Below are 55,448 nucleotides of genomic sequence, written 5' to 3'. Positions count from 1 at the left end.
CTCGACCGTACGCGCCCAGTCGCGCAGCACGCCGGGATCGGTGCCGGGCCCGAAGTTGGGGACGTTCACGCCGAGTCTCATCGCTTCACCGTATCCAGGCGATCGTCGGGCGGCCTTGATGACCCGCCTGGGAAGGACAGTCGTGAGCCGGCCGGCTTCGGCAACACCCATCTGTCGCCGGACCCCGCCCGGGCCGTACCGCCGCGCGCCCGGCCGGCGGTACGGTGACGCGGACGGCGGGGAGGAGACGGTCGGGTGCGAGCGGTGGTGTTCGAGGAGTTCGGGCGGATGCCGGAGCTGCGCGAGGTGCCCGATCCGGTGCCGTCGCCGGCCGGGGTGGTGATCAGGGTCGCGGCGACCGGGCTGTGCCGCAGCGACTGGCACGGGTGGATGGGCCACGACTCCGGCATCCCGCTCCCCCACGTTCCCGGGCACGAGCTGGCCGGGGTGGTCGAGGCGGCCGGTCCGCGGGTCGCCGGGTGGCGGGCGGGGGACCGGGTGACGGTCCCGTTCGTGTGCGCGTGCGGGCGCTGTCCGGCGTGCGCGGCCGGGGAGCAGCAGGTGTGCGAACGCCAGACCCAGCCCGGGTTCACCCACTGGGGCTCCTTCGCCGGGTACGTCGCCGTGGAGAACGCCGACGTGAACCTGGTCGCGCTGCCCGAGGGGCTCGGTTTCGCGGCGGCGGCCGGCCTCGGCTGCCGTTTCGCGACCGCCTACCGTGCGCTGACCGCGCACGGGCGGGCCGCGCCGGGGCAGTGGGTGGCGGTGCACGGCTGCGGCGGTGTCGGCCTGTCCGCGGTGATGATCGCGGCCGCGGCCGGCGCGCGGGTGGTGGCCGTCGACGTCTCCCCCGCCGCGCTGGAGCTGGCCCGTGCGTTCGGCGCCGAGGCGTGCGTCCGGGGCCCGGACGGCGTGCCGGAGGCGATCGAGGAGGTCACCGGCGGTGGCGCGCACGTGTCCCTGGACGCGCTCGGCGACCCGCGGACCTTCGCGAACTCGATCGCGTGCCTGCGCCGCCGCGGACGGCACGTCCAGGTGGGCCTGCTGCCGCCGGAGGCGGGCCCGGCGGCGCCTCCGATGGACCGGGTGATCGCCTACGAGCTGAGCGTGCTGGGCAGCCACGGCATGCCCGCCCACGCGTACGGGCCGATGCTGGACCTGGTCGCCGCGGGCACGCTGCGCCCGGACCGCCTGATCACCGCCACGATCGGGCTGGCCGAGGCGCCGGCGGCGCTGGCGGCCATGGGGACCATGGGGGCCGCCCCGGCCGCCGGCGTCACGATGATCGAACCGTGGTCCGGTAGTCCTTGAGCGCGATCGCGTTGGCGGCCCGGTGGATGGGCGCGACCGCCTTCGCCATGATCCGTTCCTTGCCCGGCAGCCTGTCCAGGAGGCCGAGCATCGCCATCGAGACGCGGACCTGCCCGCGCGTGCGCATCACCATCCGCTTGATGTTGGCCGGGCCGAGCTTCTGGTTCGCCTCGGCGAACGGCCGCATCTCCCGCTCATAGGCCGCGAACCCGGCGTGGTGGTCCCCGCCGGCCGCGGCCAGTTCGCCCGCCAGGACGTACGCGCCGACCAGGGCCAGGCTGGTGCCCTGGCCGGACGCCGGTGAGGCGCAGTGCGCGGCGTCGCCGAGCAGGACGATCCGGCCCGCCGACCACCGGTCCATGCGGACCTGGCTGATCGAGTCGTAGTACAGATCCGGCGCGGCGGCCGCCGAGGCGACGAAGCGCGGCACCTCCCAGCCCTCCCCGCCGTAGACGGAGGCCAGGGCGCGCCGCCGGCCCGCGCGGTCGCTCGGTTCACCGCTCAGCTCGGCGGAGCCGAACAGGAACATCGCCTTGGCGCCCTCCTGCCCCGCGGTGCTGTAGGCGAGCATCGTCTTGCCGGGGCCGACGTAGGTGACCTCCTCGCGATCCAGCCCGAGATGGTTGGGCACGTCGCAGATCGAGATGCGGTAACCCAGGTCGTGGACGAACCGCTCCTGCGGTCCGAACGCCAGCGCGCGGGTCACCGAGTGCAGGCCGTCCGCGCCGACCACCAGGTCGAAGGTGCGGCTCCGCCCGCTCTCCAGGTCGACCTCGACCCCGCCCGGCGTCTCGCGCAGGGCGGTGATGGAGTCGCCGAAAAGGTAGGTGACCGACTCCGCGGTCCGCTGGTACAGCAGGCGGTGCAGGTCGCCGCGCAGGATCTCGGCGTCGCCGTGGGTGCGGCCGCCGAAGGTGTCGCCGTCCATGCTCGCCACGCTCTTGCCGGCCGCGTCGACCACGGTGCCGCGCCGCACGTCGGTGCGCAGCGCGCGGATCTCCTCCAGCAGGCCCATGCGCTCGGCGACCGTGAGCGCCGCGCCCCTGATGTCGACCTTGTAGCCTCCCGCCCGGATGGCGGGGGCGCGTTCCACGACGGTCGGCGTGAAGCCGTGCTGCCGCAGCCAGTGGGCGAGGGTGACGCCCGCGATGCCGGCACCCGAGATCAACACGTTGACGTTCTTCATCCTCACGGCTCCTTGCCACTGCCTCGTCCGAGGCCGAGCGCCTCGCATGACTCCGACGATACGACGCGTTTAGACATTTGTGCAAGACGACTGTCTTAGACAGCCGTTCGATCGGCGCGGTAGAGTCGGCGGCATGGGCAATCGCGAGGATCTGCTGGACGGCGCCCGGCGCTGCCTGCTGGAGAAGGGCTACACGCGGACGACCGCACGCGACATCGCGCAGGCGTCCGGGGTCAGTCTCGCCGCCATCGGCTACCACTTCGGGTCCAAGGACGTGCTGCTGAACGAGGCACTGCGCGGCGCGATCGAGGAGTGGGGCGACCAGATCGCCGCGGCGATGGCCGCCGCGACCCCCGCCGACGCGGACCCGGCCGAACGATTCGCGGCGACCTGGGGGAACATCCTCGACACGTTCGCCACGACCCGGCCGCTGTGGGCGGTCCAGTTCGAGGTACTCGCCCACATCGAGCGCACCCCGGAACTGCGCGGCGTCTTCGCCGCCGCCAACCGGCAGGCCCGCCTGGGCCTGGCCGAACTGTTCGGCGTCGACGCGGCCTCGCTCGGCCCGCACCGGACCGAGATGATCGGCGCGTACCTGCAGGCCCTGCTGTCGGGCACGGCCGCCCAGTGGCTCATGGACCCCGGCGGCGTGCCGTCGGCGGCCGACCTGCTCGACGCCGTACGTGTCTTCTCCGCCGAGCTGGGACCGTACACCACCGGGGCCCGGCCGGCCGCGGAGTAGGACCGGCCGGGGGCTCTAGTCGGTCCGGCGGAACTGGGCGATCGCGCCGGCGAGCAGGCCGGCGCCCAGCACGATGACCAGGCCGACCTCCAGCAGCGGAGGCACGTGCCAGCCGAACCAGGTGACGCCGGGGTTGAACCGGGCCTTCAGCGCGGGGCTCGCGGTGATGTGCGCGAACACCGCGTGCCGCAGCGGGTCGACCGCGTAGGTCAGCGGGTTGATCCGGGTCAGGACGCTCAGCCAGGCCGGCAGGCCCGACAGCGGGAACAGCGCGCCGGACAGGAACATCATCGGCATCATCGCCATCTGCATGATGCCGAAGAAGGACTGCATCCGCCGGATCCGCGCGGCCAGCACCACACCGAACGCGGTGATGGTGAACGCCCCGGTGAACATCACCGCGATCAGCGTCAGGATCATCACCGGGTCGTAGGGCACTCCGGCCAGGCCGGCCAGCGCGAGGATCACCACGCCCTGCAACGTGGCGACGACCGCGCCACCGAGGACCTTGCCGACCACGATCGCGGTCCGGCCGACCGGCGCGACGAGCATCTCGCGCAAGAACCCGAACTCCCGGTCCCACACGATCGAGGCGGCCGAGAACATCCCGGTGAACATCACCGACATCGCGATGACGCCCGGAAAGATGAAGGTCTTCAGGTTCACCGTGCCGCCGCCGGAGACCAGGGACCCCAGGCCGGTGCCCAGCACGAGCAGGTACAGCACCGGCTGGATCACCTGGGAGATCATGCGGCTGCGGTCGTAGAGGAAACGCAGCAGCTCACGGTGCAGGACGATCTTCACGGCGCGCAGGTCGTGAGCCAGGCCGCGGCGTGCCACGTGCACCCGCGCGACGTTCGCCGGGGCCCGTACGTCGGTGGTCATCGGCTCACCTCCTCATCAGCCGGCGGGCCAGGTCCGCCGAGCCGGCCTCGGCGTCGCGGATGGTCGTGCCGGTGTAGTTCATGAACACGTCATCGAGGGAGGGCCGGGCGACGTGCACCGAGCGGATCGGCACGCCCAGCTCGGCGAACAGCCGCGGCACGAACGCCTCCCCGGAGGCCACCGCGAAGGTGACCGCGCCCTCGTGCACGCCGGCCTCGACGCCGAAGCGGTCCCGCAGCGCCGCGATCGCCGCCTCGTCGTCGCCGGTCGCGATCTGCACGCGGTCCTTGCCGACACTGGCCTTGAGCGCGCCGGGGGTGTCGAGCACGACGATCTGACCGTGGTCGATGATCGCGATGCGGTCGCAGTACTCGGCCTCCTCCATGTAGTGGGTGGTGAGGAAGATCGTGATGTCCTCGGTGTCCCGCAGCCGGCCGAGGTAACTCCAGATCGCGGCGCGGGTCTGGGGGTCCAGGCCGACCGTCGGCTCGTCCAGGAACAGCACCCGCGGCGAGTGCAGCAGGCCACGGGCGATCTCCAGGCGCCGCCTCATGCCGCCGGAGAACGTCTCGACCTTGTCGTCCTTGCGGTCGGCCAGATCGACCATCCGCAGGACCTGGCCGATCCGCTCGTTCATCGCCTCGCGTGGCAGCCCGTACAGCTCGCCGTGGAAGCGCAGGTTCTGCTCGGCGGTCAGGTACGCGTCCAGGGTGGGGTCCTGGAAGACCAGCCCGATGTCGCGGCGCACCTCGTCGCGCTCGGCGACGATGTCGTGGCCGGCCACGTACGCGGTGCCGCCGCTGGGGCGGACCAGCGTGCACAGCATCCCGATCGTGGTGGTCTTGCCCGCGCCGTTGGGGCCCAGGAACCCGAACACCTCCCCCCGGCGTACCTCGAACCCGACGCCCTTGACCGCCGCCAGGTCGCCGTACCGCTTCGCCAGGCCCTCCACCGCGATGGCCGGGCCCGCGCCGGTCGCGTTCACTCCCCCTCCCCGGGGTCTTCGGCGAGCAGCCGGTACAGCGACCGGCGCGCGTCGGCCAGGATCCGCCCGGCCCGCTGGTGCTGGTCGGGCGTGCCGGCCTGCGCGACCTGCCGCAGGGCCATGGCCAGCCGTACGAACAGCTCCCGCAGGTCGACCACGTCCTCGCTGACCGACTCGGCCACCGCCGCCCAGGGCTCGGCGAGCGCCTCCTCGTGCGCGGCCACGTGGGCGCGGCCCTCGTCGGTGAGCTGGTACGTGCGCCGCCCCGCCTCCTCCTTGGCCCGGACCAGCCCCTCGTCCTCCAGCTGCTGCAACGCCGGGTAGACCGAGCCGGGGCTGGGCCGCCACAGGCCGTGGCTGCGCTCGGCGATCTCCTGGATGATCTGGTAGCCGTTGCGCGGGCCCTCGGCGAGCAGTGCCAGGGCGGCGGCGCGCACGTCGCCCTTCCTGACCTTCGGCGCGACACCGGGCGGCAGCACGCCCGGACCGAACAGATCCGGCATCGGCGGCACGCCGGGAGGGGGAGGAGGCGGCGGGACCGGCGGCGGGAAGGGCACGCCGTGCGGCCCATGCGGGCCGCCGACCGGTCCGACCGGTCCATGCGGCCCGTGTGGCCCGTGTGGCCCGGGGGGACCCGGTGGGCCACCGCCCGGGGCGTTCGCGGACAGGAATACGGCCGGGTCCATCCGACCCGGCGGCCAGTCGTTCATGCCCTCACCTCCACGTGATCATCTAGACATATTAACGATATATCTAGAGGGTTCGCCGAACAAGGTGAGACGTCACCGGCGACCGGCGATGACCGCACCCGGCCGCAGACGGGCCCGGCGACGGCGCGCCGGCCCAGGCCGGGAGGGCCTCGGCGGCCCCACGAAATGCAAAGGTCACGACTGTTTGAACAGGTTCAAAAATCCCGTACAGTGGTTCAGGTGAACGTCGCTGTGGGAATCCCCGACCGGCTCACCGTCCGGACCACCGTCGTGTCCGGCGGCGTTTCAGCACACGAAGACCTGGTGGCGCGCCTCCCCCACTCCGAGGCGCTCGCCTGGGTCCGGCACGGCGAAGGCCTCGTCGGCTGGGGCGAGGCGGCGCGGCTCGTCCTGCCGGGCGGCGAGGACCGCTTCACCCGCGCCCGCGAGTGGCTCGCCTCCGTGTTCGCCGCCGCGTCGGTCGACGACCCGCTCGGCATCCCCGGATCGGGCCCGGTCGCCTTCGGCAGCTTCTCCTTCGACCCCAAGTCCGGCGACTCGGTGCTCATCGTCCCGCGCGTCGTCCTCGGCCGCCGCGACGGCCACGCCTGGTACACCACGATCGGCGACACCCCCGAGCCACTGGCGCTGGTGCGTCCGCCCCTGCCCCCCGCCGGCGTCCGCTGGGCCGACGGCGCGGTCGACGCCTCCCGCCACATGCGCGCCGTGGCCGCCGCCGTCGAACGCATCCGCGCCGGGCACCTGTCGAAGGTGGTGCTGGCCCGCGACCTGCTCGCGACCGCCGACTCCCCCATCGACACCCGCGTCCTGCTGCGCCGCCTCGCCGACCGCTTCCCCTCCTGCTACACCTTCGCCTGCGCCGGCCTCGTCGGCGCCACCCCCGAACTCCTCGTCCGTCGCATGGGCGGGCAGGTCGAGTCCCTCGTGCTGGCCGGCACGATCGCCCGCGACACCGCCGACGAGGTCTCCGCCGCGACCCTGTTCGCCTCCGCCAAGGACCGCGAAGAGCACGCCTACGCCGCCGACATGGTCCGTGCCGCCCTCGCCCCGCTGTGCCGCGAGCTCACCGTGCCCGACGAGCCGGAACTGCTCCGCCTGTCCAACCTCATCCACCTGGCCACGCCCGTACGGGGACGGCTGAGCGAAGAACGCTCCGTCCTCGACGTCGTCGCGGCCCTGCACCCCACGCCCGCCGTCGGCGGCACGCCCACCACCGACGCGCTGGAGACCATCCGCGAGCTGGAGCTGATGGAACGCGGCCGCTACGCCGGGCCCGTCGGCTGGATCGACGCCCGCGGCGACGGCGAATGGGGCATCGCGCTGCGCTGCGCCCACGTCGAGGGCACCCGCGCCCGCCTGTACGCCGGCGGCGGCATCGTCGCCGGCTCCGACCCGGCCGCCGAACTCGCCGAGACGCAGACCAAGCTGCGCGCCATGCGCCACGCCATCGACGGCTGAGACCCCGCGAAGGCCCGCGGCGGGGCTCGGCGCGCCGGTGGTCAGCGCCGGTGGCCCTTCGCGTGTTCTTGCAGCCGGTCACCGGACAGCAGGGTGCCGGCCTGCTTGATCTGGCGGTGGATGGGGCTCACCTCGGCCGCCTCGACGCCGGGGAGGGCGCCGACGCGGTCGGAGGTGAACGCGAAGAGCTCCTCCAGGTCCCGGCAGCGGACGAGCGCGTGCAGATTGTCCTTGCCGGACATGGCGGCGGCGAAGCCCACTTCGGGCATCTCCGCCAGCGCGCGCCCCACGGACTTGGTCTTCGACGGGTGAACCCGCAACCAGAGGTTCGCCCGGGCGTGGTATCCCAACGCCGCCGGCGAAAGCTCCACGTGGATGTGAACGACGCGGTCCGCGACGAGCGTCTGCAGCCGCCGGGACGCCCGGCCGGGGGTGAGGCCGGCCGCGGACGCGAGGTCGACGAGGCTGGCACGCCCGTCGGCGGCGAGGGCCGCCAGCAGCTTCTCGTCGTGATCTCGCAGATGCGGCGATCGGCTCACGACCACGGCGGACTCGGTGAAGGGGCTGCCGGCCGACCCGAGTCGCGCTTCCTGCTCAGGCGTCAGCACTCCGGTGAGCGCGGCCCAGTAGTGGCCTCTGCCGCCGAGGAACTTACGGAGCATGACGGAGGATTCGAGGTCGAGCACGGCGGTCGCGCGCGGGAGCTTGTGCCCGAGCAGGTCCTCGCGTTCCTCCTGCGACCGTGACCGCACCCAGCAGGTGACCTCGGCGCCGGCCGCGCTCAGCGCGACCCAGCCGACGTCGTCCCGGTCCGCGAGAGCCTCGGCGATGGCCGCGCCGCTGCCGGGCCGGCACCGAAGCCGCACCATCCACTGGCTCTGGCCGAGAGCGCCCGGGTCGACGACTCCGGTCACCCGCAGCACGCCCGTGCGTCGCATCCGCCCGTACCGGCGGGACACGGTCGGCTCGGACAGCCCGAGCACCGCCGCCATCGTCGCGAACGGGACCCGGGGATCGATCTGCAGGGCCCGGATGATCTGAAGGTCGGTCGCCTCCAGCGTGAAAGGATCCGCCATTTGAACCGCTGGCATATCAATGATCGTACAAGCACGGACGGATCCGAGGCACTCCCCCACAGCCGTGCGCCGACACTGAAGCGCACAAGAGTGAAGGAGTGTTCGATGCGTAAGTGGTCACCGCTCATCGCGGTGTGTCTGGGCACGTTCATGCTGCTGGTGGACGTGACGATCGTGAACGTGGCCCTGCCCGACATGGCCGTCGATCTGCGGACGTCGTTCAGCGCGCTGCAGTGGGTCGTCGACGGCTACGCCCTGGCGCTGGCCGCGCTGCTGATGGGCGCCGGCGGGCTGGCGGACCGGATCGGCCACCGCCTGGTCTATCTGGCCGGGCTGGTGGTGTTCGCGCTGGCCTCGCTGGCCTGCGGCCTCGCACCGGATCCCACGGTGCTCATCGTCTCCCGGGTGGTGCAGGGCGTGGGCGGCGCGGCGATGATCGCCACGACGTTCGCGCTGCTGAACGGCTCCTACACCGGGCGCGAACGCGGCATGGCGTACGGAATGTGGGCAGCCGTGTCGGGTGCCTCCTCGGCGGTCGGGCCGTTGATCGGCGGTCCGCTGACCGAGGGGCTGTCGTGGCGCTGGATCTTCTTCGTCAACCTTCCGGTGAGTGCGGTGGCCATCGCCCTGGGCCTGCGCGTGCTACGCGACGGACAGGCCCGGCACGCCCGCCGCATCGACGTCGTGGGTGTCGTGGTCTTCTCGGCGGCGATCGGCTCCGTGACGTTCGGGATGGTCTCGGCCGGTGAGCACGGCTGGGGCGCCCCGAGCTGCTGGCCGGCGCTCTGTGCCGGTGCGGCGCTGCTGCTCACGTTCCTGGTCGTCGAGACGCGGACCGCCGAGCCGCTGCTCGAACCGTCACTGCTGCGCAACCGGGTCTTCAGCGGCGTCCTCCTCGCGGCTCTCCTGTTGAACTTCGCCGCGTACGTGTCGTTGACCTACTCCTCGATCTGGATGCAGTCGGTCCTGCGCCTGACGCCGGTGACGGCCGGTCTGGTCGCTCTGCCGATGTCGGGAGCCGCGTTCGCCGCCTCGGCCTTGCTCGGACGCGTCATGCACCGGCTGCGGCCGGGCAACATGATCGCCGGCGGGATCCTGCTCGTCGGCGTCGGTGACCTTCTCGGCTTCGCGCTCGTGCACGCGTGGTCGTCGTGGCCGGCACTGCTGCCCGGCTTCTTCGTCGTCGGGCTCGGCGTCGGCCTGGCCACCCCGCCGCTGAGCTCGACCGGCACGGCCGCGGTACCGGCCCAGCGCGCCGGGATGGCGGGCGGCGCGATATACACCGCCCGGCAGGCGGGCGTCGCGTTCGGCATCGCGCTGCTCGGCAGCGTCTTCACCGCCGGCGCGCACCACACCCTCGCCGGCCGGCACATCGAGTCCTCGGGCTCGGCCGCTCACGACGTCGCCGGCGCGCGGAGCGCCGACCTGCTGCGCTCGGCGCCCGCGGGCTCACGCCACCTCCTCGACGAGGCGATCCACGCCGCGGCGGCCAACGGCATCGCGGCCCTCCTCGCCGTCGCCGGACTCGTGGGCGTCGCCGGCGCCCTGATCTCCTTCCTCATGCTGCGAGAACGGCCCACGCCCGAGACCGCGGCCGAAGCGCGGCCGGAACGGGTCCTGGCCGAGTAGCGTCCGCGCACGCGACACGTGGCCACGGTGGCCGACGCCGAGTTCACGGCCGAGGACACGCCCGTCGGCGGCACCGTGACAATAGACCGGCGGTCTGTAATCTGGCGGCATGGCGACCTTCCAGCGGGCCCGCAGCGCGGAGCAGCGCGCCGAGCGGCGGCGCGCGATCCTGGACACCGCGGTCGCCATGCTCGCCGAGATGCCCGCCGGCCGCCTCACCCTCAACGAGCTGAGCCGCCGCGCCGGCCTGGCCAAGTCCAACGTCCTGCGCTACTTCGAATCCCGCGAGGAGATCCTCCTCGAACTCCTCGACGCCGCCGTCGCCGCCTGGCTCAACGAGGTCGCCACCGGCCTGGACGGCGACGGCGCCGGGACCGCCGAGCGTGCGACCCGGCTGAGCTCGGCCCTGGCCGCCTCACTCGCGGCACGCCCGATGCTGTGCGACCTGATCAGCGCCCAGGCCGCCGTGCTGGAGCACAACGTCTCCCTCCCGGTCGTCCTGCGCCACAGGCACCGCCTCACCCACCACGTCGCGGCGCTCGCCCGGCTCATCCGCCGGCACCTGCCCGAACTCGCCGCACCGGACGCCGACTGGCTCGCCGGCACCATCGTCATGGTCACCGGCTCCCTGTGGGCCCACGCGAACCCCTCCGGCGCCGTCCGCGCCGCCTATGAGGCCGACGCGTCCATCGCCGCCCTGCGCATCGACTTCGCCGACCGCCTGCAGGCCACCCTCAGCGTCCTCATCGCCGGCCTGCTGACGCGCCGTGGGTGACCGCTTCAGGCGAACACCGTTCCCGTCTCGGTGAACAGGCCGTCCAGCACGCGCAGGGCGCGCCAGGCCTTCGTCATCCCGAACAGGGCGGAGAACCGCACCACCGCGCGGACCTGGTCGGCGGTGGCACCGGAGGCGAACGCACGGGTCACATGGGCGCGGAAGCTCTCCTCCAGCGTCTGGTAGAGCACGTCGACGGTCATCGTGGCGTACGCGCGCTCGCGCGGACTCAGGCGCCGCATGCCACCGCGCATCCGGGACTGCAGGTCCATGTAGTCGCCGAACGCATCGTCGAGGCCGTGCACCGCCCGCCGCATCGGCGCCGGAATCGGACTGCCCGAGCCGTCGGCGTTCGTCTCGTGCCCCTCACCCGTGGGCTCCACGCCCAGCTTCCGCTCGATCTCCACCAGGCGGTCCAGGGCCGCGGCGGCCGCGGGATAGCCGCTGTCGTAGGCGATGAAACGCAGCAGCTCCCGCAGATCGTCGCCTGACACGCCGTACCGCGACGCCATCGTCACGTGCTCTTCGAACGGCAGGCCGAGCGTCTGCTGGCAAACGTCGGCGACCAGGCAGAGCAGGACCTTCTCGCGCGGGGACAGCTCACCGGTCCCGTCCCAGAGCGCGCGGTCGGTGGCGGCGCTCATCTCGGCGAACACCGGGTCCGGCGCCTGGGTCTCGGAGGGGAGGTTCATGGTCGTCCCTTCAGTAACTGAACGGCTGTAGTGCTACGACTGTAGCGCGACATGTGCGGCTCTACAATGGCGGATCATGGAAAAGACCTCCCCGGCCCGAGGACGGAACCCGCGGGGACAGGGCGCGCGGCTGAGAGAGGAGATCGTCTCGGTCACGCTCCGGCTCCTGGACGAGCTGGGCGATGACCAGGCGCTGTCACTGCGCGCGGTGGCCCGCGAACTCGGCATCGCGGCGACCTCGGTCTACATCCACTTCGCCGACCGCGACCAACTCGTCCTGGCGACGCTGGAGCGCTTCCACCGCGATCTCATGCGGGCCATCGACCAGGCCGAGGCCGGCGCCGCCGGCCCCGTGGGGAAACTGCGCGCCCGCGTGCTGCTCCTCGGCGAAGTGGTCAACCGGCATCCGGGACTCTACAAAGTGCTGCACGAGAGCACGCTCAACCAGCGCACCGCCATGGCCTTCAAACAGGACCTCGCCGAACGCACCACGACCGCCGTCCAGCGCTGTATGGACGCCGGGCTGGCTCCCGCCGACGACGCGGCGACGGTGTCACTGGACCTGCGGGCCGCCGTCCACGGCGCCGTGTCGCTGCGCATCAACCAGCCCGACCTGCCCTGGACACCCCTGGAAGAACAGGTCGACCGATTTCTGGTCAAGCTCGTCGGCATCCCGCCCGAGGCTCTGTAACCCCGGCGCCGCGAACTCCCCCAGAAGGTGACATCTCCCCCGGATAAGGTCGTCAGCATGACTCGATGGATCGAACTCGACGGCGCGGTCAACGTCCGTGACATGGGCGGGCTCGTCACCTCCGACGGCGGCACCCTCCGCCCCGGCCGGCTGCTCCGCTCGGACAACCTCCAGGGGCTCACCCCCGCCGACGTCGACCGTCTCGTGACCGACATCGGCGTCCGCCACGTCATCGACCTGCGCAGCGACACCGAAGTCACCATCGAAGGCCCCGGCCCGCTCACCCGCGACCCCCGCGTGACGATCCACCACCTGTCCCTGTTCGCCGAAGGCGGCGGCCTCACCGACGTCGACGCCGACACGCCTCCCGCCGGCGGCGGTGTCGACACCGACAAGATCCTCCCCTGGCAGAACCGCCCCGAAGAGGACGGCCAGGAGAGCGAACGCAGCGTCGGCCACTACCTGGCCTACCTCGCCGACCGCCCCGGCTCCGTCGTCGACGCGCTCCGCGTCATCGCCCAGGGACCCTCGATCGTCCACTGCGCCGCCGGCAAGGACCGCACCGGCGTCGTCACCGCGTTCGCCCTGGACATCCTCGGTGTCCCCCGCGACCGCATCGTCGCCGACTACGCCGCCACCGGCGACCGCCTCGAGGCCATCCTCGCCCGCCTGCGCAGCAGCCCCACCTACGCCCAGGACCTCGACTCCCGGCCCGCCGACACCCACATGCCGCACGCCTCCACGATGGAGAAGTTCCTCGCCGTCCTCGACGAACGGCACGGCGGGCCGGTCGGCTGGCTCCGCCACCACGGCTGGACCGACGCCGACACCGCCGCCCTCCGCACCGCCCTACGGACCTGACCGGAAGCAGCGGAACGCCAACGCGCGCCGAGCCGTCACCCGGCGGCCTCCTCAGGCGGAAAGCCGTTCACCATCGCGGCGAGACCGAGTTCGAAGTGGTCGTCGGCCTCGGTGGCGTCGGCGGCCTCGGCCAGCACGTTGTAGCCGGGATCGCCGGCGCGGGGCTTCCGGCTACGGTCGGCGGCCCCGAGCCGCAACACGGCGACGCTCAGGGCATGCCCGAGCGTGTACTCCCGCAGGCAACGGACGATCTGAAGGCCCCGGCCGGGCGGAAAACCCGCCTCCCGCAGCTTGTCGATCATCTTGACGCCCGCGTCGATCGACGTACGCGAGCGGATCGGCCGCGTCGCGAAGACGGTCACGGCGTTCGGATGGCGCAGAAGCGCGTCGCGGAGCCGGCGGCAGTACTCCTGCGACACCTCCCGCCAGGTGCCCTCCCAGGGCAGCGTGGCGACCTGGAGCTCGTCGAAGATCGCCTCGGCGACGGCGTCGAACAGTGCCTCCTGATCCTCGACGTGGCGGTACACGGCCATCGGATCGACCCCCAGCGCGGCGCCGAGCCGGCGCATGGAGAACTTCGCCAGGCCGTCGGCGTCGATCAGGGCCAAGGCCGCGGCGACGATGGAGTCCCTGGTCAGCGGCGCCCGATCCCGTCGCGACGGCGCCGTGCCGCCCGTACGGCCCTTGCGGGTCATGAACCCTCCTTCATGAGGACCACCGGTCCAGGATCGTGAGGAGCCGGGTCGTGAACTCCCGCGGCCCCTCCTGGTAGGCCGTGTGCCCTCCGGGAAACCGCTCACACGACACACCCAGCCGATCGGCGAGGACGAGAGCGGGCCGATGATAGGGGCGGCCGACACTGTCATCGCCGACGGCCGTGCACCAGCGGACCGCGGTCCCGCCGAGTGCGGGAAGGTCGGGCCGGTACGCGAAGCAGAACTCCGGCAGTTCACGCCGGATGAGCAGATCGGTGTTGCCCAGGATGCGCGTCATGGATGACGGCTCGCGCCGGGTGACGCTCCGCGCGACCGCGCCGAGCAGAAGCCCGACGCGGGAGGCCACGGCGATCGCCGCCCGCCCCCACGCGGAACGGAAGATCCACGGCGGGTCGGGCAACGTCATCGCACCGAACGCGGCGAACGCCCGCATGACGCCCTTCTCCCGGCCCAGCCGGGCGATGTCCTGCAGTTCCCGTCGTTCGGGACTGTCATCGGGCAGGACCTGGACGAGCGGAGGCTCATGGGCCACCGCTCCCAGCAGCCGGTGGGCGTGCCGGGCCACCAGCTCCACGACGATGATCGCGCCGCCGCTGTTGCCGAACACGAAGGCGCGGTCGATCCCGCAGTGGTCCAGGACCGACACGACGTCCTCGGCCTGTTCGGCAACGCCGATCGGACCGCCGGGCTCCTCCAGCGGGCTGCGCGAGTTCCCTCGCCGGTCGAACGTGATCACCGTGAACCGCCCGGCCAGCAGCGGAACGATCTCCTCGTACATCGCCGCGTCGCCCCCACCGCCCGAGATGAGCACGAGCGCCGGCCCCCGCCCGGCCCGTTCGACGTGGAGCCGCGCCCCCTTCACCTGAATCAGCTCCGCCGTGATGTCCACCGTCTCCGCGCTTCCTCGCTCACCGTCGACGTCTACACCGTAGACAACCGTTGTCTACACTGTAGACCACAGGCGGCCGCACACGGAACCCAGGAGATATCAGCGACGAACGAGCAGGAAACGGAAAGGGAAACCGCCGGTCAGGCGCCGAGGAACGCCCGGACCGCCTCGTGCGCGGCGTCGCGCATCCGCGCGTGCAGCGCGGCGTTCGCCGCCCGGTCCGTACGCGCCTCCACGATCCGCAACCCCTCACCCGCCATGACCTTCGTCAGGCCGTCCATCGCCTCCAGCCGCGTGTACGGCAGCCCGTGCGCCGCCGCCACCGAGGCCAGATCGACCTGATGCGGGGTACCGAAGACCCGCTCGAACGACTCGGAGAACGCCGCCTGCGGCAACAGCGAGAAGATCCCGCCACCGGCGTTGTTCACCACCACCAGCGCCAGATCCGGACGATGGTCCTGTGGACCGATCACCAGACCGTTCTGATCGTGCAGGAACGCCAGATCCCCCAGGAGCGCGAACGCCCGGTTGCCGTGCGCCAGCGCCGCACCGACCGCCGTCGACACCAGCCCGTCGATGCCGCTCGCGCCACGGTTCGCCAGAATCCGGATACCCCGCCGCGGATGCATCGTCTGATCCAGATCCCGGATCGGCATGCTCGCCGCCGCCAGCAGCAGCGACCCGCCCGGCATCGCCGACGCCAGGTCGCGCGCCAGCCGCGGCTCCGACAGCTCAGCGGTCTCATCCAGCACCGCGTCCACCGCGTTCCGCGCCACCAGGTCGGCCGACCGCCACGCCTTCAGCCACGCGTCGTCACCCGACACGACCGGGATCTCCGCCTCCTGCGCCACCTGCGTCGCCGACCGCACCGGATCCGGCCACCGCGCCAGCGACGGCGTCACCACCACGTGCTCCTCCGCACGCCGCAGGTACGACAGCAGCGGACGCGACAGCCCCGGCTTGCCGAGCGTCACCACCACCTCCGGATGATGCCGCTCGACGAACTCCGGCACCCCCAGCAGGAAATGGTGCGAGGACAGCGCGTGATCGCCGTACCGCGCGTTGCCGTTCGGCTCCGCCAGCACCGGCCAGCCCGCCATCGACGCCGCCGCGACGTACCGCTTGACGTTCACCGCGCCGTCGCCGACCACCAGCACACCACGGCGCGTCGGCGGCACGTGCAGCACCGAACCCGGCGTCGCCGCCCGCACCTTCGTCCACGGCCCCGGCGCGTCACCGTCCAGCGGCTCACACCACGACTCGTCGCCGTCGGGGACCAACGGCTCACGGAACGCCAGGTTGAGATGCACCGGACCCGGATCCGGATCCAGCGCCACATGCCAGGCGCGGCTCGCCAGCGAACGCCAGTAGGCGACCATGCCCGGCCGCTCCTCCGGCACGCCGACCTCACAGCTCCACCGCGTCGCCGAGCCGTACAGCTTCATCTGGTCGATCGTCTGGTTCGCGCCCGTCTCCCGCAGTTCCGGCGGCCGGTCCGCGGTCAGCACCAGCAGCGGCACCCCCGACTCGTGCGCCTCCACCACCGCCGGATGGAAGTTGGCCGCGGCCGTACCCGACGTGCACACCACCGCCACCGGCCGGCCGCTCCGCTTGGCCAGCCCCAGCGCCAGGAACGACGCCGAACGCTCGTCGATCCGCACATGCAGCCGCACCTTCGACTGCTCGAACAGCGCCATGGCCAGCGCGGCCGACCGCGACCCCGGCGCCATCACCACATCGGTCAGCCCGCAACGCGTCAGCTCGTCCACCAGGACCGTCGCCAGAGCGGTCGCCGGGTTCACAGCGCCGCTCCACGCCGCTCGTCCAGCACCGCACGCGCCTCATCCGCGCGCCGGCGCCAGCCTTCACCGTCGATCTCGTACCGCGCCAGAGCCTCCTCATCGACCCTCGGCCGCCGCACCTCGATCACGCCGTCCACCGCCCTCAGCGGATCGGCGACGACGTCGCCCTCCAGCAGCGACAGCGTGCCCAGCCCGCAGGCGTACGGCAGCTCCGGCAGCGCCGCCGCCAGCGCCAGACCCGCCGCGAGCCCCACCGACGTCTCCACCGCGCTGGAGACCACCACCGGCAGCCCGCACGCCTCGGCCACCGCGAGCGCGGCGCGCACCCCGCCCAGCGGCTGCACCTTCAGCACCACGATGTCGGCGGCGTCCGCCGCACGCACCCGCAACGGGTCCTCGGCCCGGCGGATCGACTCGTCGGCCGCCACCGGCGTGTCCACCCGCGCCCGTACGGCCGCCAGCTCCTCCAGGGTCGGACACGGCTGCTCGGCGTACTCCAGCTCCCCCAGCGCCCGCAGCATGCGGACCGCGGTGTCGGGGTCCCACCCGCCGTTGGCGTCCACCCGCACCCGGCCGCCCGGCCCGAGCGCGTCACGCACCGCCTCGACCCGCGCGATGTCCTCGCGCTCGTCCTGACCGGGCTCGGCCACCTTCACCTTCGCCGTACGGCACCCGGAGGAGCGGACGATCGCGTGCGCGGCCTCCGGCCCGACCGCCGGCACCGTCACGTTGACCGGAATCCGCGTACGGCGCGGCTCGGGCCAGCCCTCATCGGCCGCCTCGTACGCCGCCGCCAGCCAGCGGGCGCACTCCGCCGGACCGTACTCCGGAAACGGGGAGAACTCCCCCCACCCCGCCCGGCCACGCACGAGCGCCCCTTCTCTTCGCGTCACGCCGCGGAACCGCGTGCGCATCGGGATGGCGAACACCCGCAATGGCCCGACCCCTCATCCTGTCGATCTCGCGTTCGCCCAACCCTACGACCGCTCGTCCCCGGCCCGTACACCGGAGGTCAGTAGTACCAGGGGAAACGGGACCACTCCGGAGCGCGCTTCTCCAGGAAGGCGTCGCGGCCCTCGGCGGCCTCGTCCGTCATGTACGCCAGCCGGGTCGCCTCACCGGCGAAGACCTGCTGCCCCACCAGCCCGTCGTCGACCATGTTGAAGGCGAACTTCAGCATCCGCTGCGCCGTCGGGCTCTTGCCGTTGACCTTGCGGGCCCACTCCAGCGCGGTCGACTCCAGCTCCGCGTGCGGCACCACGGCGTTGACCATGCCCATGCGGTGGGCCGCCTCGGCGTCGTAGGTGTCGCCGAGGAAGAAGATCTCCCGGGCGAACTTCTGGCCGACCTGCCGCGCCAGGTACGCCGACCCGAAGCCGCCGTCGAAGCTCGCGACGTCCGCGTCGGTCTGCTTGAACCGCGCGTGCTCCCGGCTCGCCAGGGTCAGGTCGGCCACCACGTGCAGGCTGTGCCCGCCGCCCGCGGCCCAGCCCGGCACCACGCAGATGACGACCTTGGGCATGAACCGGATCAGCCGCTGCACCTCCAGGATGTGCAGCCGCCCCGAACGCGCCGGATCGATCGTCTCGGCCGTCTCCCCCTCGGCGTACCGGTAGCCGTCCCGGCCACGGATCCGTTGGTCACCGCCCGAGCAGAACGCCCACCCGCCGTCCTTCGGCGACGGGCCGTTCCCCGTGAGCAGCACACACCCGACGTCGCTGGACATCCGCGCGTGATCCAGCACGCGGTACAGCTCGTCCACGGTGTGGGGGCGGAACGCGTTGCGCACCTCGGGCCGGTTGAACGCGATCCGTACGGTGCCGTGATCGACGGCCCGGTGGTAGGTGATGTCGGTGAGGTCGAAGCCCTCCACCGCCTTCCACGCGTCCGGGTCGAACAGCTCGGAGACCATGCCGTGTCCTTTCGTGGCGATCGGCGCCCTGCCATTCAAGCGGTCCGCCGCCCGCGTTGTGGATCGGGGGTTGTGGTGTTCGCTCGAAGAGGAAGATCGTCAGGCGCCCGCCTTTACATAGTAAGTTTCCCGGCTCCCCGCCGCGCCCCGGGCGGCGACGCTCGATAGCCTGACGGCGCCATGAGCCGACCCCTCCATGCCGTGATCCTCCCGCCGGGACCTTCGATCGCCCGGCGGCTCGAAGCCGCTCTCGACGGCAGCGGCCCCGCGATCTGCCCCCTCTCCCCCGCGCTGCCCGAGCCCGCGCTGCGCGCGATCCTCGACGCCCTCGCCCCCGCCGCGGTCGAGACCCCCGACGGCCTCGCGCGACGCGACGGCGGGCGGCCCACCGACGCGGCCGTCCTCATCGCGACCTCCGGATCCACCGGACAGCCCAAGATCGTCGAGCTGTCCGCCGAAGCGATGACGCGCTCGGCCACCGCGACGCTCGACCGGATCGGCGCCGCCCCCGGCGACCGCTGGCTGTGCTGCCTGCCCACCGACCACATCGCCGGCGTCCAGGTGCTGACCCGCTCCATCGTCACGGGCACCACGCCGATCGTGCACGAGCGGTTCTCCCCCGCCGACGCGGTGGCCGCCGGCGCGCAGCACATCTCGGTGGTGCCGACCCAGCTGCGCCGCATGCTCGACCACGACCTGTCGGTGTTCTCCTCGATCCTGCTCGGCGGGGCCGCCACTCCCCCGGACCTGCTGGCGGCCGCACGCGCGGCCGGCGGCCGGGTGCTGACCACCTACGGCATGAGCGAGACCTGCGGCGGCTGCGTCTATGACGGCGTGCCGCTCGACGGCGTCTCGGCGGCCGTCGGCGACGACGGGCGGATCCGCCTCGCAGGCCCGGTGCTGTTCGACGGCTACCGGCTGCGCCCCGACCTGACCTCCGCCGCACTGGACGGGGACTGGTTCGTCACCAGCGACCTCGGGGTCATCGAGAACGGGCGGCTGCGCGTGCGCGGCCGCGCCGACGACGTGATCATCACCGGCGGCGAGAAGGTCGTCGCCGGGGAGGTCGAGCAGCTGCTGCGCACCCACCCCGGCGTCGAGGACGTCGTCGTGGTCGGCCGGCCCGACCCCGAGTGGGGCGAGCGGGTCACCGCCGTGATCGTCGGCTCGGCCACGCTCGAGGAGCTGCGCGACCACGTCCGTACGACCCTGCCCGCGCACGCCGCGCCCCGCGCCGTCGAACCGGTCCCGGAGATCCCCCTGCTGGCGTCGGGAAAGCCGGATCGGGTACGGCTGCGCCGCCTGCTCTGAGAGAATCCCTGTCCGTGGTCGTACCTCGCGTGCTCGCCCTGGTGACGCTGGTCGCGCTCGCCGGGTGCTCGGCCGGCGGACACTCCGCGAAGCGACAGCAGCCCTCCGGCCCTCCCCTGGTGATTCCCAAACCGTCGCACACGCCGACCGGCCCGCCGCGCCCGGCCCGCGCCGGCACCGTCTGCGGAAGGGTCGCCGCGCTCGGCGGGTACCCGGCCCGGGTCGTCGTCGTGAAGGGGCGCACGACCTGCGTGACGGCGCTGCGGGTGTTCACCGAGTACTACGACCCCACCACCCCGGCGGAGGGCAGCGCCGGCCTGGCCGTCATCGACCACTGGACCTGCTCGACCCGCCTGAAGGTCGCCACCTGCACGCTGCGGACCACGACGATCCAGGCGCGCGGCTGAGGGGGCGGCAGGAGGCGATCGAGACCAAAGTGACCTGCGGGGCCGCCGGGCCGGGCGGCCGAAAGTGTTACTTGTCACACGGAGCGACCGTCGGAGCGGCGTGACCAGTGCGGCTGGAGTCCGCCGCCGCGGCGGCGTACGGTGGTCCCACCGGCCCGAACGGCCGCGGAGACGACGCCTGCGAGCGTCAGGCTTTACGGTGGAGCCCACCCCGGCCAGGTGAAAGTTTCCGCCGTGCGGGAACAACCCAGACACAACTGCGCGTTTCGGATAGTGCGCGCATATGCCAGAGACGCACGTCCCATGCCGCCAAGATACGTACGAAGGGAGGGAGGTGTCCTCATGCCGCGAAACGCTGCTACCGCCGCGCCCGCAGCGCCGACCACGACGCCTCTCGAGGAACTTCTCGACCGTGGCCGTTCCCAGGGGCACCTCTCGCTTGACGAGGTGCGGAACGCCTTTCAGGAAGCCGGTATCACCCCCGCGCAGGGTCGTTCCATCATCCGTGAACTGACCGACGCCGGTGTACGGCTGGCCAGCCAGGACAAGCCCGCCGGTGAGCCGAAGCCTTCGTCCACCAAGAAAAAGGGTACGGGCACTGTCAAGAAGGCCCCGCCGGCCAAGCCCGCCCGCTCCACGGCGAAGCCGAAGGCGAAGTCCACCCGGACCAAGACGACCCGGACCACCCGCCCGGCCAAGACCAAGAACGCCGAGGTCACCGAGCCCGTCGAGGAGCACGGCCCGGCCGAGGAGATCGTCGTCGCCGACGCTCCCGTCGAGACGACGGCCGCCACCGAGGCGCCCGTCGCCACCGCCGAGTCGGACGACTTCGAGGTGGACGCTCCCACGGACCTGGACGACCAGTCCTCGGTCATGGGTGACTCGGTGCACACCTACCTCAAGGCGATCGGCCGCCGTCAGCTGCTGACCGCCGCCCAGGAGGTCGACCTCGCCAAGCGCATCGAGGCCGGGCTCTACGCCGAGCACAAGCTGGAGAACGCCGCCAAGCTGTCCGCGCGGTCCCGCGAGGAGCTGCGGCTCATCGCCGAGGACGGCCAGCGGGCCAAGGCCCACATGCTGGAGGCCAACCTCCGGCTCGTGGTGTCGGTCGCCAAGAAGTACGCCGACCGCGGGCTGTCGCTGCTCGACGTCGTCCAGGAGGGCAACCTCGGCCTGATCCGCGCCGTCGAGAAGTTCGACTACACCAAGGGCTACAAGTTCTCCACGTACGCCATGTGGTGGATCCGGCAGGCCATCCAGCGTGGCTTCGCCGACTCGGCCCGGACGATCCGGCTGCCCGTGCACGTCCTGGAGATGCTGAGCAAGCTGAGCCGGGTGGAGCGCGAGATGCACCAGCGCCTCGGCCGCGAGCCCACTCCGGAGGAGCTGGCGGTGGAGCTCGACAAGAGCCCCGCCCAGGTCCAGGAGCTGCTCCGCACCAGCCGCCAGCCGATCAGCCTGGACTCCACGATCGGCGAGGACGGCGAGACCCGGATCGGCGACCTCATCGAGGACACCGACACCCCGGAGGCCTCCGAACTGGTCGACCGGCAGCTCATGGCCGACCAGCTGCGGCGCGCCCTGGGCGTGCTCTCGGCCCGCGAAGAGAAGATCATGGCGATGCGCTTCGGCCTGTACGACGGGACGCCGCGCACGCTGGACGAGATCGGCAAGCACCTGGGCCTGACCCGCGAGCGGATCCGTCAGCTCGAGAAGGAGTCGCTGTCGAAGCTGCGGCACCCGAGCAACGCCCGGCCGCTGCTCGACTTCGCCAGCTGACCACCGCGCCGTCAAGGACCCCGCCCGACCGGCGGGGTCCTCTTCTTTGTCGTGGCGCCGCGACAAAGAATCGACGAACGCCCTGTTCTGCCGCCTCCCGGTGGCGGGCGGCTCGATGAGCCTGGTCGAGGCCGCTTTCGACCACTCGTTTCCCCGGGCCGATTGATCATCTTTGCGCTACCGTACGGGGGAATTTGGAACATCGGACGGCGCTACCGGGCCCTCTCCCCCGCGCCACGTCATGTGGTGGTACGTGACGATGACGGTTGGTTTCGAAGTTCATCCGCACACGTGGACCCGTTCCGGGCGTGGCGTGATCGAGGCGTCCGACGCGCTGGCGTCCGCGGTGGACCGTACGTTATGTCCCGCCTTGGTGGCGGCCGGTGCGTGCTGGGGTTCCGACGACATCGGGCGCGCCTTCTTCAACGGGGACGGCAGGTCGCCGGGCTTCGGCAAGGTGCGCGACGCGTTACTGGCCGACCTCGCGGACATGGTGAACCTCCTGCGAGCCACCGGGGGCATGCTGATCGTCTCCGGGCGCCGGTACTACGAGGGGGAGACGGCGAGCAACGTACCGCCGACGCTCCCCGGATCCTCGAGCGCCCGGGGACCGACGTAGGGGACCGCGAACTCGCTGAGATCCGGGAGCGCGACCCGCGGATCAAGGAGTTCCTCGACGGACTCGACCGGGCGGAGCCCGATCCGGCCACGGTGCGCCGGCTCCTTCGCATGCTGCCCCCGGAGGTGGCCGGGAACGCAAGGAACGCGCGGATCGTCGACGAGGCCGTACGTGCCGCCGCGCTGCTGCTGGACCACGTGCGGAACAGGTACGGCACTCCTGAGGCTCCCCGGCTGCATCACGCTCCGGTATGGCCGGAGACCCCGCACACGCAGCACAACACGCAGCACAGCGAGAGAGCCGCCGACGGCGCCATCCGCTACGCGGAGCGGGCCCGGTGGGCCGCGCCGTTGGCGCCCGTCACACGGGCCGGGCTACGCGTGGACGCGGCCGCCTCCATGCGCGCCACGATCGAGGGGCGAGGCGACGGTGTCGCGTTCGCCGACCTCCCGCGGCAGCGGCCCTTCTCCGACCTGGAGATGATCCTCAACATCCCCGCGGGCGCGGGGCACGACCTTCTGCAGGGATATGGCCGGGGGCGCGATGAGAGCTTCTCCGCGGCGGTGACCCGCGAGGTCATGAGGCGCATCATGACGGAGACGTACACGCCCGGCGCCGGGAAGTACGTGTACGACTCCATCCAGGCCACGACGTTCCACGACACGTTGAAGACGCAGGACTACTACGGCAGGCCGGTCCCGGTGGCGGTGGGCGATCTCATTCTCCTGAACGAGAAGGCCCGGAGGACGGTGTCGACCTCTCGGTCGAGGTTCTCGCGAAACCCGACCCGATCGGGCTGTGGCCGGAGTTCCAGAAGATCTGCCGGCGGGCCGGCCTCGATCTGCACACCACCACGATGCCGGTGTATCTCGAGACCATCGAGAACAATCCCGTGCTGCGGCAGGCCTTCGTGAAACACGCCGAAGGCCAGGTGTGGTTCTTCACCAACCACCAGGACATCGATGTCCGGAACAGGGACTGGTTTCCGGGCCGGCAGAACAACATCCGGGTCCTCCAAGCCCTCGTCCCCCGGCTCGAGACCCGCGACCTCACCGTTCCCGAATACCGCCGGATCCTTCAGGACTACGCGGCGGGCCGGATCTCGGTCCGGCAGGTGGAGCGCATGTTCCCGGTGCCGGCGCCGTCGTAGAACTCGGGAGGATGACGCGACGGCGCCTGTCACCGATCTCCCGAAACCCCGGCCTGGAGGGAGTCCTCCGCCTGATCGGCGCCGCTCAGCCTCCGAGAGCCTTCCCGGCGCCGTCGGCGTCGGTGAAGACCGGGTCGCACGCGAGCCGGTAGCCGCGCTTGACCACCGTCTCCACCAGTCCTCCTCCGCCGAGGCCCCGCCGCAGCCGCGCCACCGCCATCTCCACCGCGTGCTCGTCGGCCTGCGGCCGGCCGTACGCCCCGCCGGGCACGGCGCGGCTGGGCAGCACCCCGCACAGTTCCGCACGCGAGACCACGTGCCCGGGGCGGCGGGCCAGCGCGCGCAGGATCGCCATCGGCGCCGGGGCGATCGGCCTGAGCTGACCGTCGAGCACGACCGCGTGCCCGCGAAGCTCCAGCGCGTGCCCGTGGACGGCCAGACGGCTCGCGCGCCGGGCCGGCAGTTCCGCGGACAGCAGCTGGACGAGCGCGCTCAGCCGGGCGCGCTCGGGGCTGATCGGGACCACTCCCCTCTCCTCCAGCGGCGCGGCCGTGACCGGGCCCGCGCAGGCGGCCAGGACGTGGGTGCGCAGCGCGCCCAGGAACAACCCCTCGAGGTTGTCGTCGGCCGCGACGGCCAGAGTGGCGGCGACCGCGGGCGCGCTGGTGAAAGTGATCGCGTCGACCGTACCGGCCACCGCCTGCCCGACCAGGCGGCGCAGGGGCGTCGGGTCGTCGCTGCGCGCCCACCGGTACACCGGGATCTCCACGACCCGCGCGCCCGCGCGGCGGAGCGTGCCGGTCAGCTGCGGTGTGGGCTCGCCGTACACCTGCACCGCGATCCGGCGTCCGGTGAGGTCCTCCTCCAGCAGGTGACGCAGGACCTCCTCCCAGTGGTCCGGCTCCCCGTGCTCCGGGGACCACGTCTCGGTCACGCCGGCGGCGCGGACGGCACTCCTCGCCCGCGGTCCGCGGGCGAATACGCGTGCGTCGCTCAGCAGCTTGACCAGGTCGTCGCGCAGACCCCAGCCCTCCGCCGCCTCCAGCCACGCGCGAAAGCCCACGCCCGTCGTGACGACGATGTCGTCGACCGGCCCGGCCAGCAGCGCGCGGGTGGCGTCGAGCAGCTCGGTGTCGTCCGCGAGCGGCACCAGGTGGATCGCCGGGGCGTACACCACCCGCGCGCCCTTGCGCTCCAGCAGGGCGGACAGCTCCTCACGGCGACGGGAGGCCGTGACGCCGACGGTGAAACCGGCCAGCGGCTCGGCGCTCACGACCCGGCCACCTCCATGCGACCGGCCGGACGGGTTCTCGTTCGGTGCCGAGGTGGCCGGATGAGTGCGAGGGAACCAGGTGGGGTGTCACAGGCCGGGGCCTTTACATAGTAAGTTTCGTGCGAGCCCACGCGAAGGGGCCACGCTCCGGCGGGACGGTGAGCCGCCCTCCCGCACCCGACCGTGACGCAGTGGCCGGCCATCCGCTCACCCTCTCCCCGGAGACGACTTGACCACGATCTTTACGATCGGGCGTTTCCGGGCTGGGTCCCGGTTGTTACCGCTGTGCTACAAGCCGCTCACCACCCCCCTGACCTGGTCATGCGGAGCGTGTGGCGACACGGCCCGGGGTCCCGATGCCCCGGCCCGCACGAAACCTACTTGCGCAATGGTCAAGAGTCGTTGACCATTGACCGCATGCCTACGGACGATCTTCCCGAGACGTTCCACGTCACCACTGACGAGCAGCTACGCGCCGTCTCGAATCTCACGCGTCACCGGATCATGGCCGTGCTCCGCTTCGAACCGGCGACGATCACGCAGATCGCCGAGCGGGTGGGCCTGGCGAAGGGGAGTTCCAGCTATCACGTGCGGCTGCTGGAGCGGGCCGGCCTGGTGAAGGTGGTACGGACGCGGAAGGTGCGCGGGGTCACCGAGCGGTACTACGCGATGGCCGCGCGGGCGATCGTGCTGCCGGATCCGGGGGCGGGGCAGCCGGACGTGCTGATGCGGCACGTGGTGGCGGATCTGGAGGCGGCACCGGTGGATGGTGAGCGGTATGTGCGGTTGGCGCATCTGCGGCTCACCGAGGAGCGGTTCGCGGAACTGGGGGCGCGGCTGCAGGCGCTGGCGGAGGAGTACCGGGCGCTGTCGGATCCGTCGCTGCCGGACGTGTCGCTCGCCTTCGCGCTATTCCGGCCGGCGTCGCGCGAGCGGGCCGCGCCGACCGAGGGCGAGGGTGATGCCGAATGACCTGGGAGGCAAAGAGGTTGCCGGCCGGGTTCGGACGGCTGTGGACCGCGCAGACGGTGTCCTCTCTCGGTGACGGGGTGACTCATGGCGCGCTGCCGCTGCTGGCGTTGACGTTGACGCGGGATCCGATGGCGCTCGCCGTCGTCACGGCCGCCGGAACGCTGCCCTGGCTGCTGTTCGGGGTGCTCGGCGGTGCGTTGGTGGACCGCTGGGACCGTCGGCGCACGATGTGGGTCATGGACGCGGCGCGTGCGGTGCTGCTGGCGATTCCGGCGGTGGCGGCCGCGTTCGGCGTACTCAGCATTGCGCTGCTCGCGGCCGTCACCTTCCTGCTCGGCCTCGGCGGGCTCTTCTTCGACACGGCCGCCACGGCCTATCTGCCGGATCTGCTCGGCCGCGACCCCGCGCTCCTGGAGCGCGCCAACTCCCGCCTGCGCGGCACCCAGACCGCCTCGTCCGGCTTCGCGGGGCCGCCTGCGGGCAGTGCGCTGCTGGCGCTCGGGCGGGCGGTTCCACTCCTCGCCGACGCGGTGTCGTTCGCGCTCTCCGCACTGCTCGTACGGTCGCTGCCCGCCCCGCCCCGGCCCGTACCGCAGGCCCGTGAGTCGCTGCTGCGGCAGGCGCGAGCCGGGGCCGGGTACGTCTTCGGGGACCGGTTGCTGCTCGGGCTCGCGTTGCGTCCGGCGGTCGGGAACATCGCCTTCCTCGCCGTGGAGACGGTACTGGCCCTCTTCACGCATGACCGCCTGGGCATCGACGCCTTCGGATTCGGCCTGCTCCTCACCGCGGAGGCCACCGGCGGGCTGCTCGGTGCGGGCGTCGCCTCCCTCCTCGGCCGACGGCTCGGCACCGGCACCGCGTTGACCTGCACGGCCGCGGTCGAGGGACTGGCCATCCTGGGGCTTGCCACCGCATCGCATCCCTACGTGGCCGGCCTCGCCCTCGCGGTCTGCGGGGCGGGCATGGGCGCCACGATGGTGCTCGCGCCCTCTCTCCGGCAGGCGATCGTGCCGGCCCACCTGATGGGCCGGGTCGCCTCCACCTCCCGCATGCTCGCCATGTGCGCCGCCCCGTTCGGCGCCCTGCTCGGCGGCTGGCTGGCCACCACCTACGGCGTGCGCACCCCGCTCTACGCCGCCGCCGGCCTCCTGCTCTCCATGACCGCCGTCACGGCGACCAAGACCGGTAACCGCCGGGTCGAGGCCGCGCTGCGCGGCGCTGTTTCAACCGCCGTTCCACGGCCCCGGGAATCCGCCGACCCCGTCCGGGAGGGGGCACCCGAACCGCTGTGACGACTCGACCGGGCCGTGGCCTTTACATTGTAAGTTTCAGGCTTGCTCAGGCGTTGGCCCGTACGGGCACCGGCTCGGGCACGAGGTGCTCGGCGAGGACGGCGCGCTGGGTCCGGCGGGCCTGTGCGTGGCGTTCGCGGCCGGCCTCGGTGAGCGTCACGGAGATGGCGCGGCGGTCGTCGGCGCACATGGTGCGCTCGACGAGCCCGGCCCGCTCCAGCCGGGCGACCGTACGGGACAGCGCGCTCTGGCTGAGGTACATGTCGCCCGCCAGGTCGTGCATGCGGCGCTGCTCGCACGTCGCGTCGACGAGCCGGTCGAGCGCCTCGAACTCGCTCATGCCGATGCCGTGCGCGTCCTGCAGTGCGCGGTCCAGCGCGCACGACACCGTGCTGTAGCAGGCGAGCAGGTCGCGCCAGCGCCGGACGATCGCCTCTTCACCGGCATCGCTCATGGGCGGAACATACCACCTTGACGGGTTCGATGCAAGCACATTTAATGCGTGGACATTGAATGCATGTGCATGTAACTTCGGTCCGGTGACCACGACCGTGACACCTGAATCCCTTCTGTCCGATAACGACCTGCCCCGGCGGCAGCGCTGGCCCGCGCGTCTGTGGGGCGTGCTCGCCGTGCTCTCCCTCGTGCTGTTCCTCGACGGCCTCGACGTGTCGATGGTCGGCGTCGCACTGCCCTCGATCGGCACCGAGCTGCACCTGACCACGTCGAGCCTGCAGTGGATCGTCAGCGGATACGTCCTGGGCTACGGCGGCCTGCTCCTGCTGGGCGGGCGCACCGCCGACCTCCTCGGCCGGCGGCGGGTCTTCCTGATCGCCCTGGCGGTGTTCGCCGTCGCGTCCCTGCTCGGCGGGCTCGTCGACTCGGGCCCGCTGCTGATCGCCACGCGCTTCGTCAAGGGCGTCAGCGCGGCGTTCACCGCCCCGACCGGCCTGTCGATCATCACCACGACGTTCGCCGAGGGGCGTATGCGCAACAAGGCGCTGTCGATCTACACGGTCTTCGGCGCCAGCGGGTACTCCTCCGGACTGATCTTCGGCGGCCTGATGACCGGCATCGGCTGGCGGTGGACGTTCCTCATGCCGGTGCCGATCGCGATCGTCGCGCTCACCGCCGGACTCGCGCTGATCCCCCGCGACACGCCCGCCTCCTCCGGCGGTCACGACATCCTCGGCGCGCTGACCTCCACGGGCGCGATGCTCGTGCTCGTCTACGACCTGGTGTCGGCCCCGGCCCGGGGCTGGACCTCACCGGTGACGCTCGCCCTGTTCGCCGCGGTGATCGTGCTGCTCATCGCGTTCGTGTACGTCGAGCGCCGGGTGCGGCACCCGCTGGTCCGGCTCGGCATCCTGCGCAAGGGCACGCTCGTGCGGGCCAACCTCGCCATCGTCGCGCTGTTCGGCTCCTACACCTCGTTCCAGTTCATCATCACGCTCTACCTGCAGGACGTGCTCGGCTGGGCGCCGCTGAAGATGGCGCTCGCGCTGCTGCCGGCCGGACTGCTCGTCGCGCTCAGCGCACCGTTCGCCGGCACGATGATCGACCGGTTCGGCACGGCGCGCTTCATCGTCGGCGGGCTGGCGGCGATGTCCGCCGGGTACGTGCTGTTCCTGCCCATCGGCACGCACCCGGTGTACGTCACGGCGATCCTGCCGACCGCGGTCCTGCTCGGCGTCGGCTTCGCGCTCGGGTTCCCCTCGATCAACGTCCAGGCGACCGCGGGGATCCACGACGACGAACAAGGCCTGGCGGCCGGGCTCGTGCAGACGGCCGCCCAGGTCGGCGCGGCCCTGGTACTGGCCGTCACCACCGCCCTCATCTCCGGCGACGGTCCCCCGGCCCGTACGGCCGCCGGTGTCCTCGCCGAGTACCGGCCCGGCCTGGTCTTCGTGACCTTCGTGGCCGTCGCCGGCCTGGCCATGGCCCTCGTCCCGTTCGCCGTACGCCGCCGTGCCCGGCACGTCGGCGCGCACCGCGCCGAGATCGTGCCGGCCGAGGTCGAAGAGGCCGAGGCCGCCTGATCCGGCGGCCCACCCGGTTCAGGCGGGGCGGGGAGACCGAACCCCCGCCTCGCCGCCACCGCGCAGGGCGCGATCTATCCCGGCCGCGTGAGGTGCCGCTGCCAGGCTCGTACGGCCGGGGTCGGGGCGCGGTCCCGGAGGCGGATCAGGCCGATCGGCGGGTGTCGCGGCGGGGCCTTGAGGCGGCGCACGGCGACGGGCGGCCCGTCGGCGGTCGCCGCGGATTCGGCCAGCAGGGCGACGCCCATGCCGGCGGCGACGAGTGCGCGGATGCCGGCCGGGTCCGGGGCCTCGAACGGGACGCGGGGCGTGAAGCCCTCGTCGGCGGCGGCGCGCGTGAGGATGGAGCGGAGCCCGCTGCCGGCGGGCAGGCAGACGAACGGCCGGTCACGGTGCGCGGCCAGCGTCGTCGTGCCGGTGCCCGCCGCGCCGTCGGGCGGGGTGATGAGCACGAGACTCTCGCCGACCAGCCGCTGTGCCCGGTACCGCTCGGGCAGGTCGTCGTGGATGGGGCCGAGGACCACGTCGATGTCGCCGTCGGCGAGCCCGTCCAGGAGGTCGGCGACCAGCCCGGTCCGCGTGGTGATGGCGAGTTCGGGATAGCGGCGGTGGAAACCGGCCAGTTCCGCGGGCAGGTCGAGCGAGCCGAGCACCGGGGTGGCGCCGATGCTGAGCCGTCCGCGCAGCACGCCGGCGAGCTGGTCGAGGTCGGCGCGCGCGCCCTGCACCTCGGCGAGAACCGCGCGGGCACGGACGAGCAGAAGCTCACCGGCGTGCGTCAGGGTGACGCGGCGGGTGGTGCGCTCGAACAGCGTGGTGCCGAGCTCGCGCTCGAGGTTGCGGATCTGCGCGGAAACGGCGGGCTGGGCGATGCGCAGCTGTTCGGCCGCCCGGCTGAACCCGCCGAGGCGGGCGACGGCCTCGAAGTACGTCAGTTGCCGCAGCTCCATGGATTCATAGTAATCCGCGATAAATGCAAGATCATATCAATCTTGGACTTATCGGTTCGCGGGCCGCAGGGTGGGACCCATGGAGCAACGACACCTCGGAACGCTGACGACCTCGGCGCTCGGCCTGGGCTGCATGGGCCTGTCCCAGGGCTACGGCCCGGCCGACGACGAGCGATCCGTCCGGGTCATCCGGACGGCGCTGGATCTCGGCGTGCGGATGCTGGACACGGCGATGAGCTATGGCCAGGGCCACAACGAGCGCCTCATCGCCCGCGCGATCGCCGGCCGGCGTGACGAGACCCTGCTGGCCACCAAGTTCGGCATCGTCCGCGGCCCGGACGGCGTACGGGTCGACGCCCGGCCCGAGCGCGTGCGCGCCGACTGCGAGGCGTCGCTGGCGCGGCTGGGCACGGACGTCATCGACCTGTACTACCTGCACCGCGCCGACCCCCGGGTGCCGATCGGCGAGACCATCGCCGCGATGGCCGAGCTCGTTCAGGCGGGCAAGGTCCGTCACCTCGGCCTGTCCGAGGTGACGGCCGACCAGCTCGAGCAGGCCGCCGCGGTGCATCCGATCGCCGCGGTGCAGCTCGAATGGTCACTGCTCTGGCGCCGGCCCGAGGCCGACGTCATCCCGGCCGCCCGCCGGCACGGCATCGGCGTGGTGCCCTACAGCCCGCTCGGCCGCGGGCTGCTCACGGATTCCCTCACCGAGGCCGACATCCGGCTCAGCGACTTCCGCAGCGCCGATCCCCGCTTCCAGGGCGGCAACCTGGCGGCCAACCGGCGGCAGGTCGCCGCCCTGCGCCGGTTCGCCGAGCAGCGCGAGATCTCCGCGGGGCAACTCGCGCTGGCGTGGCTGCTCGCCCAGGGCCCCGACGTCGTCCCGATCCCCGGCACCCGATCGCCGGACCGGCTCGCCGACAACGCCCGCTCCGCCGAGATCCACCTCGGCCCGGCGGACCTGCGAGAACTCGACGAACTGCTGCGGGCCGACGGCTGGGCCGGGGATCGAAGGTCGTTCGCCGTTCCGGTCACCGCCCGTCACGCACCGGCCCGTGCGACGGGATCCGGGAAGTGAGTGCCGAGCGGTGCGTCAGTGGGGCGAGGTGGGGGCGTTCCGAGTGGCCTCCACCTTCACGAGCATGCGCCTGAGCAGCCCGTCCAGCGTCTCCTGCGCGGCGGGATCCAGCGCGGCGATCATGTCGGTCTCCACCGTCGCGCGCACCTTCATCGCGGCCAGCCACTTCGCGTGGCCGGCCTCGGTGAGCTCCACCTCCACCCGGCGCCGGTCGCCGGTGCCGCGTATTCGCCGTACCAGCCCGGCCTGCTCCAGCGTGTCCAGCCGCCCGGTCGTCCCGGCCGGGGACAGCAACAGCTCCTGCGCGAGCCCCGAGGGCGTCATCGAGCCCCCGTGAGAGACCAGCCGGTGCAGCGTCTCGAACTCGAACTCCTGCAGCCCGATTTCGGCCAGCGCCCGGTCCTTGGCCTGGTGAACGTGCTTCACCAGGAACTGCATCCGGGTGACGACCGCCTCGGTGCGCTCGTCGTAGGGCGCCTTGCCGCGCCAGCGGGCCAGGTGCTGATCGACGGAGTCCTCCATACGCCCAGTATGCTACGCCGGCGAATAGTTCGTTGACGAAACATACGCCAGCGAACTAATGTCCTGGGCCATGCGTCGACTGATCTTCGGCCGGACCAACGCCGCCCTGGCCACCGCGCTCATCCCCACGACCCTCACGCTCGCCGTGGTACGGGCGACCGGCTCGGCCGCCGCGCTCGGCGTCGTGCTGGCGTGTGAGCTGGTCCCGATGCTGGTGCTGTTGCCGGTCGCCGGGGTGGTCGCCGACCGGTTCCCGGCCCAGCGGGTGGTGTTCGGCGCCGACCTGCTGCGCGGTGCCGCGCAGGCGGCGATCGGCGTGGAACTGCTGCGCGGCCCGGCCCGGATCCCGGAGCTGGCCGCTCTCTCGGCCGTCACCGGCGCCGGGGTGGCGTTCGGCACCCCGGCGGTGCGGCGGCTGGTCGCGGGCGTCATCGACGGCGCGGACCGGCTCCGGGCGAACGCCCGGCTCGGCGTCGCCGAGGGACTGGCCCAGATGGCCGCCCCGGCCGCCGCCGGCGGGCTGGTGCTGGCCGCCGGGCCCGGCTGGTCGTCGCTGCTCACCGCCGGGCTCTTCGCGGTCTCGGCAGGGACGCTCGGCGGGCTCGCTCCGCGCCACGCCGCGCCGTACGCCGGGCGGGAGCGGTTCACGGCGGAACTGCGCGAGGGCTGGCGGGAGACCCGGCGGCACGGGTGGTTCCTGACCACCCTGGCCGGGCACGGCGTCTGGCACCTGGCGGCGGGCTTCCTGCTGACGCTCGCACCGGTCATCGCGGTCCGGCACCTGGGCGGGGACACCGCCTGGGTGGTCATCGCCCAGGCGGGCACCGCGGGCATGCTGATCGGGGTGTTCGGCGCGGGACGGCTGCGGATCCGCCGCCCGCTGGTGGCCGTGGCGTTCGGCGGCGCGGCGTACGGGCTGCCGCTGGCCGCGCTCGGGATCGCCGCGCTCGCCCCGTCCCGTGCGCTGCTGGCCGTCGTCGCACCGGCCTATTTCGTGGCGATGTTCGGCCTCGGCGTGCTCAGCCCGCTGTGGGAGACGACCCTGCAGCACCGGATCCCGCAGGACGCGCTGGGCCGGGTGGGCTCCTTCGACGCGCTGATCTCCTTTGCCAGCCGGCCGCTCGGGATGACGGTGGCGGCCCCGGTCGCCGCGGTGACCGGGACGGCCGCGCCGCTGCTGAGCCTGGCGGTCCTGGTCGCCGGCGCGAACCTGGCGATGCTGCTGCTCGCCGACGTCCGCGGCTACCGGGGCTCCGCGCCCGGCGCGCGAGAGCAGGCGGTGGTCGCCGGCGCTGCGGCCGTCGATGACGCTTAATTGACCGATCGGTCTCGATAAGGCTACGGTTTCGGCCGTGGCACGCACCAAGGAGTTCGACCCGGACGCGGCGCTGCAGAAGGCCATGGAGCTGTTCTGGGAGCGCGGTTACGAGGCGACCTCGATGGCCGACCTCGTGACGCACCTCGGCATCGCCCGCGCGAGCATCTACGCGACGTTCGGCGGCAAGCACGAGCTCTACCTCAAGGCGTACGAACGGTACGTCCAGACCCGCGACCCGAACGTGGTCGAGCTGCTGTCGCAGCCGGGCCCGGCGCTGCCGGCCGTACGAGCGCTGGTGAACGCCTACGCCGAGGAGTCCCTCACCGACGAGCGCCGGCGCGGCTGCCTGGTGGTCAACAGCGCGGTCGAGCTGGCCGGCCGCGACGCGAGGACGGCGCGGCGGGTGGCCGCGAGCTGGGACACCGTGGAGACCGCGCTGACCTCGGCACTGATCCGCGCACGCGCCCAGGGCGAGCTCGGCGAGGACAAGGACCCGCACGCCCTGGCGCGGTTCCTGCTCGTGCTGCTCCAGGGCCTCCGGGTCCTCGGCCGTACGGCGCCGGACCCCGCCCGGATCCGCGACGCGGCGGCCCAGGCGCTCTCCCTTCTGGACTGACCCGACACGAGGGCCGAGGCACCGTCTCCGCATGCCCGGATAACAGAACGATCGATCTAATAATGCTTCGACACAGCAGGAGGACCACCATGACCGCACGCTTCACCGGACAGGTCGCGCTCGTGACGGGCGGCGGCTCCGGCATCGGCCGGGCCACCGCACTGGCGTTCGCCCGCGAGGGCGCGACCGTGGTCGTGGCCGGCCGTGGCGCCGGGCCGCTGGAGGAGACCGTGAAGCTCATCGAGGACGAGGGCGGCACCGCGAGCGCCGTCACCGCCGACGTCTCGCGCGCGGGCGACGTGGCCCGGCTCGTGGCCACCACGGTCGAGCGCCACGGCGGCCTGCACGTCGCGTTCAACAACGCCGCCGTCCTGGTGGGCGGCCCGGTCACCGGGATCACCGAGGACGACTGGGCGGCCATGGTCGGCACCAACCTGACGGGCGTGTGGCTGGCGCTGCGGCACGAGATCGCGCACATGCGCGCGCACGGCGGCGGCGCGATCGTGAACGCCGCGTCGATCGGCGTCACCGCCGTGCCGGGGCTCGGCGCGTACGGTGCGACCAAGGCCGGAGTCGTCGCGCTGTCCAGGGCCGCGGCCCGCGAGGCCGTCGCCGACGGCGTACGGATCAACGTGGTCAGCCCCGGCCCGGTCGCCACCGCGATGTCGATGCGGCCCGGTGAGAGCGAGGCGGACCGCACGGCGCGCGTCGCGGCCCGCGTCCCGGCGGGGCGGATCGGCGCGGCCGAGGAGGTGGCCGCCGCCGTCCTGTGGCTGGCCTCGCCCGAGGCCGCGTTCGTCGTCGGACACGAGCTCACCGTCGACGGCGGCGCGACCGCCTGACTCCGCCCGCGAGGACCTAAGACCTGTTTCCTGCCCGATATCGGGCAGGATTCTTGGCGTTTCTCCACCGCATCGGGTTAGATCCTGGCACATGCCCGGCCGCGCCTACGACGACCTTCTCGTCCACCTCACCCGTACGACCTCGCTGAGCGCGGGCGAGGCCGCGCGGGTGGTGGCCGACGTTCTGGCCTACTTCGCCGAGCCGGCCGAGGACTTCGTCCGCCGGCGGCACGCCGAGCTGAAGGCGGGCGGGCTGACCAACGACCAGATCTTCGAACGCCTCGCGGCGGAACTGCCGCAGCGCCGGGTGGCTCCGCCGGAGCTGTCGCTGCGCCAGCTCCGGCGGATCGTCTACGGCTGAGAGGAAGGCCTCATGTGCGGAATCGTCGCCTACACCGGGCCCGGGGACGCCGTCCCCATCCTGACCGAGGGGCTGGCGCGCCTGGAGTACCGCGGATACGACTCGGCCGGGCTGGCGGTCGTCGGCCGCTCGGGCGACCTGCGGGTGCGCAAGGCCGAGGGCCGCGTCGCCGCCCTGGCGGCGAGCCTGCCCGCCCGGTTCAAGGGCGGTACGGGCATCGGCCACACCCGGTGGGCGACGCACGGTGAGCCCAGTGACGACAACGCCCACCCGCACGTCGCCGGCAGCGTGGCCGTCGTGCACAACGGCATCATCGAGAACGCCGACGAGCTGCGCGCCAAGCTGGAGGCCGACGGCGTCGTCCTGACCTCCGACACCGACACCGAGGTCCTGCCGCACCTGATCGCACGCTCGGACGCCGCCGAGCTGGAGGACGCCGTACGCGAGGCGCTGTCGCAGATCGTCGGCACGTACGGCATCGCCGTCGTGGACACACGCCACCCCGGCGTGCTCGTCGTCGCCCGCAACGGCAGCCCGGTCGTTCTCGGCATCGGCGAGAAGGAGATGTACGCGGCCTCCGACGTCGCCGCGCTGGTCCGCTACACGCGCCAGGTGGTGCACCTGGACGACGGCGAGCTCGCCACGATCCGGCCCGACGGGTTCCGTACGTCCACGCTCGACGCCCGCACCACCCGCAAGGAGCCGTCGGTCATCGAGACCGAGGACGCCGCGTACGACGCCGAGGGCTACACGCACTTCATGCGCAAGGAGATCCACGAGCAGCCCGCCGCGGTCGAGCGCGCGCTGCGCGGGCGGCTCGACGGGCGCTTCCACACCGCGCACCTGGGCGGGCTCGACCTGGACCCGCGCGAGGCGCGGGCGATCCGCCGGGTGAAGATCCTCGGCTGCGGCTCGGCGTACTACGCCGGTCAGGTGGGCGCGCAGCTCATCGAGGAGCTGGCCCGCATCCCGGCCGACGCCGAGCCCGCCTCGGAGTTCCGCTACCGCAACCCGGTCGTCGAGGCGGACACGCTCTACATCGCGGTGAGCCAGTCCGGCGAGACCTACGACACGCTCGCGGCCGTCCAGGAGCTGCGGCGCAAGGGCGGCCGGGTGCTCGGGGTGGTCAACGCGGTCGGCAGCGCGATCGCCCGCGAGTGCGACGGCGGGGTCTATCTGCACGCCGGGCCGGAGATCGCGGTGGCCTCCACCAAGGCCTACACCTCGACCGCCGTGGTGTTCGCGCTGCTCGCGCTGCACCTCGGCCGCATCCACGACCTGTCCCCCGCCGACGGGCGGCGGATCGCCGAGGGCCTGCGGGCGCTGCCGGGCCAGATCGAGGAGATCCTGCGCCAGGAGGACCGGATCGCCGCGCTCGCCGCTGATCTGGCGAAGTACCGCAGCATGCTGTTCGTCGGCCGGGTGCGCGGCTGGCCGGTCGCGCGGGAGGGGGCGCAGAAGCTCAAGGAGGTCTCCTACATCCACGCGGAGGCGTATCCGGCGAGCGAGCTCAAGCACGGCCCTCTGGCCCTCATCAGTCCCGACCTGCCGGCCGTCGCGATCGTGCCGGACGACGAGTTGCTGGACAAGAACCGCTCGACGCTCGGGGAGATCCGCGCCCGGCACGGCCGGGTCATCACGATCGGCCACACCGAGGCGGGCGAGGACGCCGTCGTCGTACCCAAGAACGAACCGGAGCTCGACGCGATCCTGCTGCCGATCCCCCTGCAGCTGCTCGCCTACCACGCCGCGGTGGCACTCGGCCACGACGTCGACAAGCCCCGGAACCTCGCCAAGAGCGTCACCGTCGATTAGGGCCCGCCTCAGAGTCGCCGCGCAGGAAGACGGCGGGGCCCTGGACGGCTCGCGCCGGCCGGCGTCAGCCGGCCGACGCGTCGAGGCGCGCCATCGCATCCGGTCCGAGTTCGACGTCGGCGGCCGCCAGGTTCTCCGTGAGGTGGTCGGCGCTGGCGGTGCCCGGGATCAGCAGTGTCCGCGCATAGTGCGCCAGGAGCCAGGCCAGGCCGACCTGCGAGGGGGTGGCGCCGAGTTCGCGGGCGACGGCGAGGACCGTGGCGTCCTCGGTCACCTTGCGCTGCCCGGAAAACGCCGAGCCCAGCGGGAAGTAGGGGATCCACGCGACACCGTGCTCGCGGCAGGCTTCGAGCACCGGCTCTGTTCCGCGGTTCAGCAGGTTGTACACGTTCTGTACGGCTTCGATCCCGACCGGCAGCGCCTGCCGCAGCTGGCCGGCGTCGACGTTGCTGAGCGCGATCGAGCGGATCTTGCCTGCCTCGCGCAGCGCGGAGAGTTCGGCGAGCTGGTCGTCGAGGTCGACCTTCTGCTCGCCCTCGGCGATGATCCCCGGCGCGAAGTCGAGCCGGCGCAGGTAGACCACGTCGAGGCGTTCGACGCCGAGTGAGGCGAGGTTCGCCTCGACCTGCCGGCGCAGCTCCTCGGGGCGCTGCGCCGGGACCAGCCCGCCGTCGGCGGTGTTGTCGGCGCCGAGCTTCGTCGCCACGACCAGGTTCTCCGGATAGGGCGCCAGCGCCTCGCGGATGAGCGCGTTGCAGGATCCGGCGCCGTAGAACCAGGCGGTGTCGATGTGGTTCACGCCGGAGCCGGCGGCCTGCCGCAGCAGTGCCACGGCGGTCTCCGGCGCCACGTGGCCACCGTGGGTGAGCTGCATCGCGCCGTAGCCGACCCGGGCGACGTCGCGTCCGGCGAGAGGGACGGTGGGGGTGCTGGCCGGTGTCACAGGTGCTCCCGTCATGGCAGGGCGGACCGAAGAAGTGGAGGGGACTCCGATTCGGTCCAGGCTAGCAGATTCGGAGGCTCCTCCGGATAGCCCCGGGAGCTCGCCGGGCGGCGCCCGCGACACGTCGCCCGAAACGCCCGGCGAGCGCGCGCCACTCATAAATACATCTATGTCTGTATGATGCTGATCACGGGTCGGCCGCCGCCACCTGGCCGGGGCCGCTCCCCCGCGACGCCCGACGGGTGCCGCGACGTTGTGCGGTCCGCGCGATGGAACGCCCAGGACCCGGGCCGATCGCTCACACGCCCCCGCTGGAGATTCGTACTGCTCGTTCATGCCGACCGGACCGGGCGACGCGTGGCTGTGATCGCGCGTCGCGCAGGGGTCAGCGGGCGGACTCGCGCAGGATCTGGGTGAGGAACTCGGCGTTGGAAGAGATGTCGCGGAGTTTGCCGAGAAGGAGTTCGAGGGCCTCCTGAGGCCCGAGCGCGGCCAGGATCTGCCGCAGGCGGTTCACCGTCTCCAGCTCCGCCGGCGACATCAGCAGGTCGTCGCGGCGCGTACTGGAGGCGGCGAGGTCCACGGCCGGGAAGATCCGCCGGTCGGCGAGGTCACGGCGGAGCCGTAGCTCCATGTTGCCGGTGCCCTTGAACTCCTCGAAGAAGACCTCGTCCATGCGCGAGCCGGTCTCCACGAGCACCGACGCCAGGATGGTCAGCGAGCCGCCGTCCTCGATGTTGCGGGCCGCGCCGAGGAACCGGCGCGGCGGGTGGATCGCGGTGGTGGCGACGCCGCCGGCGAGAATGCGGCTGTTCGAGGGCGCCGCGAGGTTGTACGCCCGGCCGAGACGGGTGATCGAGTCGAGGATGACGACCACGTCACGGCCGAGTTCGACGAGCCGCTTGGCCCGCTCGATCGCCAGTTCGGCCACGACGACGTGGTCGCTCGCCGGCCGGTCGAAGGTGGAGTGCACCACCTCGGCGTCCACCGACCGCCGCATGTCGGTGACCTCCTCGGGCCGTTCGTCGACCAGGACGACCATCAGGTGGCAGGCGGAGTCGGCGGCACGCACGGCCTTCGCGAGGGCCTTGAGCACCATGGTCTTGCCCGCTTTCGGCGGTGCGACGATGAGCCCGCGCTGGCCTTTCCCGATCGGGGCGATCAGGTCGGTGACGCGCCCGATCAGGTCGTCCCGGCCCGTTTCCAGGTGCAGGCGTTCCTGCGGGTACAGCGGCGTCAGGTCGGCGAATTCAGGCCTCTTGCCGGTGTTTTCGGGATTGTTCGCGGGGAGGCCGTTGACGGTGTCCAGGCGGACGAGGCCGCGGAACTTCTCCCGCCGGTTACCGGGCCGGGGAGAGCGCGCCGCGCCTTCGACGTGGTCGCCGGGACGCAATCCGTACCGCGCGACCTGGGCGGCGGACAGGTAGGTGTCGCCGGGGCCCGGCAGGTAGCCGGCGGCCCGGACGAAGGCGTTCTTGTCCCTCACGTCGAGGATGCCCGACACCGGGACGGGCGGGTTCTCCTCGGGAGGCTTGGCGTCCGCCGTGCCGGACGCGGCGGCGGGCTCGGCGACGGGTTCGGCGACGGGTTCGGTCAGGGTGGTCATCAGGGGATCCTTTCCACGGGATGATCGGAGAAAGGGCACGCGGAAACAACACGCGGCCCGGGAGCACGGTGCACGCCACGTGCACCGGGAAATCCACGAGAGAGAACATCGATCTCGCGGAGGAGGTTCGGTCGCCCGGAACAGGAAGAGGGCGAGAAGGACGCAGCCGAATCGGCTGGGAAGGCGCCTATCCGAAACGAGCCGGAATCCTCGGCGACATCGTCAGCGTATACCACCCCGTCGTTATTCCGCCACACCGGCGCGCGGAGGGTCCGGCCTCGCTCGTACGGGGGAGGTGGCGGACGGCGCGCTCTGCCAGGATCGACGGCATGAGATCCGTGGTCCGCCCGCTCGTGAGCGTCACCACCTACCGGCGCTGGACCTTCCTCCTCGGCGGTACGGCGCTCCTCGTGCCGTACCTGCTGATCTACGCCGGACTCGTCCAGATCATGCGACACGTGAGCGACCAGCCGGCGCGCGGCTTCATCGACACGATGGTCATGCTCGCCGCCTTCATCGTCATCTCCGGCTCCGTCGCCTTCATCCCGGCCGTACGGGTCCTGTGCCGGACCGCCGCCGAGACGCTGCTGGGCGTGTCACTGCCCGAGGAGACGCCGGAGGGCCTGCGGTCCTGGCGCTCGCGCCGCCGCACCGCCGTCTGGTGGCTGCTGCACATCGGGGTCGGCGGCACGACGGGGTTCGCCGTGGTGGCCGGTCTGCCGATGATGCTGTTCCTGCTGGAGACGCCGTTCCTCGACCACGAGGCCACGCGCCGGTTCCTCGGCCACACGTGGGTGTTCGCCCCGTCCTGGTCGGTGCCGGCCGCGCTGCTGACGCTGCCCGCGATCGGCTACCTCGGCGCCGGGGTCGGCGCCCTGTTCGCACGGCTCGCTCCGCTGCTGCTCGGCCCGTCCGCCGCCGACCGGCTGGCCCACCTGGAGCGGCGTGCCGAGTCACTGATGGAACGCAACCGGCTGGCGCGGGAGCTGCACGACTCGGTCGGCCACGCGCTCACCGTCACGACGCTGCAGGCGGCCGCGGCGGCACGCGTGCTCGACAGCGATCCGGAGTTCGCCCGGCGCGCCCTCAGCGCGATCGAGGAGACCGGGCGCACCGCCCTGGAGGACCTCGACCACGTCCTCGGGCTGCTGCGCGAGGACGCGAGCGCCAAGACGCCCCAGCGGACCCTCGCGGACCTTCCCGCGCTGTTCGCGCAGACCCGGTCGGCGGGCGTCGAGGTGGACGCGGATCTCGCCCGCATCGAGGAGCTCCCTCCGGTGGTGTCCCGTGAGGCCTACCGGATCGTGCAGGAGGGCCTCACCAACGCCCTACGGCACGCCGGCAAGGTGCCGGTGACGGTGCGCCTGGCGGTCCGCGACTCACGGCTCGTGCTGGAGATGACCAACCCGATCCACGCGACCGTCCCGCCGCGTACGGGCGGCGGGCACGGCCTGCGGGGCATCCGGGAACGGGTCACGATCCTCGGCGGCCGGATGAACGCCGGCGCGGACGACGGGCGCTGGCGGGTCACCGTCACGCTCCCGGTCGTGCCGTGGTCCGGTGAGACGGTGGAAGATCGGCAGGCGGCCGGTGACGGCGCCGAGACGGAGAGTGCGAGGGGCCGGTGACGGACGTTCTGATCGTGGACGATGAGGTGCTGATCCGCACCGGCCTGCGGGCCGTCATCGACGCGGAGCCCGGGTTCACCGTCGTGGGCGAGGCCGCCGACGGCGCGGAGGTCCTGCCGCTGGTCCGCTCCCTGCGGCCCGACGTGGTGATGATGGACGTCCGGATGCCCAGGGTCGACGGCATCCAGGCGACGCGGACCATCCTGTCCACCGTGCCGGAGCCGCCCCGCATCCTGGTCATCACCACGTTCGAGAACGACGACTACGTGTACGAGGCGCTGCGGGCGGGCGCGAGCGGCTTCCTGCTCAAACGCGCCCGGACCGAGGAGATCATCCAGGCGCTGCGCACCGTGGCGCTGAGCGACTCGCTGCTGTTCCCCGCCGCGATCCGCGGGCTGGCCGCCCGGCACGCGAGCGGGCGCGACGCCGACCGGGTGCGCGCGGCGCGCCTCACCGACCGCGAGGGCGAGGTCCTTACGCTCATGGCCCGCGGGCTGTCCAACGCCGAGATCGCGGGCGAGCTGGTGGTGAGCGTGGAGACGGTCAAGACGCACGTCGGCAACGTGCTGGCCAAGCTCCAGGCCCGCGACCGTACGCAGGCGGTGATCGCGGCCTACGAGTCCGGCTTCGTCAGCCCTTCTTGATCGTGGAGGCGTACACGTCGACGTACTCCTGGCCGGGCAGTGCGCCTGGATCGCCGCGAAGGCGCTGCGCCGTACGCACTCGGCCCGGACGAGGGAGTCCGCCAGACCGGCGATTGGATCCGGCCACACACTCTGAGCGCTTCTTCGTTCGTCACCTATCCGGTGTGGGACCGTGAAACGCTCAGGAGACCCGTGACCGTGACGAGGAGGGCGCGACTCAGCCGGTCCGTGAAATCGACTCGGGAATGGGCCAGCGCGGGATCCTTGCAGGCCTCCACTACAGATGGTGATGGGTTGGCGAAAGGCCAGAGTCCAGCCGTCAACACGATCGAAAGGGCCACTAGTTCCTGTGCGGCGGACGCCGTCAATGCCGGGATGCGTTCCCGCACCAGTTCCGCCAGCCTGAGTTGCCGCTCTTGATGGACGAGTTTGAAACTGCGGACGGCTTCCGCCGAGATGTTGCGTTCGAGTTCGATCCCGAGTGAACTCCACAGCTCACAGAGCAGAGAACGGCGGCCCACCGACCGGGCCCATGCGTCCACCACGGACGCAGGGGACGCCGGGCCTGCCGGTGACGCGGGCGGCAGTTCGGCAGGGAGCTCGTCCAGCCACTCGCCGAAGGCCCGGTTGAGCAACTCGAAGAAGATCGCTTCTCGCGTCTCGAAGTAACGGACGACATTCGTCTTCGACAACCCGACCCTTCGGCTGAGTTCACGCAGGCTGATGTCGCTCACGGACATCTCGGCCAGGAGTTCCGCCGCCGCGTCGAGAATGGCACTTTCGCGGGCTTTGCGCTGCGTCGCATTGCGGGCGCGCTGAAAGTCCATCTGATGACCGCTAGTCATGACCGCTACCTCGACGAGTTCCCGTGACGCGCCCTACGGTGGCGCGCTCCGGCCACCCTACGCCTCGCGCTGGTGGCAGGATGAGGAGGTCTTCGAGTCACACCTCGTAACCGACCGACTCGCTCACCTCACGCCATTCGGCGTCCGATGCCGCGAGACCGTCCGCCGCGGCCTTGGCCACGGCGACCGCATCGCTGCCGAGCAGCAGCCGTACGGGCGGGTCCGGCACCTCGGTGATGTCCAGGATGACCTGGGCTATCTTTGCGGGGTCGCCCGGTTGATCGCCGTTCGCCTGGGCGAAACGCTCCACCACAGGCTCGATGACCGGCTTGTACGAGTCACTGATGGGCGGCGTACCCATCGACGAACCAGCCCAGTTCGTCCGCATGCCGCCCGGCTCGGCGACGGTGACCTTGATTCCGAAGGGCGCCACCTCTTTGGCGAGCACCTCCGAGAAGCCGCCCACCGCCCACTTGGCCGACTGGTAGGCGCCCAGGCCAGGGCCGCCGACGCGTCCTCCGACGGAGGAGATCTGGATGATGTGGCCGGAGCCCTGCTCGCGCAGTACCGGAAGAGCGGCCCGGGTCACGTTGACCACTCCGTAGAAGTTCGTGTCGATCTGGGAGCGGAAAACGTCTTCGGTCATGTCCTCGATCGAGGCCACATCCGCGTAACCGGCGTTGTTCACCACGACATCCAGCCCTCCGAACGTCTCGACCGCCTCGCGTACGGCCTCACGCGCCGCAGCGGGATCGGTGACGTCCAGCGCGATGACACGGATCTGGTCCCCGTACGCTGCGGCGAGGTCGTCGAGCGTATGGGTGCGCCGAGCGGTGGCCACAAGTCGGTCACCCGCCTTCAGCACGGCTTCCGCGAGTCGGCGTCCCAGTCCCCGGGACGTTCCCGTGATCAGCCAGGTCTTACTCATGGTGGTACCTTTCTTCGTCTTGCTCGAGGGATCGCGCAAGGGGGTTATAGGCCCGAGTCAGGCGAGGAATCCGCCGTCGACGGCAAGGTGCGCTCCGGCGACGTAGGAGGCTTCGTCGGAGCGCAGAAAGCACACGGCCTTCGCAATTTCGTGGCCGGTGCCGACACGACGAGCAGGAATACGTTCCGCGATTTTCTGCACCTCCTGGGAATTGGCCTGCTGCCGGGGAACCGCGATGACGCCGGGCTGAAGTTCGTTTATCCGGACGGTCTCCGCGACGCTGTTCTTGACGGCCTCCGCGTCGCTCACATCGGCCGTGAGGGCCAAGGCCTCCCCGCCCGCTGCGGAGATCTCGGCAGCGACTTGCTTGAGCGGCGCTTCCTGGCGGCCCACTATGGCGACCTTCGCGCCGCGCGCGGCAAGCAGCCGGGCGATGTCGGCGCCGATCCCTGTTCCCGCTCCCGTCACATAAGCGGTCTTGCCTGCGAATTGCTTGTTGTCGGGCATGGATCTTCGTCACTTTCTCCCGGGCTCGGCCCTGGGATCTGGCGCTACTGCTCCGATCAGCGCCGTGGGGCGTTGATGGTTCCGTAACGCGAGCCCCTGACGTGGGCGGTGTCGAAGAGCCGCGCCAGGTACGCCAGGTCATCGGCGCTGAGCAGCACCGAGGTGGCCCGGAAGTTCTCTTGGATGTACGCCATGCGCTTGGCACCGGGAATCGGCACGATGTCGTACGGCTGAGCCAGCAGCCAGGCGAGGGCCACCTGACCCGGCGTGCACTGCCTGGCCTCACCGAACTTCCCGAGCGCGTCGACCAGGCGCATGTTGTTCTCGAAGTTCTCGCCCTGGAACCTCGGCAGTGTGGAGCGGATGTCCTCGATGTCGAACGTGGCGCCGCGGCGGAACCTGCCGGCCAGCACGCCTCGCCCCAACGGACTGTACGGCACGAACGTGATGCCCAGCCGGCGGCATTCCGGCAGGATCTCGTCCTCGACCCCGCGCTCCCACAACGAGTATTCGCTCTGCAGAGCGGTGATCGGGTGGGTCGCGGCGGCCCGTCGAAGAATCTCCGGGTCGACTTCACTCAGCCCGAGCGCCCGGACCTTCCCTTCCGCGACGAGTTCGGCCATGGCTCCGACGGTCTCCTCGACGGGGACGGTCGGGTCCAGGCGGTGGTAGTAGTACAGGTCGATCCGGTCCGTGTTCAGGCGCCGCAGGCTGGCCTCACAAGCGGCCTTCACATATTCGGGGCGCCCGTCGAAGACGCTCCTGCCCTCCGGAGTGGGACGCGCGGAGAACTTGGTCGCCACGACGACCTTCTCCCGCCGGCCCTTCAGCGCACGTCCGAGCAGGCCCTCGTTGTGGCCGAATCCCTGCACGGGGCGACCCGGTGCCGCGTTGCTCGCACCGTAGTAGTCCGACGTGTCGAGAAGGTCCACGCCCAGGTCGATCGCGCTCTGGATGGTGGCGACCGATACCTCGGGGTCCGCCGTGCCGTAGTACTGCGACATTCCCATGAGCCCCAAGCCGATCGGACGCACCATCAGGTCGGAGTGCCCGAGCCGTACCCGCGCCGGCTCCCGGCTGATCGTCTTCTCGTCCGAGTTCGCAGGCGCTGTGCCTTCGTTCATCTCAGCCAACATCCTTCGCAGCTATAAGAGGCCACTGGAACCTTACGACTCCCACAATAAAGGACCACTGGCCTCTTATCAACCGCCATCGCCGTGTGAGGGTGTCGCGGAGCTTGCCGATGAGCAGTTCAAGGGGCCGTTCGTCGACCAGGACGACATCAGTTGGCATCCGGAGTCGGCGGCGCGCACGGCCTTCGCGAGGGCCTGGAGCCCCATCGTCCTGCCCACCTTCGGCGGTGCGGCGATGAGGCCGCGCCGGCCTTTTCCGATCGGGGCGGTCAGGTCGGTGACGCGCCTGGTCAGCTCGTCCCGGCCCGTCTCCGGGCGCAGGCGTTCCTGCGGGGACAGCGACGTCAGGTCGGCGAATTCCGGCCTTTTGCCGGTGTTGCTCGGATTGTTCGCGGGGCGGCCGTTGACGGTGCCCAGGCGGACGAGCCTGCGGAACTTCTCCCGCCGGTTTCCTGGCCGGGGAGAGCGCGCCGCGCGTTCGACGTGGTCGCCGGGGCGCAGCCCGCACCGCGCGACCTGGGCGGCGGACAGTTAGGTGTCACCCGAGCCCGGCAGGTAGCCGGCGGCCCGGACGAAGGCGTGCCCGATCTGGGGAGATCATCGAGGCGCCATAGCGCGACCGCGCGCAGGCGCTGATCGCGGCGTACGAGTCCGGCTTCGTCAGCCCTTCTTGATCGTGGAGGCGTACACGTCGACGTACTCCTGGCCGGACAGTGCCTGGATCGCCGCGATGATCTCGTCGGTCGCCTTGCGCAGGTCGGCGTCCTTGCCGTACCGCAGCGGCTCGCCGAGCTTGATCACCGGCTGCATGATCTTGCGCGGCATGCGGTAGCCGGTGGGCTGGATCTCGTCGGTGCCGATAAGCGCGCACGGGTACACCGGTGCGCCGGACTCCACCGCCAGGCGTGCGACACCGGTCTTGCCGCGGTACAGGCGGCCGTCCGGCGAACGCGTGCCCTCGGGGTAGATGCCGAACAGCCGGCCCTCCTGCAGGACGCGCAGCGCGGTGCTGAGCGCGTCGGCGGACGCGCTGCCCCCGCTGCGGTCCACCGGGATCGTGCCGACGCCGCGGAAGAAGGCGGCCATGAGCCGGCCCTTGATCCCCCTGCGGACGAAGTAGTCGTCCTTGCCGATGAAGACCAGTTGCCCGGGCGCCATGAGCGGCAGGAACAGCGAGTCGCAGAACGACAGGTGGTTCGAGGCGATGATGGCCGGCCCCCGCTTGGGCATCGTGCCGACGACCTTGGGCCGGAACAACAGACGCAGCCAGGGGCCGAGCAGAATGTGCTTGAGGAACCAGAAGAACACGGTCAGCCTTCCACCGAGGGGTGCCCGATAGTCTGACGCCTCACCTCCCGGTGCGTCGGTGCGGGGGCGTTACAAGAAACAACCGACGGTTCTTGTACCACACCCTCACTTGACGCGCATACTCCTACCGACGAGCGTAGTGACGATCGCGCCGGCGAGTGCGAGACTCGCGGAAACCGCGAGCCCGGCGTGCGCCCCCGTGGGCCGGTCCGGACGCGACGGTGTCGAGCGACCACCATCGCGACGCCGACGGAGGCGCCCCGATGGCGCGCGGTGTCGTCGGCGCCGGTCAGTAGTCCTTCAGCGTGTACGCGTCGACGACCTCGCGCGGGCTCTGCGGAAGCGCGGCCTCGCCGGTCTCGTCCTGCCCGCGGCGGCGAGCCTGGTTCACCAGCGCGAGGGCCTGGTTGCCGGTCACGTAGGCGCGCAGCTCACGCTCGTACGCCGCGAACGCCGCCGCGTGGTCGCCACCGGCCCGCGCGAGTTCGCCCGCGAGGACGTACGCGCCGACGAGCGCCATGCTCGTGCCCTGGCCCGAGGCGGGCGACCCGCAGTACCCCGCGTCGCCGACCAGGGCGACCCGGCCGCGCGACCACGCGTCCAGGTGGATCTGCGCCAGGGCGTCGAAGTGGAAGTCCGGGGCGTCCGCCAGGTGCTTCAGCAGCCGGGGCAGCTCCCAGCCTGCGTGGGCGAACCGCGCCGCCACCAGGCGCTTCTGCTCGCTCACCTCCGGGGGCAGGAACGCGGCGGGCGGCGCGTCCGCGTCGAAGCCGACGTAGACCCTCGCCTCCCGGTTGCCGCGCACGCTCATCACCATCGCGCCCCAGAAGTCGCCGCTCATCGGGTACACCACCTCCCAGCGGTCCAGGCCGAGGAAGTTCGGCACCGTCCAGACGGCGAGGTAGCTGCCGAGGTGCCGCAGGTGGTCCTCCTCCGGCCCGAACACCAGCCGCCTCGTCGAGGAGTGCACCCCGTCCGCGCCGACGACCAGGTCGAAGGTGCGCCGCGCGCCGCTCTCGAAGACGACCCGTACCTCGCCGTCGTCCTGTTCGAGTGAGGCGATCGCGTCGCCGAAGACGTACTCGGCCTCGCCCGCGCCGGCGAGGATCGCCGCCAGGTCGTCGCGCAGGATCTCCACGTCGGGGCCGCCGACGTCGCCGCCGCTCGCGGTGCGGTCGGTCGTGGTGGACAGCTCCTCGCCGTTGTCCCCGACCACCGACATGCCGCGCAGGTCCGTGCTCCGGCGGCGCACCTCCTCCAGCACGCCCATGCGCCGGACCACCTCGATCGCCGGCCCCCGCACGTCGATCGCCTGGCCACCGGGCCGCAGGCCGCGCGCCCGCTCCACGACCGTGACCTCGAACCCGTACCGCCGCAGCCAGTAGGCCAGCGCCGGCCCGGCGATGCTCGCGCCGGATATGAGAACTCTCCGCATGACACTCTCCCTGTCGTCTCGATCACCAGGAGACTCGCCGGGCGTGCTGACAGGGAGCTGATCGATCGAGGAGGCACGCCTACGCCGCGCTGACAGGAGGTGTCAGGCGGGCTGCCAGTCGGGGGCCCGGCCGGAGGCGCGCAGGACGGCCTCCCAGCGGTCTCCCCCGGCCGGTGCGGGCAGGTGGGGCACGCCCGTACGCCAGGCGGCCTCGATGACGTCGGGCCGGCTCGGGCGGTGGTCCTTGTCGAGGGCGCGGGCGAGGTCCCAGGCGTGCAGGTGCCACTCGACGCACACCGCCCCGGCGTAGTCGCCCGCCGTCAGCTTGGTGCCGCGGTAGGCGAGGTACGGCTCGTCCCAGACGTCCGGCAGCCGGTCGGCGTACGCCTCGGCCGAGATGGCGAACGCGACGATGTGCTCGCGGCCCGTGGCGGGGGGCAGCACGGCCAGCTCCGCGGCGTTCTGCCGGGACAGCTGGCGTACGAGAAGGGCCGCGGGAGCGTCCTGGGCGAACAGCCGGGACAGCCGGCTGGACGGTGCGTCGTTGAGGTACTCGTGGAAGTTCTCCGCCACGCAGCGAAGATGGCCGGCCAGGTCGATGGCCTCCCACTCGCGGCACGGCGTCGGCACGGACCAGTCGGAGAAGTGCGCGGCCAGCTCACAGATCGCGACGACGCCCTCTCTGCACGCGCGCAGAAGGTCGCGCCGATCTGGCGGCGTGCGCTCCACGTGATCCCCCCGGACAGAGCACTTCCCACTGACTCGCTTCGCCGCGAGCGGACCGGGCGCTGTGGCCCACGACGATTCTCTGAGTCGGTAGATTCTCAGAGTTGGACGGCCCGTGCCACTTCGGTGCGCCGTGTTCACGCTGGTCGCGCCACCCCCTACGCGAAAGCGTTCGATGGCCGCGGCCGGTCGCGGCTCCACGGGCACGAGCGCACGAGACGATCAACGTCTGCGCCAAGTGTGCCCAGCGGAACCGCGGCCCGCCGTCAGGTCACCGTGCTGATGACCGGATGCAAGCGAACGATCTACGAGACGGCCGGGCTCAGCTCGCGATCGACGGGCTGGTGCGGAAGCTCAGCTTGTGCGCCTCGCGCAGCGACCGCAGCCGGTCGGCCTCGTCGGTGTACGGCCGCACCGACGGCTTGGCCCGCGCACGGCGCGCGGCGATCTGCGCGCCGCGACGCTGCGCGGCGTCGCCGTACTCATAGGTCTTGGGCCCCATCGCGACGCGCTCGGCGGCGTTCGCGGCGGCCAGCGCGTCGAACAGTGCACGGTCGTAGGCGATGGCGAGCCGGCGCACCTCGTCGTACGGCCGGTGCTCGGCCTGGGCGGAGCGGAGACGGCTCTCGGCCTCCTGCGCGTCGGCGAGCCTGTCGCGCAGGCCGGCGGCGAGCTCCTTGTCTGCGGCGTAGCGCTCGGCGACCTCCGCGCCCATCTTGCGCCCGAGGCTCATGAATCCTCCTTCGTCGGAGGAGTGTTCCTCAGGCTGGTTCGCTCGCTCCGCTCTCTCACGAGCCCTCCTTCGTCGGAGGAGTGTTCCTCAGGCTCGTCTTCTCGATTCGCTCGTCGCGTTGGCTCATGAGGGCGCTCCTTCCCTGGTTGCTGTCCGAGCCAAGGGTAGAGGGTGGCGAGGGGTGACACGCGGCGGGGACACTTCCCGGCCGCCGCCTTTACATAGTAAAGTATGATCATGTCGCAGCGACCGCCGCTCACCCGTGAGCGCATCATCGAGTCCGCGCTCCATCTCATCGACGGCCAGGGGCTCGGCCGCCTCACGATGCGCCGCCTCGGCGATGCCCTGGAGGTCGAGGCGATGGCGATCTACCACCATCTCCCCCACGGCAAGGAACAGTTGCTCGAGCAGCTGATCGCGTACGTGGCCGCGCATCCGGTGCCGCCCGGCGCCGGCGACGTGCGCGACCGGCTGCGCACGTGGGCCGGCGGCTACCGCGACCGGCTCCTCCAGCACATCGGCGTGATGCCGCTCATCGTGACCCGCCGCAACCCCGGAGCGCTCATGGCCACCACCCAGTCCGTCCAGGACCTGCTGCGCACCGCCGGGCGCACCGAGGCCGAGGCGGCGATCGGCGCCCACACCCTCCTCGGCTACCTCCTCGGCACGGTCGCCCTCGACGCGCGCGAGCAGGCCGCCGAGACGGCGCCGGACGTCGACCGGGACGGCCGGTTCCAGGCGGGCCTGGACGGGATTCTCGCCACGATCGCCTGACCGCCGTCCCTCACTACCGGGGGGTCGCCCGGTCACTGTGAGCCCTGCCACAGCACGGGACCGGATCGTCCCGTACGATGCTCGCGCCGATCCCTTGTAAGCGACCTCTTACCCCCCGGAGGGCTGCATGGCCCGCTACTCCCGGCTCCGGCAGATCCAGCGGCTCGACCCCGAGAGCGACTACCAGGAGATCTACCGGATCAGCACCGAGTACGAATTCCCCTGGGACGTGACCCGCGCGCTCGAACTCGCGCTCTTCCGCACGTACGCCGTGCCGTCCATCGGCGGACTGCTCGACCGGACACGCGAGTTCGCCGACCATGGCCAGAAGCGCTACGACGACACCGTCGTCCTGCTGTACGAGATGACACGCGACGGCGGCATGGACTCCCCGCGGGGACGGGCGGCGGTCCGGCACATGAACCGGATCCACGGCCGGTACCCGATCAGCAACGACGACTTCCTCTACGTCCTGTCGACCTTCGTCGTCGTGCCGGTGCGGTGGATCTCCCGGTACGGCTGGCGGCCGTACAGCCGGCACGAGGTGCGGGCGACGGTCAACACCTTCCGGCACATGGGCCGCCTCATGGGCCTGAAGAACATCCCGGAGACCTACGAGGAGTTCGCCGCGCTGCTCGACGGCTACGAGCGCGAACACTACGCCTTCAACGAGCCGAGCCGCCGCGTGGCCGAGGCGACGATCGCCATCTTCCAGGGCTGGTTCCCCGCCTTCGCACGGCCGTTCGCGCGCCGCGGCGTGATCGCGATGACCGACGCACCGCTGCGGGAGGCGCTGGGCCTGCACCGCTCGCCACGCGCGCTGGAGACCGCCGCCGACCGCGCGCTGCGGGCCCGCGCGCTGCTGGTCCGGCTGATGCCGGCGCGCCCGGAGTCGCTGCCGAAGAGACCGCGCCCGCGCACGTACCGGAACGGCTACACGCTGGAGGAGATCGGCCCGGCCTGGATCCGCGAACGCGCCGCGCGCACCGGCTGATCACCGCTCGCGCGAGCAACGAGCGCCGCGCGGTGACGCGGTCGCCTTTCGCGCGGTGACGCGGTCCCTCTCCGGGCGGTGACGCGCTCCCCCTCGCCGCGGGCTCTCAGTCCTCCACCACGAGGATCTCCAGCGTGCGTCCGGCGGGCGGGCCGCTGATCCAGCTCAGCGGGTGGTACGGGTCGAGGCGGCGGACGGCCTCGGGCACGGTGTGCACGATCTGGTCGGCGTGCACCACGCACAGGTGGTGACGCGGGATGAGCGTCAGCGCGCGGCGTCCCTGCGCGCGCCCGCCGTCGAGGACCACGGTGCCGGTCTCGGCGATGGCGAGCGCACAGCCGGTGACCACGCCGTCCGCCTCGGCGAGCACCGCCGGGTCGAGCGGCGGGTCGTCGGCCAGCGGGCGCACGCCCTCCAGGCCCGGCAGCCAACCGCGTGGCAGGTCGGCGGGGACCGCGACGCGCTTGGCCTCACGCGCCCAGAGCATCGCCGCCATCGCCACCGCCAATTCGTCGAAGGCCACGTGACGCACGGCGGCCCGCCGGTCCGCGACGCGCTCGCCGAACAGCGCGATCACGTCTCCGCGCGGCACCGGGACGCGCCGCCGGTAGCCGCGCGGCACGCACACGTCCCCGTCGTCCCCTGCGGGGAACGCGGCCCGCACACGCCGCAGGATCTCCTCACGCGCGCCCACGGCGTCCTCCTCCGCCGCAGGCGGCGACCACGGGCCCACGCCACATGCCGATCCGCCCGCAGCGCGCACCCGCCGCGCCACCCCCACCGGAGGAAGCGACCGCAGGCACACTCCGCATGCCGACCCGCCCACAGCGCGCACCCGCCGCGCCACCCCCACCGGAGGAAATGACCGCAGGCACACCTCGCATGCCGATCCACCCGCAGCACGCACTCACTGCGCCTCCCCCACCGGAGGAAGCGGCCGCGGGCGCGCCTCGCGCGTGCGAGGCGGGCGCGGGAATCGGCCGGGTCCGGTGCCGCGCCGGCCGGCGGGCGGGGCCACTGCGCTCGTCGGTTCGCTCGCTGCGCTCACTCATCGTCGGCGCCGCCACCAGGCGCGGAAGCTCTGCCTCGGCGGCGCGGGCAGGTCCCGGGCGTCGGTCCACTTGCCGAACAGGCCGGGCAGCCGGCGGATCCGCCCGTCGCGGGCGAGCAGGCGCCCCCACCGTGCCCGGCGTACGAGCGTGTGCTCGTAGCGGCGCTGGTCGCCCATGCTCCAGGCGAGGCCGCGCATCAGGAGCATCTCCGGCGGCGGCACCGGTCGGCCGCGCCGCGCGTCGACGACCCGGCCGCGCAGGTGCACGAGCATCGCCGGGATATCGATCTTCACCGGGCAGACGTCGGCGCAGGCACCGCAGAGCGTCGAGGCGAACGGCAGTGACGCGCCCAGCGGCGCCTCGACGCCCCGTATCTGCGGGGTGAGCACGGCGCCGATCGGCCCCGCGCGGCCCGGGCCGTACGGTCGCGGGCCGGTGCGCTGGAAGACGGGGCAGACGTCGCCGCAGGCCGAACAGTGGACGCACCGCAGAGCCGCCCGCCCGTCGGGGTCGGCGAGGACCGTGGTGCGGCCGTTGTCGAGCAGCACCAGCGCGAAGTCGCCCGTGAGCGTGGCGATCGCGGGCCGCATCGGCACGCCCGCGCCCGCCCGCGACACGAGCTGGAGCAGCACCTCCAGGTCGGTCCAGTCGGGGACGACGTCCTCGATACCGGCCACGACCACGAGCGTGCCGGGGAAGGTCAGGCCGTCGCCCCGGTCGGCGACGACCAGCGTGCCGGTCTCGGCCACCAGGAAGCCGGCGCCGACGACCGCGGCCTTGCTGTGCGGGCCGGGTTCCGCGCCGTCGAGCCCGATCTCGTCGGTGACGTCGGAGCGGACCAGGGCGGCCGGGGCGTCGTCCGGAAGCAGGCCGCCGATGATCCGGCGGGCCTCGGCTGCGTCGCGCGCCCAGTGGACGTGCCCGCCCTCCTCCTCGACGGCGGCCTCCAGTGTCTCCAGGTGGGCGCCGAGTTCGCGGAGCGTACGCTCGCGGATCGCCGCGCCGGCTTCGCGCAGCGCCTCCCAGGCGGGAAATCCGCCGACGGCGTCCGCGCGGCGCGCCCGCGCCTCGGCGGCGGCCCGCCGTCGCCTGCGTCGCGCGCCGGGATCGCCGAGCTCGGGGCGCGCCGCGTCGGAGAACCTCACGGTGCATCCGATCGCGGCACGTCCGATCGCGGCTTGTCCGGCCCCGGCACGTCCGGCCCCGGCGCATCCGACCGCAGCACGTCCGACCGCGGCGCATCCGAACGCCGTGTCTCCCTCCGCGGCGTGTCCGATCGCGGCGCGGTGCCGGTCGTGCGTCCGGCGTCGTCGGGAGTCCGCGCGGGCTCGGCCGGGCCCAGCCCGGAGGCGAGGATCTCGGCGAGGTGCACCGCGCGCACCCCGCTGCGCAGCCGCGACAGCGCGCCGCCGAGATGGGTGAGGCAGGAGTCGTCGGCGGCGCACACGACCTCGGCGCCGGTCTCGTGGATCCGCGCGATCTTGTCGGCGACCATCGCGACCGAGGTGTCGGCGTTCTTCATGGCGAAGGCCCCGCCGAAACCGCAGCACTCCCCCGCCTCGGGCAGGTCGGCCAGCTCCAGGTCGCGGACCGCGCGCAGCAGCCGGAGCGGCCGGTCGCCGAGGCCGAGGGCCCGCAGCGAGTGGCAGGTCGGCTGGTAGGTCACCCGGTGCGGGTAGCGCGCGCCGACGTCGGTGACGCCCAGGACGTCGACGAGCAGCTCGGACAGCTCGTAGACCGGTAAGCCGGCGAGCGCCGGATCCATCCGCGGGTAGGCGGTGCGCACGGTCGCGGCGCACGAGGCGGACGGAGTCACGATCAGTTCGTGACCGGTGAACATCTCGGTGAGGCGGCGGGCCAGCGCGGTGGCTTCCGGATGGTATCCGGCCGTCCAGTGCATGTGCCCGCAGCAGGTCTGGGCAGGGTCGAAGACGACCTCGTGCCCGAGATGCTCGAGCAGCCGTACGACGGCCCGTCCAGTGGCGGGAAAAAGCGCATCCCCCCAGCACGTGACGAACACGGCGATGCGCACGTGGGCTCCCCTTCCCTCCGACGCAGTACAGCATCCTAGGACGGAGGTTCAAGCCTGATCATGGAAACCCGAACACAGTCGCGCTCTGCACCAAGAGTTGTTCTTTGGCCGTTATTGATGCGAGTGTGGGCCGATAACCCGTAAAGTGATCTGTGTCACCGGTGAGTACTGGGAGGCGATCAGGCCAACTGGAAAACCGCCCGGCCGTGCTATGTCGCCATGAAGGTGAACCACAGCACACTTGACAACGTCTCACTGCGTAGAGACACCCAGACAGACCACCCCAGTAGTTGAAGACCGGAGGCACGAACCATGTGCCAACACCAGCCGCCTTGTCCCAAAGCGACGGCGCGCGACCGCGAGGCCGCCCGCACCGTCACGTGCCACCCCGAGCAGGGGTGGAGCCTGCTGTGCAACGGCATCGTGCTGTTCGAGGACACCGGTGAGCTGCTTCCCGACGGGGAGATCATCGCTCCACACCGCCCGACGGATCTTCCTGCTCCGTCGGCGGCCTGACGCGTTCCTCACACGGGGGACTAGTTCTTTCGAGTGATCATCCTCGGGGGATTCAGCTTCGACCGCTCCACCGGCCGAGCCATTCGGCCGCGACCTCGCCGACCGCCGACGGGGTCCGGGAAAGATCGTGCCGTTCACCCGGCATGACACGCACTTCCGTGGCGTCGGCCGGATCCGGCACACCGAACGGATCACGGTCACCGTTGACGACCACGACCTCCACCCCCGCGTCGCGCAGCTCCCCTGCGCGCGACCTCGCCGGGTTCGACGGCGGGTGCAGCGGGAACGCCAGCGCGATCACCCCGCGCGCCCCGGCCTTCAGCGCCGTACGGCACGCCACGCGGGCGCCGTTGCTCCGCCCGCACTGAATCAGCGGCACGTCGCCGTACCGCTCCCGCAGCGTCTCGATGACCGTCAGCCAGGCCTCGTCCTGGCGGGCCGGCGACCCGGGCGCACGCCTTCCCGCCACGCGGAACGGCTGCAGGATCCCGGCCACCGCACCGCCCAGCCGCAGCGCCTCGGCGCGAACCGCCCGCAGGTCCGGCGCGTCCAGCCCGCCGTTCGACCCGTGGGTCAGCACCAGCAGGAACGCCGGGTCCACCACCTCGTCCAGCGTGACCTCGGCCGGCCCCGCCGGCGTCGCCACCTCCCACGTCGGCTTCATGGCACGCACCGTACTCCACCGGCACCGACGCCCCCTCGCCGGTGTGTCCCGGGCCGCGACGGGCGATGATCTGATCATGGCGAAGACGATGAGCACGGCCGAGTGGCGGGAGTTCGTCTCGAGCGGCACCCATACCGGGAAGGCCGCGGTGACAGGCGCCGACGGAACACCCCACGTGACGCCCATCTGGTTCCTGCTCGACGGGGACGACCTGGTGTTCAACACCGCGGAGTCGAGCATGAAGGGGCGCGCGCTGCGGCGCGACCCGCGGATCTGCGTGTGCGTGGACGACGACACGCCGCCGTTCTCGTTC

Annotated in this window: 57 protein-coding genes and 2 pseudogenes (2 of these 59 cut by a window edge); 28 read left to right on the top strand and 31 right to left on the bottom strand. The window is 72.1% G+C overall.

The window, feature by feature from the left end:
- Positions 1-81, bottom strand: partial view of an LLM class flavin-dependent oxidoreductase gene (locus ABEA10_RS26540; RefSeq protein ID WP_345468619.1) — the beginning only. It extends 771 nt beyond the left edge of the window; 81 of the gene's 852 nt are visible here — the first part of the coding sequence; its start codon is at positions 79-81; the stop codon falls past the left edge of the window.
- A 174-nt stretch (positions 82-255) separates the two neighbouring features.
- Between ABEA10_RS26540 and ABEA10_RS26535 the strand changes: the two genes are divergently transcribed.
- Positions 256-1,311 (top strand): zinc-dependent alcohol dehydrogenase family protein, encoded by a 1,056-nt coding sequence (locus tag ABEA10_RS26535; protein ID WP_345468618.1) that lies wholly within the window; start codon positions 256-258, stop codon positions 1,309-1,311.
- Here the strand turns inward: ABEA10_RS26535 and ABEA10_RS26530 are convergent.
- Positions 1,277-2,497: an FAD-dependent monooxygenase gene (locus ABEA10_RS26530; protein ID WP_345468617.1), complete on the bottom strand. Its 1,221-nt coding sequence runs from the start codon at positions 2,495-2,497 to the stop codon at positions 1,277-1,279. The two genes, ABEA10_RS26535 and ABEA10_RS26530, sit on opposite strands and share 35 nt — an antisense overlap.
- Positions 2,498-2,630: 133 nt before the next feature.
- On the opposite strand from ABEA10_RS26530, the gene ABEA10_RS26525 reads away from it, so the two are divergent.
- Positions 2,631-3,239: a TetR/AcrR family transcriptional regulator gene (locus tag ABEA10_RS26525; protein ID WP_345468616.1), complete on the top strand. Its 609-nt coding sequence runs from the start codon at positions 2,631-2,633 to the stop codon at positions 3,237-3,239.
- Positions 3,240-3,254: 15 nt separating this feature from the next.
- Here the strand turns inward: ABEA10_RS26525 and ABEA10_RS26520 are convergent, their stop codons facing one another.
- The 3 genes from ABEA10_RS26520 to ABEA10_RS26510 are packed head-to-tail and all read right to left on the bottom strand — an operon-like array spanning position 3,255 to position 5,612.
- Positions 3,255-4,124 carry an ABC transporter permease gene (locus ABEA10_RS26520; RefSeq protein ID WP_345468615.1) on the bottom strand — a complete coding sequence of 290 codons (870 nt, stop codon included), beginning with the start codon at positions 4,122-4,124 and terminating at the stop codon, positions 3,255-3,257.
- 4 nt (positions 4,125-4,128) lie between these two features.
- Positions 4,129-5,109 (bottom strand): ATP-binding cassette domain-containing protein, encoded by a 981-nt coding sequence (locus ABEA10_RS26515; RefSeq protein WP_345468613.1) that lies wholly within the window; start codon positions 5,107-5,109, stop codon positions 4,129-4,131.
- Positions 5,106-5,612 (bottom strand): PadR family transcriptional regulator, encoded by a 507-nt coding sequence (locus ABEA10_RS26510; RefSeq protein ID WP_345468612.1) that lies wholly within the window; start codon positions 5,610-5,612, stop codon positions 5,106-5,108. The genes ABEA10_RS26515 and ABEA10_RS26510 overlap by 4 nt, the downstream gene beginning before the upstream one ends.
- A 426-nt stretch (positions 5,613-6,038) precedes the next feature.
- Here ABEA10_RS26510 and ABEA10_RS26505 point away from each other — a divergent pair, with 426 nt between their 5' ends.
- The gene (locus ABEA10_RS26505; protein WP_345468610.1) at positions 6,039-7,277 is read left to right on the top strand and encodes an isochorismate synthase; all 1,239 of its coding nucleotides are present in this window, start codon (positions 6,039-6,041) and stop codon (positions 7,275-7,277) included.
- A gap of 41 nt (positions 7,278-7,318) precedes the next feature.
- Here the strand turns inward: ABEA10_RS26505 and ABEA10_RS26500 are convergent, their stop codons facing one another.
- Positions 7,319-8,368 (bottom strand): Lrp/AsnC family transcriptional regulator, encoded by a 1,050-nt coding sequence (locus tag ABEA10_RS26500; RefSeq protein WP_345468608.1) that lies wholly within the window; start codon positions 8,366-8,368, stop codon positions 7,319-7,321.
- A 90-nt stretch (positions 8,369-8,458) separates the two neighbouring features.
- On the opposite strand from ABEA10_RS26500, the gene ABEA10_RS26495 reads away from it, so the two are divergent.
- Together ABEA10_RS26495 and ABEA10_RS26490 are read left to right on the top strand one after the other, a co-directional pair.
- Complete coding sequence (locus tag ABEA10_RS26495; protein ID WP_345468607.1) at positions 8,459-9,982, top strand: MFS transporter; 1,524 nt, start codon at positions 8,459-8,461, stop codon at positions 9,980-9,982.
- A 109-nt stretch (positions 9,983-10,091) separates the two neighbouring features.
- On the top strand, positions 10,092-10,757 hold the full coding sequence (locus tag ABEA10_RS26490; RefSeq protein WP_345468606.1) for a TetR/AcrR family transcriptional regulator: 666 nt from the start codon (positions 10,092-10,094) through the stop codon (positions 10,755-10,757).
- Positions 10,758-10,762: 5 nt separating this feature from the next.
- Here ABEA10_RS26490 and ABEA10_RS26485 read toward each other — a convergent pair whose 3' ends face one another.
- Entirely contained in the window at positions 10,763-11,449 is a 687-nt protein-coding gene (locus ABEA10_RS26485; RefSeq protein ID WP_345468604.1) for a carboxymuconolactone decarboxylase family protein, read from the bottom strand.
- Positions 11,450-11,525: 76 nt separating this feature from the next.
- Here ABEA10_RS26485 and ABEA10_RS26480 point away from each other — a divergent pair, with 76 nt between their 5' ends.
- Positions 11,526-12,140, top strand: coding sequence for a TetR/AcrR family transcriptional regulator (locus ABEA10_RS26480; protein ID WP_345468603.1), 615 nt, complete (start codon positions 11,526-11,528; stop codon positions 12,138-12,140).
- 57 nt (positions 12,141-12,197) lie between these two features.
- Positions 12,198-13,001 (top strand): tyrosine-protein phosphatase, encoded by an 804-nt coding sequence (locus ABEA10_RS26475; RefSeq protein ID WP_345468602.1) that lies wholly within the window; start codon positions 12,198-12,200, stop codon positions 12,999-13,001.
- A 35-nt stretch (positions 13,002-13,036) separates the two neighbouring features.
- On the opposite strand, the gene ABEA10_RS26470 is transcribed toward ABEA10_RS26475, so the two are convergent.
- The 5 genes from ABEA10_RS26470 to ABEA10_RS26450 all read right to left on the bottom strand — a co-directional run bounded on the left by ABEA10_RS26470 (position 13,037) and on the right by ABEA10_RS26450 (position 18,320).
- Positions 13,037-13,696 (bottom strand): TetR/AcrR family transcriptional regulator C-terminal domain-containing protein, encoded by a 660-nt coding sequence (locus ABEA10_RS26470; RefSeq protein WP_345468601.1) that lies wholly within the window; start codon positions 13,694-13,696, stop codon positions 13,037-13,039.
- A 10-nt stretch (positions 13,697-13,706) separates the two neighbouring features.
- A complete protein-coding gene (locus ABEA10_RS26465) occupies positions 13,707-14,606 on the bottom strand; it encodes an alpha/beta hydrolase (RefSeq protein WP_345468600.1) in 900 nt (299 codons plus the stop codon).
- A gap of 140 nt (positions 14,607-14,746) precedes the next feature.
- Entirely contained in the window at positions 14,747-16,408 is a 1,662-nt protein-coding gene (gene menD, locus ABEA10_RS26460) for a 2-succinyl-5-enolpyruvyl-6-hydroxy-3-cyclohexene-1-carboxylic-acid synthase (protein WP_345468598.1), read from the bottom strand.
- Positions 16,405-17,343, bottom strand: coding sequence for an o-succinylbenzoate synthase (locus ABEA10_RS26455; RefSeq protein ID WP_345468596.1), 939 nt, complete (start codon positions 17,341-17,343; stop codon positions 16,405-16,407). Before ABEA10_RS26455 ends, menD begins: the two co-directional genes overlap by 4 nt.
- A gap of 77 nt (positions 17,344-17,420) precedes the next feature.
- On the bottom strand, positions 17,421-18,320 hold the full coding sequence (locus ABEA10_RS26450; RefSeq protein ID WP_345468595.1) for a 1,4-dihydroxy-2-naphthoyl-CoA synthase: 900 nt from the start codon (positions 18,318-18,320) through the stop codon (positions 17,421-17,423).
- A gap of 180 nt (positions 18,321-18,500) precedes the next feature.
- Here ABEA10_RS26450 and ABEA10_RS26445 point away from each other — a divergent pair, with 180 nt between their 5' ends.
- The 6 genes from ABEA10_RS26445 to ABEA10_RS26420 all read left to right on the top strand — a co-directional run bounded on the left by ABEA10_RS26445 (position 18,501) and on the right by ABEA10_RS26420 (position 23,586).
- A complete protein-coding gene (locus ABEA10_RS26445; protein ID WP_345468594.1) occupies positions 18,501-19,631 on the top strand; it encodes an AMP-binding protein in 1,131 nt (376 codons plus the stop codon).
- A gap of 14 nt (positions 19,632-19,645) precedes the next feature.
- Entirely contained in the window at positions 19,646-20,038 is a 393-nt protein-coding gene (locus ABEA10_RS26440; RefSeq protein WP_345468592.1) for a hypothetical protein, read from the top strand.
- Positions 20,039-20,380: 342 nt separating this feature from the next.
- Complete coding sequence (locus ABEA10_RS26435) at positions 20,381-21,817, top strand: RNA polymerase sigma factor (RefSeq protein WP_345468591.1); 1,437 nt, start codon at positions 20,381-20,383, stop codon at positions 21,815-21,817.
- 313 nt (positions 21,818-22,130) lie between these two features.
- Complete coding sequence (locus tag ABEA10_RS26430) at positions 22,131-22,436, top strand: hypothetical protein (protein ID WP_345468590.1); 306 nt, start codon at positions 22,131-22,133, stop codon at positions 22,434-22,436.
- 110 nt (positions 22,437-22,546) lie between these two features.
- Positions 22,547-23,350: a hypothetical protein gene (locus tag ABEA10_RS26425; RefSeq protein WP_345468588.1), complete on the top strand. Its 804-nt coding sequence runs from the start codon at positions 22,547-22,549 to the stop codon at positions 23,348-23,350.
- Positions 23,347-23,586, top strand: coding sequence for a hypothetical protein (locus tag ABEA10_RS26420; protein WP_345468586.1), 240 nt, complete (start codon positions 23,347-23,349; stop codon positions 23,584-23,586). The genes ABEA10_RS26425 and ABEA10_RS26420 overlap by 4 nt, the downstream gene beginning before the upstream one ends.
- 85 nt (positions 23,587-23,671) lie before the next feature.
- Here the strand turns inward: ABEA10_RS26420 and ABEA10_RS26415 are convergent, their stop codons facing one another.
- Positions 23,672-24,859 (bottom strand): uroporphyrinogen-III synthase, encoded by a 1,188-nt coding sequence (locus tag ABEA10_RS26415; protein ID WP_345468585.1) that lies wholly within the window; start codon positions 24,857-24,859, stop codon positions 23,672-23,674.
- 417 nt (positions 24,860-25,276) lie between these two features.
- On the opposite strand from ABEA10_RS26415, the gene ABEA10_RS26410 reads away from it, so the two are divergent.
- Both ABEA10_RS26410 and ABEA10_RS26405 read left to right on the top strand, forming a co-directional pair.
- Positions 25,277-25,831, top strand: coding sequence for an ArsR/SmtB family transcription factor (locus ABEA10_RS26410; RefSeq protein ID WP_345468584.1), 555 nt, complete (start codon positions 25,277-25,279; stop codon positions 25,829-25,831).
- Positions 25,828-27,123: an MFS transporter gene (locus ABEA10_RS26405; RefSeq protein WP_345468582.1), complete on the top strand. Its 1,296-nt coding sequence runs from the start codon at positions 25,828-25,830 to the stop codon at positions 27,121-27,123. The genes ABEA10_RS26410 and ABEA10_RS26405 overlap by 4 nt, the downstream gene beginning before the upstream one ends.
- Before the next feature lie 46 nt (positions 27,124-27,169).
- Here the strand turns inward: ABEA10_RS26405 and ABEA10_RS26400 are convergent, their stop codons facing one another.
- Entirely contained in the window at positions 27,170-27,577 is a 408-nt protein-coding gene (locus ABEA10_RS26400) for a MarR family winged helix-turn-helix transcriptional regulator (RefSeq protein WP_345468581.1), read from the bottom strand.
- An 85-nt stretch (positions 27,578-27,662) separates the two neighbouring features.
- Here ABEA10_RS26400 and ABEA10_RS26395 point away from each other — a divergent pair, with 85 nt between their 5' ends.
- A complete protein-coding gene (locus ABEA10_RS26395) occupies positions 27,663-29,162 on the top strand; it encodes an MFS transporter (RefSeq protein WP_345468580.1) in 1,500 nt (499 codons plus the stop codon).
- 74 nt (positions 29,163-29,236) lie between these two features.
- On the opposite strand, the gene ABEA10_RS26390 is transcribed toward ABEA10_RS26395, so the two are convergent.
- Positions 29,237-30,112 carry a LysR family transcriptional regulator gene (locus ABEA10_RS26390; RefSeq protein ID WP_345468579.1) on the bottom strand — a complete coding sequence of 292 codons (876 nt, stop codon included), beginning with the start codon at positions 30,110-30,112 and terminating at the stop codon, positions 29,237-29,239.
- Positions 30,113-30,191: 79 nt separating this feature from the next.
- Here ABEA10_RS26390 and ABEA10_RS26385 point away from each other — a divergent pair, with 79 nt between their 5' ends.
- On the top strand, positions 30,192-31,193 hold the full coding sequence (locus ABEA10_RS26385) for an aldo/keto reductase (RefSeq protein WP_345468577.1): 1,002 nt from the start codon (positions 30,192-30,194) through the stop codon (positions 31,191-31,193).
- A gap of 15 nt (positions 31,194-31,208) precedes the next feature.
- On the opposite strand, the gene ABEA10_RS26380 is transcribed toward ABEA10_RS26385, so the two are convergent.
- Positions 31,209-31,715: a MarR family winged helix-turn-helix transcriptional regulator gene (locus ABEA10_RS26380; RefSeq protein ID WP_345468575.1), complete on the bottom strand. Its 507-nt coding sequence runs from the start codon at positions 31,713-31,715 to the stop codon at positions 31,209-31,211.
- 70 nt (positions 31,716-31,785) lie between these two features.
- Between ABEA10_RS26380 and ABEA10_RS26375 the strand changes: the two genes are divergently transcribed.
- The 5 genes from ABEA10_RS26375 to glmS all read left to right on the top strand — a co-directional run bounded on the left by ABEA10_RS26375 (position 31,786) and on the right by glmS (position 36,667).
- The gene (locus tag ABEA10_RS26375) at positions 31,786-33,030 is read left to right on the top strand and encodes an MFS transporter (protein WP_345468574.1); all 1,245 of its coding nucleotides are present in this window, start codon (positions 31,786-31,788) and stop codon (positions 33,028-33,030) included.
- A gap of 37 nt (positions 33,031-33,067) precedes the next feature.
- Positions 33,068-33,649, top strand: a complete 582-nt coding sequence (locus ABEA10_RS26370) for a TetR/AcrR family transcriptional regulator (protein WP_345468572.1) — start codon at positions 33,068-33,070, stop codon at positions 33,647-33,649.
- Positions 33,650-33,738: 89 nt separating this feature from the next.
- Positions 33,739-34,491, top strand: coding sequence for an SDR family NAD(P)-dependent oxidoreductase (locus ABEA10_RS26365; RefSeq protein WP_345468571.1), 753 nt, complete (start codon positions 33,739-33,741; stop codon positions 34,489-34,491).
- Positions 34,492-34,582: 91 nt separating this feature from the next.
- Complete coding sequence (locus ABEA10_RS26360; RefSeq protein WP_345468570.1) at positions 34,583-34,852, top strand: hypothetical protein; 270 nt, start codon at positions 34,583-34,585, stop codon at positions 34,850-34,852.
- 12 nt (positions 34,853-34,864) lie between these two features.
- Complete coding sequence (gene glmS, locus ABEA10_RS26355) at positions 34,865-36,667, top strand: glutamine--fructose-6-phosphate transaminase (isomerizing) (protein WP_345468569.1); 1,803 nt, start codon at positions 34,865-34,867, stop codon at positions 36,665-36,667.
- 64 nt (positions 36,668-36,731) lie between these two features.
- Here the strand turns inward: glmS and ABEA10_RS26350 are convergent, their stop codons facing one another.
- Both ABEA10_RS26350 and rho read right to left on the bottom strand, forming a co-directional pair.
- Positions 36,732-37,610: an aldo/keto reductase gene (locus ABEA10_RS26350; RefSeq protein ID WP_345468568.1), complete on the bottom strand. Its 879-nt coding sequence runs from the start codon at positions 37,608-37,610 to the stop codon at positions 36,732-36,734.
- Positions 37,611-37,995: 385 nt separating this feature from the next.
- A pseudogene (gene rho, locus ABEA10_RS26345) lies at positions 37,996-39,217 on the bottom strand (transcription termination factor Rho); the annotation flags it as partial.
- 328 nt (positions 39,218-39,545) lie between these two features.
- Between rho and ABEA10_RS26340 the strand changes: the two are divergent.
- Positions 39,546-40,844: a sensor histidine kinase gene (locus ABEA10_RS26340; protein ID WP_345468567.1), complete on the top strand. Its 1,299-nt coding sequence runs from the start codon at positions 39,546-39,548 to the stop codon at positions 40,842-40,844.
- On the top strand, positions 40,841-41,488 hold the full coding sequence (locus ABEA10_RS26335) for a response regulator transcription factor (RefSeq protein ID WP_345468566.1): 648 nt from the start codon (positions 40,841-40,843) through the stop codon (positions 41,486-41,488). Before ABEA10_RS26340 ends, ABEA10_RS26335 begins: the two co-directional genes overlap by 4 nt.
- A gap of 155 nt (positions 41,489-41,643) precedes the next feature.
- Here the strand turns inward: ABEA10_RS26335 and ABEA10_RS26330 are convergent, their stop codons facing one another.
- The 9 genes from ABEA10_RS26330 to ABEA10_RS26295 form a co-directional block, all read right to left on the bottom strand.
- Positions 41,644-42,315, bottom strand: a complete 672-nt coding sequence (locus ABEA10_RS26330; RefSeq protein WP_345468565.1) for a TetR/AcrR family transcriptional regulator — start codon at positions 42,313-42,315, stop codon at positions 41,644-41,646.
- A 115-nt stretch (positions 42,316-42,430) separates the two neighbouring features.
- A complete protein-coding gene (locus ABEA10_RS26325) occupies positions 42,431-43,261 on the bottom strand; it encodes an oxidoreductase (protein WP_345468564.1) in 831 nt (276 codons plus the stop codon).
- A gap of 57 nt (positions 43,262-43,318) precedes the next feature.
- Complete coding sequence (locus ABEA10_RS26320; RefSeq protein ID WP_345468563.1) at positions 43,319-43,768, bottom strand: SDR family NAD(P)-dependent oxidoreductase; 450 nt, start codon at positions 43,766-43,768, stop codon at positions 43,319-43,321.
- A 56-nt stretch (positions 43,769-43,824) separates the two neighbouring features.
- Positions 43,825-44,892, bottom strand: coding sequence for an aldo/keto reductase (locus ABEA10_RS26315; RefSeq protein WP_345468562.1), 1,068 nt, complete (start codon positions 44,890-44,892; stop codon positions 43,825-43,827).
- A 78-nt stretch (positions 44,893-44,970) separates the two neighbouring features.
- A complete protein-coding gene (locus ABEA10_RS51290; protein ID WP_425550967.1) occupies positions 44,971-45,432 on the bottom strand; it encodes a hypothetical protein in 462 nt (153 codons plus the stop codon).
- 129 nt (positions 45,433-45,561) lie between these two features.
- Positions 45,562-46,209: a lysophospholipid acyltransferase family protein gene (locus ABEA10_RS26310; protein WP_345468561.1), complete on the bottom strand. Its 648-nt coding sequence runs from the start codon at positions 46,207-46,209 to the stop codon at positions 45,562-45,564.
- Positions 46,210-46,498: 289 nt separating this feature from the next.
- On the bottom strand, positions 46,499-47,644 hold the full coding sequence (locus ABEA10_RS26305) for an FAD-dependent monooxygenase (protein ID WP_345468560.1): 1,146 nt from the start codon (positions 47,642-47,644) through the stop codon (positions 46,499-46,501).
- A 102-nt stretch (positions 47,645-47,746) separates the two neighbouring features.
- Positions 47,747-48,373, bottom strand: coding sequence for a maleylpyruvate isomerase N-terminal domain-containing protein (locus tag ABEA10_RS26300; protein WP_329235681.1), 627 nt, complete (start codon positions 48,371-48,373; stop codon positions 47,747-47,749).
- 319 nt (positions 48,374-48,692) lie between these two features.
- On the bottom strand, positions 48,693-49,103 hold the full coding sequence (locus ABEA10_RS26295; RefSeq protein ID WP_345468559.1) for a plectin: 411 nt from the start codon (positions 49,101-49,103) through the stop codon (positions 48,693-48,695).
- Positions 49,104-49,340: 237 nt separating this feature from the next.
- Here ABEA10_RS26295 and ABEA10_RS26290 point away from each other — a divergent pair, with 237 nt between their 5' ends.
- Both ABEA10_RS26290 and ABEA10_RS26285 read left to right on the top strand, forming a co-directional pair.
- Positions 49,341-49,877 carry a TetR/AcrR family transcriptional regulator gene (locus ABEA10_RS26290; RefSeq protein ID WP_345468558.1) on the top strand — a complete coding sequence of 179 codons (537 nt, stop codon included), beginning with the start codon at positions 49,341-49,343 and terminating at the stop codon, positions 49,875-49,877.
- Positions 49,878-50,004: 127 nt separating this feature from the next.
- Complete coding sequence (locus ABEA10_RS26285) at positions 50,005-50,871, top strand: oxygenase MpaB family protein (protein ID WP_345468557.1); 867 nt, start codon at positions 50,005-50,007, stop codon at positions 50,869-50,871.
- A gap of 106 nt (positions 50,872-50,977) precedes the next feature.
- Here the strand turns inward: ABEA10_RS26285 and ABEA10_RS26280 are convergent, their stop codons facing one another.
- The 3 genes and pseudogenes from ABEA10_RS26280 to ABEA10_RS26270 form a co-directional block, all read right to left on the bottom strand.
- Complete coding sequence (locus ABEA10_RS26280; RefSeq protein WP_345468555.1) at positions 50,978-51,565, bottom strand: LutC/YkgG family protein; 588 nt, start codon at positions 51,563-51,565, stop codon at positions 50,978-50,980.
- 354 nt (positions 51,566-51,919) lie between these two features.
- Entirely contained in the window at positions 51,920-53,068 is a 1,149-nt protein-coding gene (locus ABEA10_RS26275) for a 4Fe-4S dicluster domain-containing protein (protein ID WP_345468553.1), read from the bottom strand.
- A gap of 200 nt (positions 53,069-53,268) precedes the next feature.
- A pseudogene (locus ABEA10_RS26270) lies at positions 53,269-53,955 on the bottom strand ((Fe-S)-binding protein); the annotation flags it as partial.
- A 312-nt stretch (positions 53,956-54,267) separates the two neighbouring features.
- On the opposite strand from ABEA10_RS26270, the gene ABEA10_RS26265 reads away from it, so the two are divergent.
- Positions 54,268-54,471: a DUF5999 family protein gene (locus ABEA10_RS26265; protein WP_345468552.1), complete on the top strand. Its 204-nt coding sequence runs from the start codon at positions 54,268-54,270 to the stop codon at positions 54,469-54,471.
- 52 nt (positions 54,472-54,523) lie between these two features.
- On the opposite strand, the gene ABEA10_RS26260 is transcribed toward ABEA10_RS26265, so the two are convergent.
- Complete coding sequence (locus ABEA10_RS26260) at positions 54,524-55,135, bottom strand: alpha/beta hydrolase family protein (protein ID WP_345468551.1); 612 nt, start codon at positions 55,133-55,135, stop codon at positions 54,524-54,526.
- A gap of 76 nt (positions 55,136-55,211) precedes the next feature.
- Here ABEA10_RS26260 and ABEA10_RS26255 point away from each other — a divergent pair, with 76 nt between their 5' ends.
- A protein-coding gene (locus ABEA10_RS26255; RefSeq protein ID WP_345468549.1) for a PPOX class F420-dependent oxidoreductase crosses the window boundary here: on the top strand, positions 55,212-55,448 show its 5' portion. Its footprint extends 192 nt past the window's final position; only the first 237 of its 429 coding nucleotides appear in the window; the start codon lies at positions 55,212-55,214; its stop codon lies off the right edge, out of view.

Origin of the sequence: Actinoallomurus oryzae, assembly GCF_039541955.1 — a bacterium.
GTDB lineage: Bacteria > Actinomycetota > Actinomycetes > Streptosporangiales > Streptosporangiaceae > Actinoallomurus > Actinoallomurus oryzae.
This window is presented reverse-complemented; position numbering and strand designations above follow the sequence as displayed.

Bases quoted from the DNA above. Each gene is read 5' to 3' on its own strand.
- ABEA10_RS26530 (WP_345468617.1), bottom strand. From the start codon at position 2,497: ATGAAGAACGTCAACGTGTTGATCTCGGGTGCCGGCATCGCGGGCGTC.
- ABEA10_RS26525 (WP_345468616.1), top strand. From the start codon at position 2,631: ATGGGCAATCGCGAGGATCTGCTGGACGGCGCCCGGCGCTGCCTGCTG.
- ABEA10_RS26520 (WP_345468615.1), bottom strand. From the start codon at position 4,124: ATGACCACCGACGTACGGGCCCCGGCGAACGTCGCGCGGGTGCACGTG.
- ABEA10_RS26510 (WP_345468612.1), bottom strand. From the start codon at position 5,612: ATGCCGGATCTGTTCGGTCCGGGCGTGCTGCCGCCCGGTGTCGCGCCG.
- ABEA10_RS26500 (WP_345468608.1), bottom strand. From the start codon at position 8,368: ATGCCAGCGGTTCAAATGGCGGATCCTTTCACGCTGGAGGCGACCGAC.
- ABEA10_RS26495 (WP_345468607.1), top strand. From the start codon at position 8,459: ATGCGTAAGTGGTCACCGCTCATCGCGGTGTGTCTGGGCACGTTCATG.
- ABEA10_RS26490 (WP_345468606.1), top strand. From the start codon at position 10,092: ATGGCGACCTTCCAGCGGGCCCGCAGCGCGGAGCAGCGCGCCGAGCGG.
- ABEA10_RS26485 (WP_345468604.1), bottom strand. From the start codon at position 11,449: ATGAACCTCCCCTCCGAGACCCAGGCGCCGGACCCGGTGTTCGCCGAG.
- ABEA10_RS26480 (WP_345468603.1), top strand. From the start codon at position 11,526: ATGGAAAAGACCTCCCCGGCCCGAGGACGGAACCCGCGGGGACAGGGC.
- ABEA10_RS26475 (WP_345468602.1), top strand. From the start codon at position 12,198: ATGACTCGATGGATCGAACTCGACGGCGCGGTCAACGTCCGTGACATG.
- ABEA10_RS26470 (WP_345468601.1), bottom strand. From the start codon at position 13,696: ATGACCCGCAAGGGCCGTACGGGCGGCACGGCGCCGTCGCGACGGGAT.
- ABEA10_RS26450 (WP_345468595.1), bottom strand. From the start codon at position 18,320: ATGGTCTCCGAGCTGTTCGACCCGGACGCGTGGAAGGCGGTGGAGGGC.
- ABEA10_RS26445 (WP_345468594.1), top strand. From the start codon at position 18,501: ATGAGCCGACCCCTCCATGCCGTGATCCTCCCGCCGGGACCTTCGATC.
- ABEA10_RS26435 (WP_345468591.1), top strand. From the start codon at position 20,381: ATGCCGCGAAACGCTGCTACCGCCGCGCCCGCAGCGCCGACCACGACG.
- ABEA10_RS26425 (WP_345468588.1), top strand. From the start codon at position 22,547: ATGCTGCCCCCGGAGGTGGCCGGGAACGCAAGGAACGCGCGGATCGTC.
- ABEA10_RS26410 (WP_345468584.1), top strand. From the start codon at position 25,277: ATGCCTACGGACGATCTTCCCGAGACGTTCCACGTCACCACTGACGAG.
- ABEA10_RS26405 (WP_345468582.1), top strand. From the start codon at position 25,828: ATGACCTGGGAGGCAAAGAGGTTGCCGGCCGGGTTCGGACGGCTGTGG.
- ABEA10_RS26400 (WP_345468581.1), bottom strand. From the start codon at position 27,577: ATGAGCGATGCCGGTGAAGAGGCGATCGTCCGGCGCTGGCGCGACCTG.
- ABEA10_RS26390 (WP_345468579.1), bottom strand. From the start codon at position 30,112: ATGGAGCTGCGGCAACTGACGTACTTCGAGGCCGTCGCCCGCCTCGGC.
- ABEA10_RS26385 (WP_345468577.1), top strand. From the start codon at position 30,192: ATGGAGCAACGACACCTCGGAACGCTGACGACCTCGGCGCTCGGCCTG.
- ABEA10_RS26380 (WP_345468575.1), bottom strand. From the start codon at position 31,715: ATGGAGGACTCCGTCGATCAGCACCTGGCCCGCTGGCGCGGCAAGGCG.
- ABEA10_RS26375 (WP_345468574.1), top strand. From the start codon at position 31,786: ATGCGTCGACTGATCTTCGGCCGGACCAACGCCGCCCTGGCCACCGCG.
- ABEA10_RS26365 (WP_345468571.1), top strand. From the start codon at position 33,739: ATGACCGCACGCTTCACCGGACAGGTCGCGCTCGTGACGGGCGGCGGC.
- ABEA10_RS26360 (WP_345468570.1), top strand. From the start codon at position 34,583: ATGCCCGGCCGCGCCTACGACGACCTTCTCGTCCACCTCACCCGTACG.
- glmS (WP_345468569.1), top strand. From the start codon at position 34,865: ATGTGCGGAATCGTCGCCTACACCGGGCCCGGGGACGCCGTCCCCATC.
- ABEA10_RS26340 (WP_345468567.1), top strand. From the start codon at position 39,546: ATGAGATCCGTGGTCCGCCCGCTCGTGAGCGTCACCACCTACCGGCGC.
- ABEA10_RS26330 (WP_345468565.1), bottom strand. From the start codon at position 42,315: ATGGACTTTCAGCGCGCCCGCAATGCGACGCAGCGCAAAGCCCGCGAA.
- ABEA10_RS26325 (WP_345468564.1), bottom strand. From the start codon at position 43,261: ATGAGTAAGACCTGGCTGATCACGGGAACGTCCCGGGGACTGGGACGC.
- ABEA10_RS26320 (WP_345468563.1), bottom strand. From the start codon at position 43,768: ATGCCCGACAACAAGCAATTCGCAGGCAAGACCGCTTATGTGACGGGA.
- ABEA10_RS26315 (WP_345468562.1), bottom strand. From the start codon at position 44,892: ATGAACGAAGGCACAGCGCCTGCGAACTCGGACGAGAAGACGATCAGC.
- ABEA10_RS26305 (WP_345468560.1), bottom strand. From the start codon at position 47,644: ATGCGGAGAGTTCTCATATCCGGCGCGAGCATCGCCGGGCCGGCGCTG.
- ABEA10_RS26295 (WP_345468559.1), bottom strand. From the start codon at position 49,103: ATGAGCCTCGGGCGCAAGATGGGCGCGGAGGTCGCCGAGCGCTACGCC.
- ABEA10_RS26290 (WP_345468558.1), top strand. From the start codon at position 49,341: ATGTCGCAGCGACCGCCGCTCACCCGTGAGCGCATCATCGAGTCCGCG.
- ABEA10_RS26285 (WP_345468557.1), top strand. From the start codon at position 50,005: ATGGCCCGCTACTCCCGGCTCCGGCAGATCCAGCGGCTCGACCCCGAG.
- ABEA10_RS26265 (WP_345468552.1), top strand. From the start codon at position 54,268: ATGTGCCAACACCAGCCGCCTTGTCCCAAAGCGACGGCGCGCGACCGC.
- ABEA10_RS26260 (WP_345468551.1), bottom strand. From the start codon at position 55,135: ATGAAGCCGACGTGGGAGGTGGCGACGCCGGCGGGGCCGGCCGAGGTC.